The following is a 50,438-nucleotide window of genomic DNA, read 5'->3' on the forward strand; positions in this document are numbered from 1 at the left end:
TGCGTCTGGTGACCAATTTGGTTGGCAATTGCTGCTTGTCCAGCAGCGTTGGGTGAACCCGTACCACCAGGACTTCTTCATAATATGAACGGTTGAAGATGCCGATGCGGCCACGCTCAGGCAAGCGCCGCATGCTGCGCCACATGAAATCATGGTCCAGCTCTTCTGACGTGGGGGCCTTGAATGAGTGGACTTCGCACCCTTGCGGGTTGATGCCCGACATCACCTGCTTGATGGTACTGTCCTTGCCCGCTGCATCCATGGCTTGAAACACCAGCAGCAATGACCATTCATTGTGGGCGTAAAGCTTATCCTGCAATTCGGCCAGTTCGGTGATACTTCGCTGTAGCAGGTTCTTGGCCTCTTCACGGAATTCCGATTCCAGACCTGCCGTATCCCCCGGGTTGATCTCGTCCAGCTTGAAGCCTTTACTGTTCTGAATGCGATAACGTTTGATCAGTTTATCGAGCTTCATGATGATCCTTTGGATTGGGGAGGGTCAGTAGGAACCCAAAAACAGGTACACGGCATTGCGACCCTTTTCACCATGGCCGTATCCTAGGTAGAGCGGGCCCAGAAATGTATCCAGCCCGACATGCAGGCCCAGCGATGATTTCACACCCCGCGTTCCCAGTCCCAGTGAACTGTCTTCGACACGACCAATTTCGGCCGATGCACCCATATACAACGACTTGGCAAATTTCACTGGAATGCGCCACATGTAGGTAGCCCGGCCATAGCTTAGACGTTCGCCACGAAACTCGTCTGGTGCATAGCCGGACAGGTTGGCGAAGCCGCCGAGCGTAAATGCCTCGGTTGGCAACAGGCGTGAACCCATCGATGTGCCCCCGCGTGCGGCCAACTGCAATACATGCTGATTGACCGAGATGGCACTTTCCCAGCCGATCTCCAGCCTTTCGTAGCGGGTGTCCGCTCCCATGGCGGGAACAGAGCGACGGTAGTTCCAATGGGTTTGCCAACCATCATTGGGGAAGCTGGGGTTGTCGACTTTGTCTAGGGTCAGATCAACATGGACCCCGGCCAGTCGTGCTTTTTCGCTGCCACTATCCGGTGGGCCGACCGTGACGTGGGCATTGGTTCTGCCGGCATAGGGGCCGATCCGCAATTCACCATAGTCATCCAGATTCAGGCCCAGGTCGACACGGACAATGGTGTCACGTTCTGAGAATTCGGCATAGGCATCACCATTTTGATAGATCTTGCTCAGGCGGCGCTCAGTGCGTAATTCCGGGGCGACGAACCAACGGCTGCCAACTGCCAAGGGTTGATACCATTCGGTGGAGAATCCAAGCCGGCGTCCGATCGAGACCTCGCTCTTCCATTGCGCTCCCAGTGAATTGACCCATTTCTTGCGATAGGCAGTTGCCAAGGTAAAGCTCGATACGTCGTGGGAAGTGGCGGACAAGCCCAAGCCAAAGCGCAGGGTATCCAGACCTTCCGATTTTTCTTGTGGGTGGATGCGCAATACCCGGCGATGGCCTTCGCGTTCGATTTGGTAATCGACACTGTCAAAATCGCCACTGCCATACAGATTGAGTAACTCACGGTGCAGCCTGGGTTGGTCGATTGGCTCGCCTGGCATCTGGTTCACCTTGGCGGCAATTGCTTCGATATTGACTTTGCCAGTGGCCGCAATGCGAATCTCGTCAACCTTGCCGATTGGTTCACGGTAGGCAAGCCGGGTGCTGAGATGGCGGATATAGTCGGCTTCGGATAGTTGCAGGGGCAGAAAGCGTTCTTTTACCAGTTCAGCAGCTTGTTCACCTTTGGGAATGATCTCGGCAACCCGGAAGAAATCTGTCGATGTGATATCACCTAGCAACGGTGAGATCAGGATGTCGGTGGGTTTCAGGCTGGCCAGCTGTTCCCGCACGTTTTTGTTGATACCCAGGTCGACCATTTGCTGCATGACCCCGACGATCGAGCCCAAGTCCTCGCGCTTCAATGCAGGGCTGCCCACATTGACTACGATCACGACATCGGGCTGGCATAGTTGCCGGGCATTGTCGACCGGCAGGTTGCGTGCCAAGCCGCCGTCCACCAATAGCCGGTCGTTGACCATGACGGGCTCGAAGGCACCAGGCACTGACATGCTAGCCCGCATGGCCAGGGCCAAGTCTCCTTTGGAGAACTCATACAGTTCGCCACTTTCCAGATCTGTCGCAATGGCACGATAGGGGACCGCCAGTTTATCGAAACTTTCCGGCCCCACACTTTGGGTCAGTTCACGAATGAACAGTTCGATTTTTTCTGTATTGACTGCCCCACGTGGCAGGCGAATCTCACCATTGTTCACTCCCAGCTCGAATTTGAGCATATAGGTACGATCTTCACGCTTACGACGGTAGTCTTCATCCTGCCGCTTCAACCGGCTATCGAAGAGATCGTCCCACATTGCTTCCTTCATGCGTTTTTCGATCTCGTCAATCGGCATGCCGGAGGCGTACATCCCCCCGACCAGGGCACCCGCACTGGTACCAGTGATGCAATCGATGGGGACACGATAACGTTCCAGGGTTTTGATCACGCCAACGTGGGCAAGGCCGCGTGCACCACCACCACCCAGAACCAGTCCAACCTGCTGACGAGCCATGGCATGGCTGGCCAAGCTGAATACAGCAAAAAACAGGGCACTACACACAAAGCGGAACACAGGCATGCGTGCGCTCAGTCGGTTTGTTTGGCGACGGAAAAATCCAGCGCGACAGAATTCACACAATAACGGAGACCCGTTGGTGCGGGTCCGTCGGGGAACACATGACCAAGGTGTCCATCGCACTTGGCACAGCGAATTTCCGTGCGGTGCATACCGTGACTGTGGTCTTCAATCTGACGGATGGCCGCCGGATTCATCGCCGAAAAGAAACTGGGCCAGCCGGATCCCGACTCATATTTGGAATCAGATGAGAACAGTTCGGCACCGCAACCTGCGCAACGATAGGTACCAAGTTCGTGATGGTGATAGTACTTGCCGCTAAAGGGTGGCTCGGTACCGCATTCTCGCAGAATACGGTATTGATCCGGGCTGAGCTTGGCTCGCCAGTCCTTGTCATTTGTCGGGTCGCTCACGCAGGGCTCCGGTATGTTGCTGTCGAACTGCAGCCTGTATGCGGGCTACAGCCAAATGGGTGGGTTGCCTTGATTATAAACATGCATTCACTTGACCGATATCAATTCCGAATTCCAGGATATCCTGATTAAGTGTTTGCCATGACAATGGGCTTGACTGCAGCTGTCTGCCCCTGCGTACTTGAAATGAAATGTCCGTTTGCATCGTTAGGGCTGATTGCCGCAATGCTGGCATCGCATCACCAATGCCGAGACCTATCGTGTACTGGCAGGTGACGTGATACCGTTCAGTTACGAGGAGCCGCGACAGCCGCAAGACATTGTTGTCGATATGTTGCGACCCTTGGAAAAACAGGAAGCAATCCAGCCCCAGATCGAGGTGATGAGTTAGTCGCGTGCCCAGGCATTGGCTTTGCAGGGTGAGCCTGTATGATCATTCCGCTGACTCGGACGGAACCGCGTGAAGCCCGATATCGCTGGGTGGTGCCGTTGTTTCTTTACCGTTACGTGTTTGCTCCCACAACGGCTAAACCACCGGCTGATCTATCGAGTGCCTGATCCCTGTTTTTGGTACGTTGAAGGCAAATGCGGTATCACTGCCGTTTGGCGGGTTTGGGGTTGACGCGGGTCGGTTATTCGCAAACGGGGAAGAAGTCAATACCCGTCGACTGCATGCTGGGTTCATTGATGCTTGGTTGGCAGCGGATTTGTTGATCCTCTTTGTTTATCAATGCGCTGGATTGGATCCGGTAGAGTTCAAGATCAGCCCATTTGCCGTTGGTGAGGATTGGGTGGTGTCATTGGGCGCATCGTAGGGCCCTCCAGAGCCGGCTGTGCAGAAACTCGGCCATGCGTTTGAGCGGCTTCGCCGCGCCGGTATTATGGACGAGATTGCCAACTGTTACCGTAGTGGGCTGGCAAACTGAGTTGTTCAAGTGATGGTGATCAGGCTCTATTAAGGTCACGTGTCAGGTACTACGCCGACCGCGGCTGGTAAACTCAAGCCCGCAATTAGGTCTGCCAGCTGGTGTTGCTATTGAAAATAGCGTGCACGTAGTGCATCAATGCTGCCATTACGACGGAGCTTTTCCAGTGAAGTCCGCAATCTGTCTACTTTATCCATGTCGGCCGCCTTGTTGACGCCAAAGTAGTAATCGCTGCTGTCATCCAGCGTCAAGGCAGGGGAGAGAGAAGGGTAGGGGAGCTGATGTTGTCTGGCCTGCCAAGCAGCAGCCCAGTCGAGAATCGCGATCATGTCCACGCGCTTGGCGAGCAACTTTTTGAAGTTAGAGTTATCAGAGGGGGCGACATCCAGCGTATTGCCCTCGGTGAAACCAAGCTGCACCAACCGTTTCATGGTGGCTGATTCGAAAATGGCACCAACTCGAAATCGCTTGGCATCTTCGATGGATACGGGGTCCACTTCTGGTCGACTGGCCAGTTTCAGCAGAACTATCCTGCGACGACTGATTGGCCCCAACCATAGATATTGGTCCTCGCGTTCCTTGGTGCGGGTCAGCGTATACAGCACGCCATCCGGGTCTTGTTGCGCCAATAGTGTTGCGCGAGCCCAAGGCAGCAGGGTGATTTTCACGGCCATGCCTGCATCTGCCATCACCATTTTCAGCAACTCGGTACTGAAGCCGGTTACCTTGCCTCCCTCGTCATAATTCAATGGTGGCAGATCTTCGGTATAGGCGTTGAAGTCGGCGGCATGCAGCCAGCCACCGCATAGCATGATACAAAGGCAACAGAGCAGCTTGCGAACCATCATCAATCTAAATAAGTGAATATGTGCATATTTAGATTAAATGATTTGGTGGAAATTGCCAGTTTTATGCATGACATACCGCCATGTCAGCATCATGCCGGATCGCGGTATCCTGGTAAATCACCAAAGGTGGCAGAGTATCGCTGAGCAGGGGAGATACCGGTATCAGCCCGCAATGATGCAGCAATGCAGCCTGATCCGTTTCGCTACTCAGATCCCTTAGCACCTATTCAATGTCTTATTGCGCGACCACGATCGTGGCTCATGTGCTACTCAACATCCTCATGTATCACACCTACACGCCGGTTTTTGCGCTGCGCTTCACCCCGCTGGTGGCCGCTCATCACAGATCTTGAACAGGTTCTCAGTGCGACAATCCGTCCCTGATAAGCGCAAGGCGTCCCAGGGACGGTGTGTTACCTGTGCAGGTCAGCCTTTGGGGCAAAAAGTGATCTGCAACCGCTTGCCTTGCGTGCAACTATGAAATCCGCTTTGACCGGCATTGGACGGATAGTCGTCATATGGGAAGGCATACAGACCAGGGCAGACATCGTGTACCCATTTGGCGTAGGTATTGTATGGCCAGCCACGGTAATAGCGATTGATGTCGGTGCTGTCCGGGGCATCCAGCATGTTGCGGTTGAGGGCGGCGCACCATTTCGGGTTTTCTGCGAAAGCGCCAGAGCAAGCATAGACCTCTGGTGTCTTGGCATGACGCGCACCTTCGCAGCCAGGTTTGTTGTTGGTGCAGCGAGCAATCTGGTCATTCAGACGATTGCAGACTTCCTTGGCTTGATTGACGGGATTAAGGCAGTAGGTTCGCAGTGCAATACATTTGTTGCCTTCTCGCAGTCCATCCGGGCAACTGCTGAGTACTTGGCTTTGCGGTATCTCGCAGGACGCAGTCCGGCAATCCGCCCCATCGCCAACACCTTGCACCTTGATCGGTAGGCCTAACCAGTCTACATAGGTGACGTTGTAATTCAGTTCAGGTCCACTAGGCTTGTCCAGAAATGTCATTTCCGCTTTTTCCAGCTCCTCACTATGTGGCCCGCCTGAGAACGCTGTCACCCGGGCTGCTGTCCAGCGCTTGGGGGCCAGATACCACCGAACCTGATTTGGGTTGAGTACGGCGCGATCGGGTTGTAATACGGCCTGTTCCCCGGCGCCATGAATCCAGATCGGAAAGCTGCAACCGTTCTTGACACCGATTTCAACTCGGTCGGGATCATCTGGTGGGTTCTTGAAATCATCTTCGCCGCCATTTCCCCAATTACTTCTATCGATATACCAGGTTTGGTTGGTCTGGCCCGTATTGCAGGCCCATTGCTGAATGTTGCCACCCGGCTGAGTACTGAATTCCGCAACATCCAGGCATTTGTTGCTGTGACGTGCGCGAATTTCGTAACGCCCGCCGCTGAGCGGCACAATGCGAAACTGCTGATTCGGGGCATTGAAATTGGTCCACTGCTGGATATTGCCGCCATCTGCCATTGAAACACCTTGCACATCCAATACCTTGCCACTGTTGGCGTTGGTGATGCGAACAAAACCATTGTCGACATTCACGATGTCGAAGGCTTGTGCGCCTGTGCTATTGCAGGTGTATTGCTGGACGTTGACTCCATCGTTCCGGCCGGCGGCCAGAATGTCGACACAAAGCTGGCTGTGCTGACTTTTGATGGTGTAACGGCCATTGTCGATAGCCTGTACGGAACCAGTCAGCATGACCAGTCCAAAACCAATAAGCAGAGTGGGCCGAGTTGATGCGAATGCATTGCGGGATTGCATGGTGTAGCGCCTCCTTGGTGGTTGACATGGTCAACTGCACTCAGCCTGTTCGTAAGATTTGTCGACCATGTGGATTCGACAAACAAGCAAACAGGCTGCTACGCCTGCCTGATGTGGCTGCATGTGATCTGGCAGGGATTGCAACTGCGCCGGTAAATAACGACGGTGCAATAGCGTAATCCTATATGAAAACGTTTACAATATGTCAAGTGAATGTCGATGCCAAGGTAGAATATGCGGCCATTTGGCGTTTTTGATTATCTCGCCATAGGGGAAACCCTTAATTGTTGTGCACTCCTCAATCCGGATGATCCACCCTTCGCGCTAAAAACAGCACAACCTCAACAAAAAGCGCACCAAGCCAATTCAAGGATGGGAAGTTGTAATGAATGAAATTATCAAACAGATCAACGATATCGTCTGGAGCCCCGCACTGATTTACCTGTGCCTGGCCGTCGGGCTGTATTTTTCGATCCGTACCCGCTTCATGCAGGTCCGCGGCTTCAAGGAAATGATCCGCCTGATGTTCCGTAACCAGAAATCCGATGCCGGCGTGTCCTCGTTTCAGGCATTGGCGATGTCGCTGTCTGGTCGTGTGGGTACAGGAAACATTGCCGGTGTGGCGTCCGCAATCTATTTCGGTGGACCCGGTGCTGTGTTCTGGATGTGGGTAATGGCTTTCCTCGGTGCCGCAACGGCTTACGTTGAATCCGTACTGGGACAGGTGTACAAGGAAGTTGACAGTAACGGCCAGTATCGTGGTGGCCCGGCGTACTATATTGAAAAAGCCATGGGCCAGAAATGGTATGCATGGATCTTTGCCATTGCCACTGTGATTGGTATGGGTTTGCTGATGCCTGGGGTGCAGTCCAACACCATTGCTTCTGGTATCCAGAATGCCTGGGGCGTTGAACCTTCAGTCAGTGCCTGTGCTATTGCCGTTGTGCTGGGTTTCATCATCTTTGGTGGTGTGAAACGGATCGCTGCTTTTGCCGAAGTGGTGGTGCCCTTCATGGCGCTGGGTTATATCTTGATTGCATTGGTGATCATGATCATCAATGTGCAGCAGATACCTGCTGTATTCGGATTGATCCTGAAGAGTGCATTGGGTCTGGAAGCGGGTTTTGGTGCCGTGCTTGGTTTGGCCGTACAGTGGGGTGTAAAACGCGGCGTGTATTCGAATGAAGCAGGGCAGGGTAGTGGCCCACATGCGGCAGCGGCAGCTGAGGTATCTCATCCGGCAGAGCAAGGTTATGTGCAGGCATTCTCTGTTTATGTCGATACCTTGTTGGTGTGCTCGGCTACGGCTTTCATGATGCTCTCCACTGGGCAGTTCAATACCATTGGCCCAGATGGCAAGACCATGTTGGCGAACCATATTCCTGGTATGGGCCCTGGCCCTGGCTTTACCCAGGCAGCTGTTGAATCGGTGATGCCAGGATTTGGCGCCAGTGTGGTTGCGATTGCGCTGATGTTCTTCGCTTTCACCACCATCGTGGCTTACTACTATATGGCCGAAACCAATCTGGCTTATCTCAACCGCAAGTTGAAATTGCCAGCATTGAGCTTTGTCTTGAAGGTGGTGATGATTGCCTCGGTAACCTATGGGGGTATCAAGAGTGCCAGCATGGCTTGGGACATGGGCGATATTGGTGTCGGTGTGATGGCTTGGCTCAACATCATTGCCATTTTGATCCTGCAAAAACCAGCGCTGGCCTGCTTGCGTGACTATGAAGCACAGCGCAAGGCTGGTAAGAAACCGATCTTTAACCCAGATGCATTGGGGATCAAGAATGCTGAGTTATGGCATGAAATTGCCAAGCGCGGTGAGGCACAGCCGGAAGTCGAAGCCAAAAAGCTCAAGGAAGCGTTGAATACGCGCTGATCCAATCACCCAAAGGGTAGTGAGTGTTGAATCCAGCCGGGGCGATGCCCCGGCTTTTTTTCGATCATGACGTGGCGATTCAACCCACGCCAATGCTGATCAATGTATCAGGTTGCCCCGAAATTGGAATACCATAATGCCCGATGTCATTTTTCGGGCAATTTCATGTCTCATCCCAAACCTTTTTCAATGATTCGGGAATTCCATCTGGCGGATTGGTTTACCCTATGTAATGCGTTTTGCGGTGTAGGTGCCTTGTTTGCCGTGATGACCTATCTGCAGACCCAAGATGTCGTGCATCTTTATTTCGCCTGCGGCCTGATCCCGTTAGCGTTGTTGTTTGATGTGCTGGATGGGCGGATTGCTCGTTGGCGGCAACAAAGTTCGGCCATGGGGCGTGAACTGGATTCGCTGGCCGATGTCATTTCGTTTGGCGTCGCGCCAGCGGTGATTGCTTATGGCTGCGGGATGCAAGGTCTGTATGACCGCATTGTGCTGGTGTTTTTTGTCGCATGTGGTGTATCGCGTTTGGCGCGTTACAACATCACGGCAGAAAAACTTGCAGAAGGTGGCGATAAGGTTCAGTACTTTGAGGGGACGCCTATCCCAACTTCCATCGTATTGGTGGGAATGATGGCATGGGCAGCCGCAGAGGGCGCACTGAACGAGCAGATGTGGCTGGGTGTCAACGTGCTATTTGGTTTCCAGTTACACCCGTTGGTATTGGTGTTCGCCATATCGGGGTCGTTGATGATCAGTCGGATCAAGATTCCCAAACTGTAGTCAACAAGGCGCCGTAAGGCGCCTTGATTGTTTTGTGGTCAGCCGATCTGTGGGTTATGTCTGACGAACCATGTCAGCGACAGCTGATCCCCGTTATCTTCAATACACTACCATTTGCTAGCAACTGCTCGGTTATCTGACATTGGGTGATGTGGTCGGGTAAGGCTTGTGTCGCCATCAAGTCAGTCTGGTGATAGCTACAAGCCACCCAGATCTTGCGTGGTTTGCTGGCTGCAAAGTGCCAAATTGATTTGCGTTCGCGCTTGTTCTGCGTGCTTTGGTCTGGTGCCAGATTGGCCATGTCGGCAGGTGGTCCATCATAGAAACGTGCTGTAGCCAGCGTGGCACCACGTGATCCTTTGTCCTGAGTGATTTCCCATGGAGCACCTGGTGATTCTGCACTGGCTTTGACCTCAAGGAACTCGGGGCAGGTATAGTTTTGCGCTGTCGCTGTTTGTGCGGAGATAAGCATTACCAAGCCAAGTGAGGCCAATCGCGGAAGGTGGCAAGAGATGAGCATGCTGATCTCCACTGTTATTCGATGACGTAGAATGTATTACCCTCATTACTGCGAGAGGTGCCTTTGGGTTTATTGAAATAGATCGTGCGTTCGAGCACTTTGCCCTGGCTCTTCCATTGGTCCAGTACACGAATGCCATGTTCGTTATGGCTCAGATAAATGGCTGCGTGCTTACCGAGGGCATCGGTTGGGTAGTGACCCGTGTCATCAAAAGTGGCAATTGCAGTCCCCCGCGCAATGGTGCCAACCTTGGCTTCCTTGATCTGTATGCCTTGCTTCCAATGTGGTGTTGTCGGTGCACTGGTGGCTTGTACGACAAATTCTACACATTCAGTATTGCCCAGCTTATTGACAAATTTCTTGTCGCCAAACGTATCGCGTTCTGCAATCTGCAGCATATAAGGCATCGCATGCTCCTGACGGGGTGGTGGGGGGCTTGCTGCTGAAACCGGCGCGGCTCAGGCAAGCGAAACCATGGTGGCGTCATTATTTCAGATTGTGCCGACAGTGACACCTGGCGCGGCATCGGTCCCTATGGCGACTGTACGGGCTCAACGTGCTTGTTGATGGGCGGTCTCGCAGACCTGCTTCAATTTGAGCAGGCGTCGTTGACTGTCACGCCGAAACACCCAGACCATCAAACCTTCCAGCCATCGCAAGGCTGGCCGCGCTGCCAAGTGGTATCGGAAAATGGCCTCGGTCTGGCCATCGGGCAGGGCCCGAAACCGCCAGCTGCCAGCAAATTTGGCCAGAAAGAAAGGCCCAGAGACCATTTCGATGGCCGCCACGTTGGGGGGCGAACAGGATAGATACCGGACGGTCATGGCCAAGCCATGGTAGGACTTGACTGTGACCAGATCGCCAGGGGCGGATTGTTCCCGGCCCGCATGGTAGATCAACTGTGTAGAGAATTGATCCCATGATCCACGCCGTGAGTAGTGCTGTGCATAAGCCCAGACCTGCTCTGGCGTGGCATGGATCACGCTGCGGACTTCAAGGTTGGCCATCATGGATTCCTTTTGTCAATTGAATGGCCTTACCAGCCAGTCGGTTTGGTTACCATCAACCAGTAGACCCAGATCAGGCCGGTGAAGGCCGGGATGCCCAGCACGCACCACCACCGTTCATAACGCCAGTAACGCGCTGGCAATTGTGTGGCACCTTGTCGAACGGCTTCCTTGGCCATATCCCGCATGCGCAGCTGCAGCCACACGACCGGTAGCCAGCAGGCACCCGCAATGGCATACAGGGCGAAGGTCAGACCCAACCAGTTGAACCCAATTGGAAAGCCGGCCAGATGTACCATGTATAGCCCCGAGACAGGCTGGAAAATCACCGTGGTAGCGGTGAATATCCAGTCTGCAATCGCCACCCAATGGGTGACCACGGCAATGGCTTGCAGGTTGCCGCTGCGGTTGGTGACAAACATGTAGAAGGCGGTTCCTAACCCGGTGCCGAACATCAATGTGGCCGAGAGGATGTGTAACCATTTTATGACGAGGTAGTCCATGGTGCGGGCTTTGCTGAGTGTTGTGACTGGGCAGGCCAGATCGAGAAAGACCCGACTTGCCCGACTGATGCTGTTATCTGGCAGATCGGGCAGGGGCCATCATCCAAAGCACAATCACACTGGCCAGAATCGGCAGGTTCTTGCTCAACGGGCCAAATGGGTGTAGCCAGAAGCTGGGAAGGCATGTTGTCAGCATCACCATGTACCCACCCATCACCAGAAGCTGCGTAGGCCAGATCCAGCGAGGTGGGCGCAGCAACAGCGCCAACCCAATCAGCGCATCGGCCATACTGGCCCCAATCAATACGGCCGGGGCGACATCGGCAGGGATATGGCACGCAGCAAGCCAAGCCAGGCTTTGTGCGCGGTCAAAGGCAAACAGGGATACCCAGGCCGTCCACAACCATACGAAGGCCAGGCTGAGGCGCATGAGAGGGCCAAGCCAGCCCCAGGCCGCAGGGTTGCGTTCAGCTGATCCGGCAAAGGTGGCAGGGTCACGCGGTTCGCGGCTAAGCAGACTCTGGGTGGTGCCAGTGGGCGCGATATTCCCGACTCGCAGCATGGTCAAACTGTCAGGGTTGAACACGCTGCCAGGAATATGTTGAGCCAGCCTGGCGGCCAAGTCGGCCAGGTTGGCCGGCATTGCAACCACCCATTGGCCGCCCAGGCCCATACCGTTGCGCAGGGTGACAATATAGTCACGCATTGACATTGGGCGTGGCCCAACTACCTCGATCACTCGCTGTACGGCTGGTTCTTCACTGAGCAGCCGCAATATCAGGCCGCACAGGTCATCAATGTGGACCGGCTGCATCGTGTATTGTCCGCCTTCCGGCAGCATCAGTGCTGGCAGGGTAGCCAACTGCATCATCACTCGACTGCTGTCGCCATCAGGGCCGAATACTACTGAAGGGCGCAACACATAGCCCGACAATGCGCGTGACAGCAGCACTTCATCTGCCCGCGCTTTGCTGCGCCAGTATTCAGTCGGTGCATCCACCGCAGCACCCAGCGCTGATATCTGGATGACACGACAGACACGTGCCTTTTCGCAGGCCAGGAACAGCGCGCTTGGCATCTTGGCGTGCAAAGTGTCAAAACGATTGTCGCCAGCTTCGGTCAGGATGCCCACTGCGTTGATGGCAACATCGACATCGTGCAGGAGTGGTAGCCAGGATGCGGGTGTCAGTAACGTGTTCAGATCAGCCCGGTGCCATTGAGCCACATGCGGGTTGTTGTGGTCCGGATTGCGCGAAACCCCGATGACACGGTGACCGGCCTGGCTCAGATGGCAGGCAAGATGACGGCCGATGAAGCCACTTGCGCCCAGTAGCAGAATGTTCATGATGACGACCGATCAGCGTGTCACGGTAGTAAAACCAACATTGCGGTCCAATTGGGGTTGGACCAGATACTTCCAGATCACGCTGATGACCAGTGTCAGGCCAACAAAATTGCCCAGCAAAGTTAACAGTAGAACCCGCTTCACTTCGGCTGTCAGTGATACGTTATCGTTGTGGCCGAACAAGATCACCATGATGACCGGTGAAATCAGCATCATGACGTCACAAATGCGTATCCAAAAGTCGGGGCCGCGGTTTTTCTCATCACAGCCATTGCTCAATATATTGCGCAACACCCCACGTAGATAGGCGATGATGGCAGTGCTGATGGTCAGAACACCAACCAGTTCGACAAGGAAGCGTAGTAGCTCATTCATGGTGCAGAATCCTCTCTGTATGAAATCAATCAATCCGGCAATAGCCATTGCTGCAGTCTTGGCGCCCAAACAAGAGGCCTATCTTGATCCGGTGACGGGCAAACAAGCGGTAGGCGGCATCGGAAAGTTGACGCAGGCCTGGCCAACGGGTTGGGGCAACCAGCCAACCTGCCCCAATGGCGGTATACATGGCTCGGGCAGCATCCATGCCGGTATGTAATTGGCCATCCTCTCCCAGTGCATGCAGCCGGGCCATCAGGTCTTCCTGTTCGAAACCCCAGCTGGCCGCATTGAAATCAGGTGCAGCGGCATCCATGAAATTCAATGCTCCATGTTTGTCCAGCTTGGCCAGCATTCGAACTTCACGCATGCAGAGTGGGCAGTTGCTATCGAAGAAAACGGTCAGGGCCATGATGCAGTCCTTTATGTTAGAAATTTCAGTCAAGACAGAAATAACAGGTCAAATAAAAAGCAAGCGTGGTCAAATGCGACATTGGTCCGAATCGCAGTGGTAGCGGAGAATGCTGCTCAACCGATAACGGTTTCTGGCAATCCAATCGTATAGCCCATCAATCAACGGGCGCACTGGCCAGTAGCCAGTCCAGTTCAACAGCCAACCCATGCCGACGGCACAATACGCGGCACGAACCGTCTGCATGCCGATTAGCAGTTGGCCATCCGGTGCCACACCATGTACTCGTGCCAATAATGCTGCCTGAGTCGTACCAAATTGGGTTGCATTGAAATGTGGTGCGTGAATATCAACAAGCCGAACAGCATTGTGTCGATCCCACTTGCAAATACGCGTCATCTCAGTGCGACACAGATTGCAATTGCTGTCATAAAGCAAGGTCAATGCGGGCATGATGCGACTCCTGATTCATCAATGGCTTGTCGGCAATCATTGCCGAATAAGTAAATGTGCAACGATACAGACCCAGCAGCGGTGTCAGGATTGAGGCCACGATATGACGCCACCGCCATGTCGGTAACCAGCCACGCGCCTTGATGACTTCAGCAATTGCAAAGTACGAGGCCAAGATGGGCACATGCGCCACCGACATCATCACATTGTTCGACCAGTTTTCGATCTTGGGCTCTTGAAAACCAATGTATTTGAGCACCATTGGCATCAGGTCGATGCGGCACATTTCCGGTACTGCCCACGACACGCACCAGCGCTCATACAACCGGGTCATGACACGCCCCAATAGATTCTGGTTTGGTACCGCCTGACGTAACATGGCATCGGCCATGATCAGTCGGCCGCCCGGCTTCAGTAGCCGATATGCTTCGCGCATCAGTGTGGCTTTGGTGGCACCTTCGGCATGGCAGGCACTTTCTACCATGATGACTGCGTCAAAGGCATTGCTTGGCAAACCGGTATGCACATAATCGGCACAGTGCATAGTGATGGCGTCGCCATGTGGCGCATGCCGGTTGAGTGTTTCACCCAGCTCCACCTGATTGGGGGCGATAGTCACTACATCAACAGTCAAATCGGCCCTTGCTGCGACCAGACTGCGGGCTGTGGCACCGGTACCACCACCCAGATCTGCTATGCGCGCTGGCCGATCTGCAGGCAGATTCAAGCGGGCGAGGACTTGCAGATTCATTTCATTCAACATGGCTTCGCGATTGAAAGGGTTGATACCAAGACGCCAATAACCGAAGTGCATGTTGAAACCCTTGCTCCACACTTTGTAATCGGCAGTGGCCGCGGTGTAGTACGCAACGACCTGTTCGCGGATGCATGTTGGTGTGGCTAGAAAATGTTCGTTCGAAGCAGTAGTTGACTGATTGGCAAGTGTGGTGGTCATGATACTTTCCGAATGTCACTCAAATGGTAACTGCTTGGCAATAATTCAGTTTTTGCCGTCGGCTTCGTCACGTCGTCCAAACCAGCCCTGAACCTTGGCACCAAAGTGCAATAAGCGCAGCAACGTGGCCGGTGGCAATGATTTGAGCTCTTCATAGCCGTCCGACATGGACTCTACAAAATCCAGCACGTTTTGCATCTTGTCTCGGGTGTGCAGATCCAGCACCGCATCATCCTTCGATTCCAGCATACATTCGCGCAATACGGTCAAGGTCGGGTCGATTTCGCGTTTTTTACGCTCTTCCACAACGGTTTTGAAAACATCCCAAACATCCTGATGTGCCTGGAAATGGTCGCGTCGATCACCCAGCTGATGTACGACTTTGACTAGGCTCCAGTTCTGTAGCTCTTTCAGGCTGGTACTGACATTGGATCGGGCTACATTAAGCGTTTCGCAGATTTCATCGGCCGTCAGTGGTTTTTCTGCCAGAAACAGCAGGGCATGGATCTGCGCCACAGTGCGGTTGACGCCCCAACGTGTCCCCATTTCGCCCCAATGCAGAACAAACTTTTCTGTTGTTGGACTGAGTTGCATAGTGAGTCTTCCTTTATTTCTGTCAAAACAGAAATTACAGAATTTTATGCTGCCCGTCAATCGTGATAGCTATGCTCTGGTCATCGCCTATAGTGAGAAATGGTCAATTTGATCTGGTAGATCAACATGTTGAGCCGGAAGCTAACATGCGATGAGGAGGTGATATGTGGTGCAGGGTGACAGGTTGGGCACTGGCGTTCGCCTTGTTGGGCGCGCTCGGACAGGTTCTGGCTGCCAGCTCGGCATCAAGCTTGAAAGTCAGCCTGTTGATCATCAGTCGTGCTCAATTGGCTGCCTATCAAGCCCAGATTGACCGATTCAAGTTGACTTATCCAGAAATGAAGGTAGATGTCGATTTCATCGAGAATGAGTCGTACAAAAAGCATTTCGTGGCAAGTCTGACCGGCAAGCCCGCACCGGACGTCATGTTTGCCTTTGCCGGACATGCAATCTCAAATGCGGCACGGGCAGGGCAATTGGTCCCACTCGATCAGGTGTTGTCCACCACAGCCTGGCAAGCTACTTTCAATCAGGCTATTCGCACCGCGGTAAATGTGGATGGCAAGCATTACGCCTTGCCACTGCACTACTACCAGTGGGGGATGTATTACAACAAGTCGGTTTTTCGCGAACTGCACCTTGTGCCCCCTAAAAATTGGGCAGAGCTGTTGACCTGGTGCCACACTGCTCGCGAGCAAGGGATCGAACCGATCCTCGTCGGCGGGCGCGAAGGCTGGCCACTGGCGGGCTGGTTCGATTACTTGGATTTGCGCATCAATGGATTGGCATTTCATCTTCAACTCATGCGGGGCGAGGTACCGTTTACGGATGCGCGCGTACGGCAAGTATTCGAGCATTGGCAACGTTTGTTCAATCGCGAATGTTTCAACGACGATATGGCTCAACGTGGCTGGCGCGATGTGTTATCTCGCCTTTATCGCGCCAAGGCTGGCTTGATGCTGATGGGCAATTTCTGGACCTCACAGATTCCACCCGCGCTACGCAATCAAATAGGATTTATCCCTTTCCCGCACGTCGTGGACAAGCTGCCATTGTATGAAGATGCACCGCTGGACGTGTTGATCATGCCTGCCAATGGTGCCAACAGGACAGAGGCTGAATTGTTTCTGCGCTTCATGGCGCGAGCTGATATCCAAGCTACCATCAGCCAATCCGTGGGGATGCTGCCGGGGCATGTTGATGCTGCAATCGGTGACGACATGTTTCTTGTCGCGGGTCGACAACTGCTCAATCGGGCGGAAGGAAGCGCCCAGTTTCTGGATCGCGACACCCCGCCTGGTTTCGCTGCGCTGGCTATCGATGCGTTTTTGCAATTTGTCCGGAGACCTGCAGAAATCGATCCGATCGTGCAGCAGTTGGAAAGTGCGCGGCGGCAATATCTTCAAAAACAGTGATATGAATGAAGACATAAATAGTGGTTGACGTACCCAAAATAATGATGTGAGAATGAATTCATGTCGCGATAGACGCGATGTGGCTCTGGTAGCAGGGCCAACTCGAATTCGATGGAGAATCGACATGCAGTACGACCTGATTGTTTTCATTGGGCGCCTTCAGCCCATGCATAATGCGCACTTGAATATTGTCAAGACCGCGCTTACCCAAGCCAGCCGCGTGCTGGTGCTCGCTGGTTCCAGCAATAAACCTCGCACCATCAAAAACCCGTTCACCTTCGAAGAACGCGCCATCATGCTGCATCGTTGCCTGGATGCTGCCGAGCGTGAACGCGTAGTTATCAAGCCGCTACGTGATTTTCTTTATAACGAGGCGCAATGGCTCAAGGTGGTGCAGCAAGCGGTGGCCGATGAAAGCTTGCCCAAAGATGCCCGAATCGGCCTGATTGGCCATAGCAAGGATGCCTCATCCTATTACCTGCGCATGTTCCCACAATGGGAACTGATTGAAGTCGAAAACCTGTCTGGTCTCAATGCAACTGAGCTGCGTGACATGATGTTCTGTGACACCAATCGTGATGGCCACTGGATGCGCCTGGAGACCAAAGTACCGACCCCGGTGGCGGCCTTCCTGCAGAGCTTTGCACTAAGTCCCGAATATGCGTCGCTGGTACAGGAATATGTGTTCACCCGCGACTATAAAGCTGCTTGGGCCAATGCACCCTATCCACCCACATTCATGACAGTTGATGCGGTATTGACCTGCTCGGGTCATGTATTGTTGGTCAAGCGGCGTGCTCAGCCTGGAAAGGGATTGTGGGCATTACCGGGAGGATTTGTCGGCCAGACTGAAACCACCGAGCAGGCCATGATTCGGGAATTACGCGAGGAGACGCGAGTCAAGATACTGTCCTCGGTATTACGTGGCTCAATCAAGGCATGTCGACTGTTTGATCACCCGGATCGTAGCTTGCGTGGCCGTACGTTGACCCACGCTTTCCACATTGATTTTCCTTCTGGGCAGTTACCGGAAGTCAAAGGCGGTGACGATGCCGAAAAGGCCAAGTGGTTTCCGATTGCAGAATTGGAAAACCTGGAGCCGGCCATGTATGAAGATCACGCTGAGATCATCAGCTATTTTCTGGGTATCGCCTGAATTTTATCGACTCGCGGGATAGACCCGCGTTTTACAGCCCTGAAGCCGTTGGAGGCTCATCATGTTTGACAATATTCTTCTGAATACTGATTCCTATAAAGCATCCCACTTCCTACAGTATCCGGCCGGTGCCGATGGCATGTTCAGCTACATCGAGTCACGAGGTGGTGCTTGGGAAAAGCTGGTGTTCTTTGGCCTGCAAAGTATTCTCAAGGAATACCTGAGCAAGCCCATTACGCATGCCATGGTGGATGAAGCCGTTACCTTCTTTGCAGCTCATGGTGAGCCATTCAATGAAGTTGGCTTCCGTCGCATTGTGGATGAACTGGATGGCTTTCTTCCAATGCGTATTAAGGCCGCTCCCGAAGGCATGGTGGTTCCAACTCAGCAAGTGTTGGTGACAATTGAATCCACGCACCCTGATTTCTTTTGGGTCGGTTCTTACTTCGAGCCCTTGTTGTTGCGTGTCTGGTATCCAGCAAGCGTTGCGACACAGAGCTATCACATGAAGCAACTGATCCGAGGCTATCTGGAAATCAGTTGTGATAATCCAGTTCAGGAACTGTCGTTCAAACTACACGATTTCGGCGCGCGGGGCGTATCTAGTACCGAATCATCAGCTTTGGGTGGTATGGCTCATCTGGTCAATTTCATGGGGAGCGACACCGTGATGGGTGTGGTGGCAGCCAAGCGCTACTATGGTGCTGAAATGGCTGCCTACTCCATTCCTGCAGCGGAACACTCCACCATTACCAGCTGGGGACGGGAAGGGGAGATCGAAGCATACCGGAATATGCTTACCCAATTTGCCAAGCCGGGTAGTTTGGTCGCGGTGGTGTCTGACTCTTACGATATCTTCAATGCAGTGGAGCATATTTGGGGTGACACGTTGCGTCAGGTTGTGATTGATTCAGGAGCGACTGTTGTGATCCGTCCTGATTCAGGTGACCCGGCTGCCGTGGTGCTGAAATGCGCCAAATTGTTGGATGCTCGCTTTGGCAGTACGTTGAACAGCAAGGGTTACAAGGTGCTGAAGCATGTTCGACTGATTCAAGGTGACGGCATCAATCCAACCAGTTTGAAGGCCATTCTGGATGGCATGTTGGCTGCCGGTTTCAGCACTGAGAACGTGGCATTCGGTATGGGCGGGATGCTGTTGCAGGGTTTGAATCGCGATACGTTGAAATGGGCGATGAAGTGCTCCGCAATGCGTGTTCACGGCGAGTGGCGTGAAGTCTACAAAGACCCTATCACCGATAGCGGAAAGCGTTCAAAGCGTGGACGGGTATCGTTATACCGGAATACCGATGGCGAGTTCCGTACCCTGGCGACTGACGGCGAGATTCCTGCTGGCTTTAACGAAGTGCTAGTCCCAGTTTGGGAAAATGGCCGTCTGTTACGCGATTTCAGCTTTGACGAAGTTCGGGCCAACGCTGTGTAACGTTATGGTTGGCAACTGGGTATGGCATTATTGACATGCCTTATGCTCAACCATGATCAGAGGAGTATGGCATGTATCATGCTGTCATCACCTGGCTTAATTCGCCAGCCATATACCTGCTGGGTACGCCGGCTTCCTGGGCTGAAATTTTGGGATTTGTGACGGGCATCGGGTGCGTCTGGTTGACGTGGCGTCAACATATCTGGAATTTCCCAATTGGTATCGCCAACAGCGCATTGCTGTTGATGTTGTTTGTGGATGCCCGGCTGTTTGCCGATGCGACACTGCAAATCTTGTTCATATGCCTAGGATTGCGTGGTTGGTGGGAATGGCTGCATGGCATTCGTGGTGAAGGCCCGCTGCAGGTACGCTGGGCCGGGCGTAACGAGTGTCTGATGGCGATTGCAATTGCGGTCGGGCTGATTTCGGTGATGTGGCCTATCCTCAGTTATGTGAAGGGCGGGGCGCCATTCATGGATGCGGCTGTTACCGCACTGAGTTTGGTAGCGCAGGGTTTGCTGAATCGAAAGCGGATGGAAAGCTGGCTGTTCTGGATCGTGGTCGACCTGATCTCTATCCCGTTGTATGCCAGCAAACAGCTGTATCTGGTTGCGGCGTTGTATGTCATCTTCTTGGGTATGGCCACCAAAGGTTTCTTTACTTGGCGGCAAGTTTGCGCCAGTACATCGCAGCGGTTGGATATCGAGGTAGCAAGTGGCCGGGCTTGATTCACAGTTTGAACATGGCTTGGTCATTGGCAAGTTCTACCCACCCCATGCCGGCCACTATTATTTGATTCGCACCGCTGCAGCATATTGCCGTTTGGTCACGGTGGGCGTCCACCCAGCATCGCAGGAATCCATTTCACTAGCAGATCGCTTAGTGTGGATGCGCGAGGATCTGGCTGACTGCCCAAATGTAACGGTGGTCGGTAAATATGACGATACGCCTGTGGATTATCACAATCCTGCCATTTGGGATGCACATGAGGCCCATTTCCGACAGGCCATCGTGCTGGCGGATCAGCAACGTCAGACTGTCGCTCCACCTGTTGATGCCGTTTTTGCGTCTGAGCCGTATGTGGTAGAGCTGGCCCGGCGTTTTCAGGCCACGCCAGTTTGCCTTGATCAGTCCCGTGTCAGCTATGCGATTTCAGGTACACAAGTCCGACAGAATCCCGTTGGTACCTGGGCCATGCTAACACCAGCGGTACGGGCTGGTCTGTGCAAACGCATCGTGGTGGTGGGGGCGGAATCAACCGGTACGACAACCCTGTCGCGGGATCTGACCAATACACTCCAGCAACGGGGGGGCGTTTGGGCTGCGACTCAATATGTTGCCGAATTTGGGCGAGAGCATTCCTGGAACAAATTGGCGATCGGTCGTGGTCTGGCCATGCAACAAGATCAGCCGCTGCCAGTGATGGCTGATCTGGATTGGCAGTCGCCGGAATTCGCCTTTATCGCCGCGACTCAATCCACCCGGGAAGAAGCTGCTGCTCGACAAAGTAGCCCATTGCTGATTTGTGATACGGATGCCTTCGCCACGGCAATCTGGCATGAACGGTATGTGGGATGCAGTTCGGTAGCGGTTGCACAGGTGATTGAAGCCATGCCACCACGTAGTTTGTACCTGCTGACTGACCATGTGGGGGTACCATTTGAAGATGATGGCTTACGTGATGGCGAGCATATCCGAAGCTGGATGACAGATCGTTTTGCTGACGTCCTTTCAAAACAAACTGTACCCTGGCTGCGGCTGACAGGTGACCGGCAATCTAGACTGGATCAAGCGTTGCGAGCTGTCGACACGCTGCTGGTGAAAGGCTGGCATTTTGCCCCGCCCATATGAACATGCCACCTAAATGGATTGCATGCGTGCCAGTCAAGGTGCCATCAACAAGACTTCAACTCGGTCATGCTTGGTTGGGACTCGTTTCAGGCTATTGTTTTTGTTGTTATCTTTTTATGGAATCCAAGACGTGGCCGTTGAGTGTACCACGTGTCGGAAAATGGCACCGCTAGTGCCGGTCCCCACGGTATGGGGGCGATAAGTAATTGACTTACTTAAAATATATCGATTCAGGAGCAGTCAATAAGTTGAAAACAACAAAAAAGCCGCCCGAGTAGGCGGCTGGGATGGGGCTTTGAATTAGGCTTTGTAGCGTGCCACGCCATCCACCAATTCTTGCTTGGCGGCTTCGGCATCGGCCCAGCCTTGTACCTTGACCCACTTGCCTTTTTCCAGATCCTTGTAGTGCTCAAAGAAGTGGGCAATTTGTGACAACAGTAACTCCGGCAGGTCTGATGTGGATTTGATGTCTTTGTACATCGGGCACAGTTTCTCTACTGGTACCGCAATCAGTTTGGCATCCACACCAGCTTCGTCCTCCATCCGTAGCATGCCCAATGCACGGCAACGCACAACTACCCCAATTTGCAGTGGAAATGGGGTAACAACCAGTACATCTACCGGATCACCATCTTCAGACAAAGTATTAGGCACATAGCCATAGTTGCATGGGTAGAACATCGCGGTACCCATGAAACGGTCTACAAACATTGCGCCGGTTTCTTTGTCCAGTTCGTATTTGATGGGCGAGCTGTTGGCGGGGATTTCGATGACGACATTGAAATCGTTGGGAACATCCTTACCGGCAGGAACGCGGTCGAGAATCATCTACTTACTCCATATGTCTGGTTCAAAAAAGTCTTCCATTATAACAATGAAAGCGGCCTTGTCGGTATTCGTGCAAAATCAGGTCGGGATAGCTTCGGACTGGTAAAATGGTGAAATCGTATGTTTTGAGGTTATTGCTTCATGCTGACTCTCGACCAATTGATCGTGCAGTTCGATAAAGGTCTTCGCACTTTGCTGGCACCAGCCCACTCCATTCGCGACTACCCCGACGAACAGGTGGAGGATGCACTGTTGACTGATGAGGAAAAACGTCAAGCAGCGGCTTTGATGCGGGTCAACCATGTTGGTGAGGTTTGCGCCCAGGCACTCTATCAAGGCCAAGCACTGACTGCCCGTGATCCAGAAACCCGTAAAGCCTTGGAGCATGCCGCATGGGAAGAAACTGAACATCTAGCTTGGACCGAACGCAGAATTGCTGATCTGGGGGGGCGCAAAAGCTTGCTCAATCCGGTTTGGTATACTGGTTCGCTGACGATTGGGGTGCTTGCTGGTTTGATCGGAGATAAATGGAATCTGGGTTTCTTGGCGGAAACCGAACGGCAAGTTTGTAAACATCTAGACAGTCATCTGAGCAAATTGCCAGTAACCGACGCAAAAAGTCGTGCCATTCTGGTGCAAATGCGTGACGATGAAGCTCAGCACGCGGCGACAGCTGTACAGTATGGCGCAGCCGACTTGCCGTTGCCAGTGAGGGGGTTGATGAAGTTGTCTTCGAAGGTAATGACCGGCACCGCTTATTGGGTGTAGGTATTTGGTCCTGCGATGACTCAAAACCGGCCTGGATTGAATCAACAGGCCGGTGATTGCTTGGGAGTCAGGCTGAAACAATTTCAAAATCATGGGTAATGTCAGCAGTTTTACCCAGCATGATGGATGCTGAGCAATACTTCTCTGCGGACAGTTCAATTGCTCGGCTCACGGCTTCTTCTTTCAGGTGGTGCCCTGTAACCACAAAATGGAAGTGAATCCGGGTGAAGACCTTGGGATCGTTCTCGGCTCGGTCTGCGTCAATTTCGACATAACAATCGGTTATATCATGTCGGCCCTTCTTCAAAATATGGATGACGTCATAGCTGGTGCAGCCACCTGTTCCCAGCAACACCATTTCCATCGGCCGTGGCCCTAGATTTCGTCCACCGCTTTCAGGTGGACCATCCATCAGTACGGCATGGCCGCTCTGAGTTTCGCCGAGGAAGCTCACCCCCTCCACCCACTTTATTCTTGCCTTCATGCTTGAAGTCCTTGTTGAAGATGCATCGGTTTTGTACGTTATTTCATTGTAACCAGATTAGCTAAAAGCGGCATTCTGACTGATGGTCATGTGCGAATGCACAATATTTTTACACTGCACTGCACAAAAATACTTGCAATTTGTCGCTGAATCCGTATAATGAATTCAGCACTAAGACGTTACACGCAATGTGTGTTTTGGTGTTGTCTCCTCCATCCTCCTTCTTTGGTGGAATTTGGCGCAATCCTCAAGATTGCGCTTTTTTTTACCCGCAGGCAGATGTGGAGGAGGGGTTTAACGTAAGTGACCTGCGTTGGTTGCGCTGCAGCAAACGAAATGTGCGATGCGATAAACCGGCCTCATTTCAATATGGGGTAGGGGATATTGCACGCCCGTCTTTTATTTGACGCTTCGTTCGTTCCGGCTTACAATCCGCAACTTTCTCGAAATCTTAGCTTATTGGAAGAACGAATGAAAACCTTCTCCGCCAAGCCGCATGAGGTGAAACGCGACTGGTTTGTCGTGGATGCCACCGACAAGGTGCTCGGCCGCCTAGCAGCCGAAATCGCTCGCCGCCTGCGTGGCAAGCATAAAGCAGAATACACTCCTCACGTTGATACTGGTGACTACATCGTTGTTGTCAACGTTGAAAAACTGCGCGTCACTGGCGCGAAGTTTGAAGACAAGAAGTACTATCGCCACTCCGGCTATCCTGGTGGTATTTACGAGCGTACTTTCCGCCAGATGCAAGAGCAATTTCCTGAGCGTACTCTGGAAAAAGCTGTCAAGGGTATGCTGCCGAAGGGCCCGCTGGGCTATGCCATGTTGAAGAAGCTGAAAGTGTATGCTGGTACTGAGCATCCTCACAGTGCGCAACAGCCCAAAGTTCTGGACATCTAAGGAATTCGTACCATGATCGGTAAATACAACTACGGTACCGGCCGCCGCAAGAGCGCTGTTGCTCGTGTGTTCCTGGCTACAGGCAAGGGCCAAATCATCGTTAACGGTAAACCGCTTGACGAATACTTCTCCCGTGAAACTGGCCGCATGATCGTGCGCCAGCCGCTGGAGCTGACAAACCATATCGAAACCTTTGATATCAAGGTGAATGTGACTGGTGGCGGTGAAAATGGCCAAGCCGGTGCGGTTCGTCACGGTATCGCTCGGGCATTGGTTGACTACGATGCAACCCTGAAGTCGGCGCTGCGTAAGGCAGGACTGATTACTCGCGATGCACGTGAAGTTGAACGTAAGAAGGTTGGCTTGCGTGGCGCGCGTCGTCGTAAGCAGTTCTCCAAGCGTTAATCGCTGGGATGCCTTCAACAAAAGCCGCCTTCGGGCGGCTTTTGTTTTATCTATTCGTTGCATGGCAGTAAGCGGTGCGATGCATGGTAAAATGTTGCACTGCACACAAATCAAGACGGGAGAAGCACTGTGATCAAGGTAGGTATTGTTGGTGGTACTGGCTATACCGGTGTCGAGCTGTTGAGATTGTTGGCAAGACATCCACAGGTAAAGCTGACAGCCGTGACCTCGCGCAAAGAAGATGGCATGCCAATTGCAGAGATGTTTCCCAGTTTGCGTGGCTGGGTAGATCTCACATTCAGTGATCCTGCCAAAGCGGATCTCAAGCAATGTGATGTAGTGTTTTTTGCGACACCGAATGGTATTGCCATGGCCCAAGCGCGCGAATTGCTGGATGCAGGGGTTAAGGTGATTGATCTGGCAGCGGACTACCGAATCAAGGATGTACCGACATGGGAGCGCTGGTATGGCATGTCACATGCCAGCCCTGAATTGGTTGAGGAGGCTGTGTATGGTCTACCGGAAGTCAATCGTGAACAGATCAGTAAAGCGCGTTTGATTGCGAATCCTGGTTGTTATCCAACTGCGGTCCAATTGGGCTTTTTGCCTTTGGTTGAAGCAGGTTTGGTGGATACGGCCAATTTGATTGCAGATTGCAAATCCGGTGTAAGTGGTGCGGGGCGTAAAGCAGAGGTGCATACGCTGTTTGCTGAAGCGGGGGATAACTTCAAAGCTTATGGCGTGGCTGGACATCGTCATTTGCCGGAAATCCGTCAGGGGCTGTCGCGTGTTGCAGGTCAGGATGTTGGCTTGACATTTGTCCCGCACTTGACGCCACTTATTCGTGGTATCCATGCCACCTTGTATGCCAAACTCAAGCAGTCTATTGATTTACAGGCTCTATACGAGCAGCGATTTGTGGGTGAAGCGTTTGTGGATGTTCTGCCGGCAGGGAGTCACCCTGAGACGCGTTCGGTGCGTGGCGCCAATGTATGCCGAGTTGCAGTTCATCAGCCGCAGGGTGGGGATATAGTGGTCATTCTGTCGGTGATCGATAATCTGGTCAAAGGTGCGGCAGGGCAGGCCGTTCAGAATATGAATATCCTGTTTGGGTTGGAAGAGCGTCTGGGCTTAGATGTGGTACCGCTGTTGCCATAATATTGGGTGATGATTAAGGCTGATACTGTGCTTGAAGTGGCTGGGCAGAATGGAATATTGCGAGTAGCGGGTATTGAAATAGCTGTCAGCAGGCAGAATATCCCTACTCGTTGTCTGATTGAATTTGTCGCAAGGGCGGCGGATAATTAAGACTGATTTAACTCAGGAGTTTGACATGAATGCCGTTACCGAAATGCCGAGCCCGTTGATTTTTACCGATAACGCTGCGGCGAAGGTAAAAGAGCTGATTCTGGAAGAAGGCAACCCCGAGCTGAAGCTGCGTGTTTTTGTCACGGGTGGTGGTTGCTCTGGCTTTCAATATGGTTTCACCTTTGATGAAATGATGAACGAAGACGACACAGCCTTGGATAAGGATGGTGTGACGCTGTTGATTGATCCGATGAGCTACCAGTATCTGGTCGGTGCGGAAATCGACTATACCGAAGGCATTGAGGGCTCTCAGTTTGTGATTCGCAACCCGAACGCACAATCGACCTGTGGATGTGGTTCGTCCTTCTCTGTCTAATCACAGCCTGCTGCGTCTTGCGAGGGTCATGCTTGTTGTATCCCCATCTAACAAAAATGCCGCCAATCTTGGCGGCATTTTTGTTGATAGGTTTCAAATCAGCGTACTTTGCCTTCTTTCCAGGCCTTCAACAATTGCTCATAAGGCACGGTTTCACCTTTGGGCTTCTCATTGGCCAGTTTAGGCCAAGGTGCTGTACTTTTGGCCATCCACTGCTTCGGGTCGGTTTCGGGGTTCAGCTTGGGAGCGCACTTTTTCATACCGGCTCGTTGCAGTCGTGACATGACACCGTCCATTTCTTTTGCCAGATTGTCCATGGCGGCTTGAGGTGTTTTCTCACCGGTTACTGCGGTGGCGACGTTTTTCCACCATAGCTGAGCGAGTTTCGGATAATCCGGCACGTTGGTGCCGGTAGGCGTCCAAGCTACACGGGCGGGGCTGCGATAGAACTCCACCAGACCGCCTAGCTTGGGCGCCATGTCAGTCATTGCCTTGCTTTGAATATCTGATTCGCGGATGAAGGTCAGGCCCTCAACACTCTTTTTCAGTGATACCGTCTTGGAGGTAACAAATTGCGCATACAGCCACGCGCCGATTCGACGATCTACTGGGGTTGTGTTGAAGAATGTCCATGAGCCAACATCCTGATAGCCATTCTGCATGCCATCTTTCCAGTACGGCCCATGTGGGCTTGGAGCCATGCGCCATTTCGGCGTGCCATCTGCGTTGACAACTGGCAGGCTCGGCTTGGTCAGCGACTTGGTGAAAGCGGTATACCAGAATACCTGTTGGGCAATATTGCCTTGACCTGGGACAGGGCCGGCTTCCGAGAAAGTCATACCGGTGGCCTGCGGCGGGGCATAGGCTTTCATCCAGTCAATGTATTTGGTCAAGGCATAGACGGCTGCCGGGCTGTTGGTGGCACCGCCACGAGATACGGAGGCGCCAACAGGGGTACATTTATCATCTGCAACACGAATCCCCCATTCATCCACTGGCAGACCATTTGGTGTACCTTTGTCCGCACTGCCAGCCATGGATAGCCATGCATCTGTAAAGCGCCAACCTAAGCTAGGGTCTTTCTTGCCATAATCCATGTGGCCAAACACACGAGTGCCGTCAATGTTCTTTACGTCATTGGTGAAGAAATTAGCGATGTCTTCATAAGCGGACCAATTTACGGGTACGCCTAAGTCATAGCCATACTTGGCTTTGAACTGTTTTTGCAAGTCAGGGCGAGCGAACCAGTCAGCACGGAACCAATACAGATTGGCAAATTGCTGGTCGGGTAATTGGTAGAGTTTGCCATCGGGTGCGGTGGTGAATTTAGCGCCAATGAAATCTTTCAAATCCAGACCTGGATTGGTGAAATCCTTGGCTTCACCAGCCATGAAATCAGTCAGAGGAACGATTTGACCGTAGCGGAAGTGCGTGCCGATCAGATCGGAGTCCGATATCCAACCGTCGTAGATGTTCTTGCCTGACTGCATCTGGGTTTGTAGTTTTTCAACAACATCACCTTCCTGCACGATGTCGTGTTTGACCTTGATGCCCGTGATTTCTTCAAAGGCCTTGGCTAGCACTTTGGATTCGTAAACATGTGTGTCGATGGTTTCCGATACGACGTTGATTTCCTTGATGCCTTTGGCCTTCAGTTTATCCGCGGCTGCAATGAACCACTTCAACTCATCCAATTGTTGCTGCTTGGATAACGTGCTGGGCTGGAATTCCTTGTCGATCCACTTCTGTGCTTCAGGCGCACCAGCCAGTGCGGCTTGGGTGGCCAGTGCAGTGGCGACAACCAGTACGATTCTTTTCATCACAACCATCTCCTTCCAATTATTGTATGCCTTCAATATTGCATTCCGCCCACTGGGTGGAAGGCAAGCAGCCAGTGGGTTGTCAATCCTTATGGGGTCAGCCCCAGCGCATGATGATTAGCAGTACGACAAACGAGATACCAGTACCAATTAGCTGGTGTGTATCAGTCAACCCAGTCCAGGCTAGGTTGACATAAGCTGCGCTGAGCAAGCCCAAAAATAAACGATCACCACGCGTTGTCGTCAGTGGCAGAAAACCGCGCCGTGCGATTGTCGGGCTGACGATTTCCCAGATGGTCATGCCAATCAGCATCACCACTACACAAAGAAAGAAGCCAGCTACGATAGGGGTCCAGGCCATCCATTCCATCATTGTCTCTCCTCGCTATGGCAACGTTTAGACGCGGCCCATCGCAAAACCTTTGGCGATGTAGTTACGTACAAACCAGATCACCAGTGCACCCGGCACGATCGTCAGAATCCCTGCTGCAGCCAGTACGCCCCAATCCATCCCAGCCGCACTGACGGTACGGGTCATTACAGCGGCAATCGGCTTGGCATCGACCGATGTCAGTGTTCGTGCCAGCAATAACTCCACCCAACTGAACATGAAACAGAAGAAGGCAGTCACCCCAATGCCTGCGCGAATCAATGGAATGAAGATGCGAAGAAAAAAGCGCGGAAAACTGTAACCATCGATGTAGGCCGTCTCGTCAATTTCACGCGGAATACCGGACATGAATCCTTCCAGAATCCACACTGCCAGTGGTACGTTGAACAGCATATGTGCCAGGGCAACGGCAATGTGCTGATCAAATAGGCCAATGCTGGAATACAACTGGAAGAACGGCAGCAGAAATACAGCTGGTGGCGACATGCGGTTGGTCAGCAACCAGAAGAACAAATGTCTGTCACCCATAAAGTTGTATCGGGAAAATGCATAAGCTGCCGGCAACGCGACGGCTACTGACAGTACCGTGTTGATTGCGACATAGATCAGCGAGTTGATGTAACCCGAGTACCAGGATGGATCTGTCAGAATCAGTTTGAAGTTATCAAAAGTGACTTGCACTGGCCAAAGACTGAATCCGCCGAGGATTTCCTCGTTTGATTTCAGTGCCATGGTCAACATCCAATAAATGGGCAGAATGGCCAGGATCAAGTAGATCGTCAGCAAGATGCTTCGTTTTTTCATGCCTTTATCTCCTGTTGGCTGGCCTGCCCGGCGTTCTGAATCAGGTTGTAGAACACGAAGCACAGCAACAGGATGATCAGGAAATAGATCAGTGAGAATGCTGCTGCGGGTCCCAGATCAAACTGGCCAACTGCCTTTTGTGCCAGATATTGCGACAGGAAGGTGGTGGCATTACCAGGGCCGCCACCAGTCAGTACGAACGGTTCGGTGTAGATCATGAAGCTATCCATGAAGCGCAGTAGGAGGGCGATCAGCAGTACACCACGCATTTTTGGCAGTTGAATGAAGCGAAACACGGCCAAGCGGGAGGCACCATCAATCTTGGCTGCCTGGTAATACGCTTCCGGGATGGCACGCAAGCCTGCGTAACAGAGCAGGGCGACCAGCGGTGTCCAGTGCCACACATCCATTACCAGTACAGTCAGCCAAGCATCAATGGCGTTACCTGTATAGTTGTAGTCAATACCCACTTTGGTCAGTAATACACCAGCCAAACCGATATCGGTCCGTCCAAAAATTTGCCAGATGGTGCCAACTACATTCCAGGGGATCAACAGGGGCATGGCCAGTAATACGAGGCTGAGCGAAGCACGCCAGCCTGTGGCGGGTAATGCCAGGGCCAACATGATACCGAGCGGAATCTCGATCATCAGAACGGCGCTGGAGAAGATGATCTGGCGATACAATGCGCCATGTAATTCGCTGTCTCGCAATACTGCCTTGAACCATTCGGTACCAACGAACACGCGCTGATCGGGGCCCAGAATATCCTGTACTGAGTAGTTCACTACGGTCATCAATGGGATGAGGGCAGAAAATGCCACAGATAAGATTACCGGTAGGACTAGGAACCAGGCTTTCTGATTGAGGGTTTTGTTCATGTTGGCTCCTTATTCAACCCGTTGCCCATCGGCATAGAACATGATGCGTTCTGGTTCAAATGCCAACCGTACTTGGCTACCATCAAGTAATTCATGTTCGCCCAACTTCGCCCGTACAGTCTGATCACCAATTTTGGCGGTTAAGAGCTTGTAAGTGCCAAGATCTTCCAGCTTCACGATGCGAGCGCTGACGGTGCTACGATCGCCATTCCTGGCACGGCGGACAAATTCCGGACGAATGCCAAGTGTCAATTTGTTACCTGCTTTACGCAGTTGTTGTATGCGCTCAGGGGGGATAGGTAGTTGTTGGTCGGCAAGTTGAATGCTGTTTTCCAATACTTCGCAGGGCAACAGATTCATGCCTGGGCTCCCGATAAAGTGGCCGACGAAGGTGTGTTCCGGAGTCTCGAAAAGAGCCTGTGGGGGCCCGCTTTGTACGACACGACCCTCATACATGACGACCACCTGGTCTGCAAAGGTCAGGGCCTCGATCTGGTCATGGGTGACATAGATCAGTGACAATTTCAGCTGCTGGTGAATGCGTTTGAGCTGACGACGCAACAACCATTTCACATGTGGATCAATGACCGTCAGGGGTTCATCGAAGAGGACTGCAGCCACATCTTTGCGCACTAGACCGCGACCAAGTGAAATCCGCTGCTTGTCCTCTGCGGATAAACCACTGGCGCGGCGCTTCAGCTCCGAGGATAGATCCAGGATCTCGGCGATCTCCTGTACACGGCTGCGTACCTCGCTTTCAGCTACTTTGCGGTTGCGCAAAGGAAAGGCAAGGTTGTCAAACACTGTCATCGTGTCGTAGATGACCGGGAACTGAAAGACCTGTGCAATATTGCGTTTTTCGGTGGGGAGTTGGGTGACATCTTTGCCGTCAAACAGTACTTTGCCGTCACTGGGAATCAGTAAACCAGAAATGATATTCAGCAGCGTGGTCTTGCCGCAGCCGGATGGCCCAAGCAAAGCGTAAGCGCCACCATCATCCCACACCATGCTTTGTGGTTGCAGCGAAAAGGGCAGGTGGCTGGCGTAGCGGTGCCCAAGGTTGACAAGTTCAATTTTAGCCATGGGGGCTCCTACACTGCAGCAGAGGCGTGGTGTGCCGCCTGTAACGCATTGCGCTCTGGCGAGGCCAATAGCTGGCCTGACGGTGTAAACGCGAATACTTCGGCGGGGTTGATATAGAGCGTGATTTTGCTGCCAGGATTGAGCAATTGCACACCAGGTAATTGGGCAACCAGGGATATTCCTGAATGGTGAGCATGCAGATAGGTATCTGAGCCGCTGATCTCTGCCAAGTCGACGTCACACGGGATGGCACAGTCCTGGCCACTTTGCGGTGTCAATCGTACATGGCAAGGGCGAATACCTACTGTGATACCCCCTTCATTCAAGGTATTTAAATGGGAAGACAGTGACAGGCGGGTGCTGTTACCCAAAGCCACTTCACGCTGCGTTGCATGGAGATGGGCCGCCAGCAGGTTCATTGGCGGGTCGCTGAATACTTCTGCGACACGAACAGACACCGGTGCATGGAACACATCCAGTGTTGGTCCGTGTTGCAAAAGACGACCTTCGTCCATTACTACGGTATGACCACCTAGTAAGAGCGCTTCTTGAGGCTCAGTTGTGGCATAGACCACAGTTGTTTCGCCATTGGTGAACAGGTCTTTCAATTCTGCGCGCAGTTCTTCACGCAACTTGTAATCTAGATTGACTAGGGGCTCGTCCAGTAATAGTAATGGAGCCTGTTTGACCAAAGCACGTGCCATGGCGGTACGTTGCTGCTGCCCGCCGGAAAGCTCGCCGGGTAAGCGATCCAGCAAGTGTGCAATATGTAGCTTTTCCGCCACGGCATTCACTCTGGCTTTGATCTCTGCAGCACTGATGCCACCTTGTAGTTTGAGGGGCGAGGCAATGTTTTCAAACACAGTGAATGATGGATAATTGACGAACTGCTGGTAAACCATCGCCAGATTACGCTTGCGGACTGATACACCGGTCACGTCAATGTCACTGTCGATCACGCGGCCACTGGTGGGGCTATCAAGCCCAGCCATCAATCGCATCAGCGTGGTTTTGCCAGCCCGGGTTGGCCCGAGCAGGACATTGATCTGTCCCGGCGCAAGCTCCAGATCCAGCGGGTAGATATGGGTTTCACCCCCAACCCGTTTGCTGACGCCGTTTAACTTCAACTGCATGGAACATCCTCCTTGTTCGGGGCTGGCCCCGCTTTATTCCATTTCTTGCTGACACGGTGCAGGTATGTGCAGTGCTGCAGACCGCGCCAAGGATCATTCGATCCAGGAGCCAGCACACGTGACCTAAGGTGCCGCTACAGGCGGCGAATTAATGAAGTGGTGGAAACAGAATCAAACCGTGCACGTCAGCATGCATCTTGTTATCTGCTACTTATTGTTATGACTTGCCGGTGAATCAACAGGTCCTGAAGTTGCTTCGAGCACTATCTGGACTGGCTTTGCACGTACAGCCTCTGATGGGCGCATCCTGTGCAACATATAGACGGCTGATATTCAGCCGCCTTGGACATTATGTTTCGGCTGGCGGTGTGAACCTGACCAGCTCGCTATATAGGTGCCACCATCAGGCTGCAAAATCTGCTTTTTGCTGCGGTAGGTCTGATGCTTGAGTAAGCCATGCATTCAGCACTGTTTCGCCATTGCCAAGGGCGCATAAGCCCAGTTTCGAGCGACGCCAAAGAATATCGGCTGCGGTCCGTGCCCATTCGGTGTTCATCAGATATCGGATTTCTGCCTCAAATAGCCCAGGTAAGATTTCAGTACCAAGATCGCTCATGTGGCGAGCATTGGCCAGTAGCTGTGCACATCGAGTGCCATAAGCCCGGGTATAACGTGCCGCCAAGCTATCTGGTAGCCACGGATGCAGGGTTTTGATCAACTGCAGAAACGCCTCGTAATCGGCCCCGGGAATGTCACCACCAGGCAGTGTTGCGCTATCCGTCCAGGCTGGCGAACCACCGCCAAGCAGCGACTGTAGCTTATCTATGGCCTCTTCTGCCAGTTTTCGGAAGGTAGTGATTTTGCCGCCAAATACGGAGAGTACGGGCGCACCATTGGTGTCGCACTCCAGTGCATAGTCACGAGTCACACTGGATGCATTGCTGGATTCGTCATCTAACAATGGCCGCACACCGGAGTAATGCCAGACTACGTTGCCTGGGTCTACTTTGTGGTGGAAGTAGCGGCTGGCCATATCACAGAGGTAGTTGATTTCATCTTCGTCAGCTTGCACGGCATTGGGATCGCCGGTGTACTCGATATCGGTGGTCCCAATCAGGGTGAAATCCTGCTCGAACGGAATGGCGAAAATGATGCGTTTATCAGGGTTCTGAAAGATATAGGCATAGTGGTGCTCAAAAAGCTTCGGTACCACAATATGGCTACCTTTCACTAGTCGGACACGACGGGATGCATTGACTTGTGTGACCTGTCCGAGCACTTCCGCTACCCAGGGGCCCGCTGCATTGACCAGTGCCCGAGCAGTGACCGTGCGTTGCATGCCTACATTGTCTTGAAGGGTAACGCGCCAATGGTTACCGTCCCGATGTGCCGCCGTGCAATGGGTGCGGGTATGTATTGCAGCACCGCGTTCAGCGGCATCCAGCGCGCACAGTGTGACGAGGCGCGAATCCTGTACCCAGCCATCGGAATATACAAAGCCGCGGCTGTAGCCCGATTTGAGTGGTGCCCCAGCAGGGTGCTGACGTAAGTCGATGGCACGGGAACCACGTAATATCTCACGACGGGCCAAGTGATCATAAAGAAACAGGCCCGCGCGGATCAGCATGGCCGGTCGCATGGCGCTGTTATGGGGCATGACAAACCGCAGTGGCCACATGATATGTGGTGCTGACCGTAGCAGCACTTCGCGTTCTTGCAATGCTTTGCGCACTAAGCCGAATTCATAGTACTCCAGATACCGCAGACCACCGTGGATGAGCTTGGTACTGGCAGAGGAAGTGTGTTGTGCCAGGTCGTCTTTTTCACACAATAATACCGAATACCCTCGTCCTGCTGCATCACGGGCTATACCGGTACCATTGATGCCACCACCAATCACCAGGATATCGAAATCCACTTTTTGCACGTTTGCGTTCTCCGGTTTGGCAGGGGCTGCATGGAATTGTACATATGCCGATACACCTGCAACACGTCATGTGAACTATAGGCGAATATTTTCGTTTTTTACAACTTTTTTTCGTATTGTATTTGCTTTTGGCACAATGTGAAATCGTAATGGTTCAGTTCGATGCTTTGATGATAGGTGATTTGTCAGGGATTATACTGGGGGATGTGTTGATGGTGGTGCGACACATTAGCATGCTATGTGGCTTAATTGTTTGAAAAGTATGGATGTGGCTGCAAATTGATACGGGCGGGGGAGCAGGGTTGGTTGGATTCGGAAATGTTCGTTTTGGCGCGACTGGTGTCGCGCCGGAGGACTATGATTTTGCGTAAAGCACGAAAACGGTAGGAATTTTGTGAAGGTTGGGTGCAGGTTTGGGCCAGTTGGCAATCGGCAACGAAATGATTTGCTCTTCGTCAGTATTCAGGTTGGCTGCAGCACATAGCAAGGTGCTGCCTTTGCATTGGTTCTGAATGGTTTCCAATAGTTGATTGTTGCGGTAGGGTGTTTCAATGAAGGCAATGGCTTCATCTTGCTGTGATGAGCGTCTTTCCAGGTCTTTCAGTGCCTTTGCACGATTGGCTGGGTTGGCCGGCAGGTAGCCATGAAAGCTGAATCGCTGGCCATTGGCACCTGATGCCATCAATGCAAGTAAAATGGATGAGGGGCCCACCAAGGGCTTCACGCGGATGCCGTGTGCGTGTGCATGACGGACCAGTAGCGCTCCCGGGTCTGCAATGGCTGGGCAGCCGGCTTCTGATAATAGGCCGGCATCATGGCCCTCCAGCAATGGCTTCAGCAGCGAGGCAACGGCATTGGTTGGTGTGTGTTCATTCAGTTCGCTCATCTGCAGCTGTTGTAGGGGGCTCTGAATCTCAATCTGCTTCAAATACTGTCGAGCAGTTTTGGGATGTTCGACAATAAAGTGTTGCAGCTTGGCAGCAATCTGTTGCGCGTCTGTTGGCAGGAAGTAGGTAAGTGGAACATCGCCTAGGGGCGCTGGAATGAGGTAGAGCGTGCCGTAAGTCATCAGTGTTTTACAGTATTGGGTAGTTGACGTTATTCAGCATGTCGATAAGGCGAATTAGGGGAAGACCAATCAGGGCATTGGGGTCGTCGCCGGAAATGGCTTCAATGATGACGATGCCAAGACCTTCTGATTTTGCACTGCCTGCACAATCATAGGGTTGTTCTTTGCGTAGGTAGGCTTCAATCAGCTCATCGCTGATGTCGCGGAAATGTACGGAGGTGACGACATCTGCAGTTTGAAGTGAGTCGCTACGGGTGTCGAGCAATGCCAGTGCGGAATGGAATTCAACGATGCGGCCGCGCATTTTCCGCAGTTGTGCTACTGCGCGCTCATGGGTGTGTGGTTTTCCAATCTGTTCGCCATCTAAGGTTGCAACCTGGTCTGAGCCAATGATCAACGCGTTGGGGTGCAGGGTGGCCAGCGAGCGCGCTTTCCATTCCGATAGGCGCAGGGCGGTGGTGGTAGGTGCTTCATTGGGAAATGGGGTCTCATCCACATTTTGTGGGGTGGTTGCAATAAATGGGATAGCCAATCTTTCAAGTAGCTCTCGTCGATAGCGCGAGGTCGAGGCAAGTATCAATTCTGGGTGCGTCATGTGGCGGATTAAGGGCGAGTTGATCAATCAGCGGAAAACGCTGTGTTTGAATGGAGCGTTTTGACAGTGTTGCCAAATCAGTATAACATGCGCCGTTTATGTCCGACTCTATCTTCATCGACAGCGAACAGTTTGCCCGAGATGGCCAGCATCTGACTGGTTCTGTGGCGGTTGCCGATCTTGCGCGGCTGCATGATCAATTGATCGGCACTGATGGGAATGTTACCTATGAGCTGCTAGGCGGTACTGACCTTCGTAAGCGCGGTACGCTTACCTTGCGAGTAGTGGGTAGTGTTCAGCAATTATGTCAGCGTTGCTTACAGGCAATGGATGTATCAATCAATACCGATGTATTGCTGACATTGTTTCCAGATGAGCAGGCGATTGAAATTGCTTCGAGTGAAGAGCCGGATATTGAAGGAATTGTGGCGAGCAAGCGTCTTGACGTCGTAGCGCTGGTTGAAGACGAGGTGCTGTTGAGCTTGCCGCTTGCGCCAAGGCATGACGTATGTCGAGCTGCTGGTGATACGAACTCGCGCTCGGATAAGCCTAATCCGTTTGCAGTATTGAAACAGTTGAAACAATCGAAATAACGATTTCGGTTCTCTTTCCAGGAGTTGATGAAATGGCAGTTCAACAGAATAAAAAGTCCCCTTCTAAGCGTGGTATGCACCGTGCGCATGATTTTTTGACCGCTCCTGGCTTGGCTGTTGAGCCTGTGACTGGTGAAGTACACCTGCGTCACCATATCAGCCCGAACGGTTTCTACCGTGGTAAGAAAGTTATCCGCACCAAGGGTGAATAATCAGGGGCGATTGCCCACGCAGCACTGTTTTTTAAAGTATCCACTTCCGGCCGCTCTGCGGTCACCAAAAGATGGACATCACAGTCGCAATCGATGCGATGGGCGGTGATCATGGGCCACATGTCACCGTCCCCGCTGCGCTCAAATTTCTGAGCGACAATCCCGAAGTCAATATCATTCTGGTTGGTCTGCAAGACGCCCTTGAGGTTGAGCTCAAAGCGCGCCGTGCATCCGTCAGTCCACGCTTGCGTATTCACCATGCCAGTGAGGTTGTGGCGATGGATGAATCCCCTGCTTTGGCGTTGAAGAGCAAAAAAGATTCTTCAATGCGTGTTGCCACGAATTTGGTCAAAACAGGTGAAGCGCATGCCAGTGTCAGTGCCGGTAATACTGGTGCGCTGATGGCAATTTCCCGATTTGTTCTTAAAACCTTGCCTGGCATTGAGCGTCCAGCCATAGCCAAGATTATGCCAACTATGACGGGTAGCGTCTGTATGCTGGACCTGGGTGCCAATGTGGATTGTACGCCTGAGCAATTGGTGCAATTTGGCATCATGGGCGCCATGCTGGTGTCAGCCGTTCAGCATAAGCCCAATCCAACCGTGGGATTGTTGAATATTGGTTCTGAGGACATTAAAGGAAATGAGATTGTCAAACAAGCTGGTGAGCTGCTTAGAAAAAGTGGTTTGAATTACTATGGTAATGTGGAAGGTAACGATATTTACCTTGGCACAACTGATGTGGTGGTAAGTGACGGATTTACTGGTAATGTTGCGTTGAAGACGTCAGAAGGGCTGGCCAAAATGGTTGGTGTTTTTCTGCGTGAAGAATTCAAGCGGAACACATACAGTAAGCTGGCTGGTATTATCGCTTTCCCGGTATTGCAATCTTTCAAGGATCGCGTAGATTCTCGTCGCTATAACGGTGCCAGCCTGCTTGGTTTGCGCGGTGTGGTTGTTAAAAGTCATGGCGGAGCAGATGAGTTTGCTTTTCGCTATGCACTTGGCCAAGCCGTGGAAGAAGTCAGGAATAAGGTACTGCATCGCATCGCAGAAAAAATCGCCGAGCAATTTCCACCATCCAAAGCAGAAACTGCAGACTAGATTATGTACGCTCGAATCATCGGCACCGGCAGCTATCTCCCAGAGAAAATTCTAACCAACGATGATTTGAGTAAGCTGGTTGATACCAGCGATGCCTGGATCACAGAGCGCACAGGTATCCGCGAGCGCCGGGTCGCTGCAGAGGGTGAAAAAACCAGCGACCTGGCTTTGGCTGCCAGTCGTAAGGCAATTGAAGCGGCAGGGATCAGTCCGTCGGAAATTGATCTGATCATTGTTGCCACAACTACTCCCGATCTGATCTTTCCGAGTACTGCCTGTATTCTGCAGCAAAAACTTGGTATCCCAGGTTGTCCGGCTTTCGACGTCCAGGCAGTGTGTAGTGGGTTTCTTTATGCGCTGGCCACGGCTGATAATTTCATTCGCGCTGGGTCCAGTCGCTGTGCGCTTGTAATTGGTGCGGAAATTTTCTCGCGTATTCTAGACTGGTCAGATCGTACAACCTGTGTGCTGTTTGGCGATGGGGCTGGAGCGGCTGTGTTGAAGCGGGATCAGGTACCCGGTGTCATTGCAACGGAGCTACATGCTGATGGTCGATATACTGACATTCTGCGTGTTCCAGGTAATGTTGCCGAGGGTGCTGTTAAGGGTAAGCCCTATCTGGAAATGGACGGACCTGCAGTGTTTAAATTCGCCGTCAAAGCGCTAGGTGATGCTGCAGAGTCAATTCTTGCAAGTCAACGGGTTGCAAAAACCGAGGTTGACTGGATGATTCCGCATCAGGCCAACCTTCGTATCATTGAATCAACCGCCAGACGGCTGGATTTGCCAATGAGCAAGGTGGTAGTGACGTTACCTTATCACGGTAATACATCTGCTGCTTCGATACCGTTGGCGCTGGATACGGCTGTCCGCGATGGACGGGTCAAGAAGAACGATTTGTTGTTGTTAGAAGGTATTGGTGGCGGATTTGCATGGGGCTCCGCGCTTGTTCGTTGGTAACCGATTCCTTTATGCAACAATTACAAGCTATATAAAAACAAGATCAGTATTTAGCCAAAGAAAACGGTTGTAATCAGTAGATGGGAGGCGCTCGATGAGCACCGCTTTTGTTTTTCCTGGGCAGGGTTCGCAATCCGTAGGTATGTTGGACGGATTTGCAGAACTGACCACTGTCAAAGATTCGATCGATGAAGCCGGTAGTGTGTTGGGCTTCGATCTATGGACCATGATTGCGCAAGGTCCGCAAGAGCACTTGAATCAAACTGTCAACACCCAACCGGCCATGTTGGCTGCAGGGGTGGCCATGTATCGGGCATGGTGCGAGTTAGGTGGTATGCCCCCAGCCTGGTTGGCAGGACATAGTTTGGGTGAATATACTGCACTTGTCGTGGCAGGTTCGCTTGACTATGCTGATGCGCTCCGTTTAGTTCGTTTTCGTGCCGTGGCCATGCAAGATGCGGTAGCAGAAGGCGAAGGTGCTATGGCTGCGATTTTGGGACTAGATGATGCGTTGTTGCTAGACGCTTGCCGTGAGGCTGCCGAAGATCAGGTGTTGGAAGCAGTCAACTTCAATTCCCCAGGGCAGGTAGTAATTGCCGGGCACTGTGCAGCGGTTGAGCGGGGCATGGAAACTTGTAAGGCTAAAGGGGCAAAGCGGGCATTGCTACTTCCGGTAAGTGTGCCATCGCATTGTGCTTTGATGAAGCCTGCTGCGGAGCGTTTGTCGGCTGAACTTGCCAAAGTGCGGATTTCCATACCTACTATCCCTGTCATTCATAATGCCGATGTGACAGTGCATTCCACCCAAGAAGCGATCCGAGATGTGTTGGTTCGTCAGCTGTACAGTCCGGTTCGCTGGGTCGAAACGGTTCAGTATCTGGTCACTCAGGGTGTTTCCCAGGTGGTGGAGTGTGGGCCTGGCAAGGTATTGGCTGGCCTGAACAAGCGCATTGACGCTGGTGTCAAAGGTGTTGCATTGGTGGATGTTGTGTCCATGCGCACGTTGCTTGATGCCTGATTCGACTTCCATTCTTTTCCCAAAATCAAGGTGAGACATGTTTGAAGGTAAAGTGGCGCTGGTTACTGGCGCAAGTCGTGGCATTGGTCAGGCAATCGCACTAGAGCTTGCTAGGCAAGGTGCTACGGTTGTTGGTACTGCGACTACTGAGCAAGGGGCTACTGCAATCTCTGCCTATTTGACAGACGCTGGCGTGAAAGGTGTTGGTATGTCGCTGAATGTCAATGATGGCGTGCGGACAGATGCCGTGTTGGAGCAGATTCAAAAACAGTATGGTGACATTGCAATGCTGGTGAACAACGCTGGTATTACACGTGATCAACTGTTGATGCGTATGAAGGAGGAGGATTGGGACGATGTTATGTCGACCAATCTCAAATCCGTATTCAGGCTTTCCAAAGCTGTATTGCGTAGCATGATGAAGGCTCGATGGGGGCGCATCGTCAGTATTGCTTCCGTTGTGGGTAGCACCGGGAATCCGGGGCAAGCCAATTATGCGGCAGCCAAGGCTGGTATCATGGGCTTTACCAAATCTCTGGCACGGGAGGTGGGTAGCCGCAATATTACGGTTAACTGTGTCGCACCTGGATTTATCGATACGGATATGACCCGGGTGCTGCCGGACGAGGCGAAGGCCGAGTTGATCAAGCAGATTGCACTGGGACGTTTGGGTACCCCACAGGACATTGCAGAGGCTGTTGGTTTTCTTGCTTCGGATAAAGCGGCTTATATTACTGGTACTACGCTCCATGTGAATGGTGGTATGTACATGAATTAATAGGCGAAAATTGCTTCGCCACAAGGCTTGCGCCCGGGTTTGCGAATTTTGGTACAATGCCCGGGCTTTTATTAATCCTCTTGAAAGGTATGGGTTAGTTAAATGGAAAACATCGAACAGCGTGTGAAAAAGATCGTAGCTGAGCAACTCGGTGTGAATGAAGCTGAAGTCAAGAACGAATCCTCGTTCGTTGACGATCTGGGCGCTGATTCGCTGGATACGGTTGAACTCGTCATGGCGCTGGAAGAAGAGTTTGATCTGGAAATTCCGGACGAAGAAGCCGAAAAGATCACCACGGTTCAACAGGCAATCGACTACATCGTTGGCCACCAGAACTAACCTGTTCAGGTTTCATGCCGGCCGCGGCTTGCCCACAAGGCTTGCGCGCCGGCGGCAACTGATGTTGCACTCTTCCTTATCTTGTATGTGGAGCTACCTTGTCTAAACGCAGAGTAGTTGTCACCGGTCTTGGTCACTTATCCCCTGTTGGTAATAATGTGGAACAAGGCTGGGCCAATATTATCGCCGGTCAGTCCGGCATCGCCCGAATCACCCGCTTCGATCCGTCTAGCTGCACGTCGCAGATTGCCGGTGAAGTGAAGGGATTCGATGTTACAGAATATCTCTCCCCCAAAGATGCCCGCCGCATGGATATTTTCATCCATTACGGTATGGCTGCGGGCATTCAGGCAGTGCGCGATGCAGGGTTGGATAATCTGGAGGGCCTGGATGCAGAACGCATTGGCGTGATCATTGGTTCCGGTATCGGCGGTTTGCCGATGATCGAAGACACGCACAAGGCGATGCTGGATGGTGGGACACGTAAGGTGTCGCCATTCTTTATCCCTAGTTCCATCATCAATATGATTTCCGGCAACTTGTCGATTCATTTTGGCTTCAAAGGGCCAAACTATGCGATCGTCAGTGCCTGCACGACAGCTGCACACTGTATCGGTGATGCTGGCCGTCTCATCGAATATGGTGATGCGGACATCATGGTTTGTGGTGGTGCCGAATCGGCAGTTACGCCGTTGACCATGGGTGGCTTTGGCGCTGCACGTGCCTTGTCTACTCGAAACGATGACCCGGCGACAGCAAGTCGTCCTTGGGATGCTGGTCGGGATGGTTTCGTGCTGGGTGAAGGTGCGGGAGTGGTTGTACTTGAAGAGTATGAACATGCCAAGCGCCGTGGTGCGAAGATCTACGCCGAGCTGGTCGGCTATGGCATGAGTGCCGATGCTTACCATATGACAGCACCGTGTGAGGATGGTGAAGGCGCAGCCCGTTGCATGAAGAATGCCTTGCGCAATGCAGGCCTGAATCCTGACCAGATTGATTACGTCAATGCGCATGGGACTTCGACACCTTTGGGTGATATGGCTGAAACCGTTGCGATCAAGCGTTGTTTTGGCGATTACGCCAAGCAGCTGGCGGTCAGTTCGACCAAGTCGATGACTGGTCACTTACTGGGTGCTGCAGGTGGGGTCGAAGCGGTCTATTCGGTGCTGGCATTGCACAACCAGATTGCACCGCCAACCATCAACATGATGGAGCAGGATCCCCAGTGTGATCTGGATTACGTCCCGAATACGGCGCGTGAAATGAAAATTGAATACGCGCTTTCCAACTCATTTGGTTTCGGTGGCACCAATGGTACGTTGGTGTTTAAACGAGCCTAATGTTGACCACGGGCACCTGTTCAAGGTGCCCGTATTATTTTCCCTTCCAACGCCATGCATTATTCCAAGCTTGATCGGCTTCCTGACCTGATCAGCCTACACGCTGCAGCGCCCACACGTTTTCCTTATTTGTTGCAGTCCTCCGGCGACACTGGTTGGGACATCCTGTTTGCTTATCCACGCGACGTTGAACTGTTTTGGGCAGGTGATGGCCGAGACGTATTTGTCGAATTGGATCGACGATGTTGTGTTGCACACCGCCAGGAGTCAACCCCTGTTGGTGTAGACTTTCCACCTTTCCGAGGCGGGTGGTTCATTTACCTGGGTTACGAGATGTTGCAGGCGATTGAACCAACAGTCCCCGTTTTGGCAGCAGTTCGACCTTTTCCGCGAGCCATGCTTGCAAATGTACCAGCTGCAATTTGCATCAATCGTACCAAGCAGGAAGCATGGGTGATATCTGATACCGATGAGTCCCTACTGCATGAGTTGCTTGGCGTGTGCCGTACGGCCAAGCCAAAAGCTGCCGTGCCTATCTCTCTGCTGGCGTTGGGAGAAGAGCCTGCTGAACAGTTCTTGACCGGTGTGGACCGCATCAAGCGCTATATTCGTGAAGGCGATGTATTTCAGGTCAACCTGTCACGTGAATGGACGGCTGAGCTGGATCCGTCAATACAACCGGTGGACATGTTCCAAGCACTACGAACCGCGAATCCGGCGCCGTTTTCCGGTTTGGTCAGGTTGAGTGAGACACATAGTATTGTCAGCTCGTCACCAGAACGTCTGTTGCGTGTACAGAATGGTTGGGCAGATACCAGGCCGATTGCTGGGACCCACCCTCGTTCACAGGATGCGGACGAGGATGCAGCACTGAAGGCGCGGTTGATCGGTAGTATCAAGGAGCGCGCCGAACACGTGATGCTGATTGATCTGGAGCGTAACGATCTGGGACGGGTATGTGTACCCGGGACCGTGCAGGTAGATGAATTGATGGCAGTGTGCAGTTATGCCTATGTGCATCACATTGAATCCAATGTCAAAGGTCGCTTGCGTGACGATATCACCCCGGCAAGAGCCATTCAGGCCATGTTCCCGGGCGGTACCATTACAGGCTGTCCAAAGGTACGTACCATGCAGATCATTGCCGAGCTGGAGTCTGGCCCGCGGCATGCCTATACCGGCAGTTTTGGCTATGTGAATCGTGACGGTAGCATGGATACCAATATCCTGATTCGTACCTTCATGCAAACTGGTAACCAACTTCGTTTTCGGGCCGGCGCCGGAATAGTGGCAGATTCGGACCGCGAGCGTGAATTGCAGGAAACAAGGGCGAAAGCCCGTGGTTTGTTGCGTGCATTGGGTGTGACAGCATGATATTGATCAACGGCCATCGGGATGGACGGATCGCTGCCAATGATCGCGGTGTTGCGTATGGTGATGGCGTATTCCGTACCATGCCGATAAGGCAGGGTGTGATACCTTTCTGGGCGCGGCAGTGGGACGCGTTGGAGCGGGATTGTGCCACTCTGCATATGTCTCGGCCTGATTTGATACAATTGCAGTCTGAACTGCGGCAATGCATGGCCGGTATTGTCGAAGGGGTGGCTAAGATCACGCTGACGCGTGGCGAAGGACCGCGAGGTTATCGTATTGATCCCACTGCACCGATGACACGAATCGTTCAGGCTCACGCCGGCTTTCCCTACCCGCAGTCGTTGGCAGAACATGGCGTGGCCTTGACCCGCTGTGTGACACCTGTGACGCGCCAGCCTATGCTGGCCGGAGCAAAAACCTTAAACCGACTAGATAGCGTGCTGGCCCGTCGTGAGTGGGATGATCCTGCGGTCTTCGATGGCTTGATGTCCGATGGCGAAGGTGCCTGGCTGGAAACCACGATGTGCAGTCTATTTGTTGTCGTGGCCGGGGCTGTCCATGTACCTGATTTATCATGTGGTGGGGTATCCGGCGTCAGTCGGGAATTGGTCTTGACATGCAGTCAACGTTTGTCGATACCAGTAATAGTAAGTCGGATTGATGATGCCCTATTAACCAGGGCACAGGCGGTATTTGTAGCAAATAGTCTGGCAGGTGTACTGCCGGTGGTACGGATTGCCGAATTGGCATACAGTGATTTGCGTTTAATCAGACAAATTCAGGCTGAGATGACTATACTCTCGGCCCTAGATACCTCATTGAGCAGCATATGAAGATATTCCTCACTCTGACCCTTTGCCTGACGCTCATTTCACCGGTTATGGCGGCAGAGACGGTCACGACAGTTTATGATCCAGCACAACATACGGAAAAGATGCGGTTGCATTGTGCGGAACTCGACAATCAATTGGCCTTGATGGCCAAGCGGGAAAAGCGGGGTTTACATAAGCGTGAACGTGAGCGTTTCTATCAGAAACGTGATGAGCTGCAAGGAAAGCGTGAGAAGCAATGTGCTCAATTCAAAGTGCAATGATTGATCTGCCGGTTTGAGCGAAACTGCATGTTGATCTTCAAGGGCCACCAGCAGGTGGCCTTTTTATTGGACTGATCAGTTGCACCATCCGGTACTTACCCATAAACCCGCTATACTCGCCGCCATGGATGAATTCAATCTGATCCAACGCTTTTTTACTCGCACGACACCCAGTGCCTTGCTAGGCATTGGTGACGATGCTGCATTGATCCAGCCCACTGTGGGCCAGGCAATTGCCACATCGGCCGATATGTTGGTGGAGGGTAGGCATTTCCTACCGGATACCGACCCGTATCGTCTTGGTTGGAAGGCTCTGGCCGTGAATCTGTCCGATCTTGCTGCCATGGGCGCCACGCCACGCTGGGCATTATTGAGCCTGGCATTACCAGATGCTGACCCAACGTGGTTGTCCGGTTTTTCGCAAGGCTTCTTCGAGCTGGCTACACAATTCGAGGTTGAGTTGATTGGTGGTGACACTACACGTGGACCACGCAATCTGTCTGTACAGATCATCGGCGAGGTACCACCAACGGCAGCGTTGCGACGGGATGGGGCGAAACTGGGTGACGATATCTGGGTATCAGGCCATCTTGGCGAGGCGGCACTTGGGTTGGCAGTACTGCAACAGCGTGTACAACTGCCTGGCGATGCGTCCAGAATCGCAGTCGACCGCCTTGAACAGCCTATGCCACGTGTGGCATTAGGTTTGGCATTGCGTAGGGTGGCGCACAGTGCGATTGATATATCGGATGGTTTGTTGGCCGATTTGGGACATATTCTGGAACGAAGTCAGGTGGGGGCAGTTGTGGATGCACGTCAATTGGTTTGTCGGCCAGTCTTGCAATCTGCCTTGGCATGTGTAGCGGGTTTGTCATATCAACTGGCAGGAGGCGATGACTATGAGCTGTGCTTTACTGCGGGGACAGATCACCGACAAGCCATTGCTGGCTTGTCGGACACGTTAGGGTTGCCACTGGCCCGCATCGGAAAGATTGTGCCTAACGGATTGACCGTGCTGGGTATGGATGGCGAGCCTATGGTCATTTCAAAGACAGGATTCAATCATTTTGCAGACTAATCCCGCGCCTAACGTCAAGCCTACTTGGCGCTTTATTCTGGCACATCCGGCTCGTTTTCTTGCTTTTGGTTTTGGTAGTGGTCTCAGCCCCAAGGCACCCGGAACTTTTGGAACGCTGGTCGCAATTCCACTTTACGCCTTGTTGATTGCATTGCTTCCAGAACCGATGGTGTGGGGCGCGATTGTTGTGATGTGCATAGCCGGCATCTGGATTTGCGATGTGGCCGGCAAGGCATTGGGCGTGGCAGATCACGGTGGCATCGTGTGGGACGAAATTGCCAGCTTTTGCATTGTGCTGGCGGTGGTACCGAAGACACCACTCTGGTGGGCGATTGCGTTTGGCTTGTTTCGGTTGTTTGATATCTGGAAGCCATTCCCGATTCGCCAACTGGATGCGAGAACTCACAGTGGCCTGGGTGTGATGCTGGATGATGTGTTGGCAGCTGGCTATAGCGTGGTGTGCTGCCTGGTGTTGATGCAATTGAACTTGTTGGGCTGAAAGCCCCCCCGCCGGGAATCGAACCCAGAACTGCCCCTTAGGAGGGGGCCGTTATATCCATTTAACTACAGGGAGATGGGCTTAGGTCGCGAAGCTAGGCTTACGATTTCGCGATAAAACAAGGCCCGCATTATACCCATTTCCATCTGTTCGAGGGAAGCATGTGCGAATGCCGCTTGCGGTGGGCATGGCAGTGGATATCCCGTTTGTCACTTCACTACTGCAAAACCCCATCTCCACCAAGTCTGTGACTGACAGCCTGATGGGTACAGGCTGTCTTGGTTTGGCAGAATGAATCCGGCCTGTCATGTTGCATCAATGTAGTTGCATCTAATCAACCGTGCTACCTGCTGCTTTCCACCTCATACGATAGATGGCATCACCATCGGCCATCGCATGTTTTTTGCTGTGATGGTGCCTCTCTATTTATATATCTGATCATTCATATAATCGATTGTTTAAATGTTTGATATTTAATTGTATTTTTTGTTGATTTTGATTGTTGTGTTGGCTAAACCGGATCTATAGGCGAGTGCTTTATCACTGTCTGTTTAAATTCGAATTATCGAATGTTCTGTGATTGAGCTCGTCGATGATGTGTTGCATGGTGATTACTCGAGCCCGGTTGTGTGAGGTGTGCTGAACAATAACGGGTAGCACCCGCAGGTTTTTGAGTTGGGATTTGCCTCGAGTCGCGGTACTGATGTTCAACCATTCTCATAGAGAAGGAGTGCAACATGGACGGTTATATTGCTGAAATCAGGCTGTGGGCTGGGACGTGGGCGCCAGTTGGTTGGCAGTTTTGCAATGGCCAGCTCTTGCAGGTCAACTCGAATGCAGCGTTGTTCAGCTTGATTGGCAACACTTATGGTGGTGATGGCAGAACAACTTTTGCCCTACCAGACTTACGCGGCAGGGTACCACTTGGCGTTGGGCAGGGCCAAGGTCTTCCTACCAATTATCAATTGGCCGGTAAAGGTGGTGCTGAGTCGGTGACACTGTCCCAGGCCCAATTACCGGCCCATAACCATACGATTGCACTGAACGCAGGCACTGACAACAGCAATGGTATTACCAACCCAACAGTGGGTTCGACAGTCTTCTTGACCGCTGGGGCAGCATTTATCGGTCGCGACCCTATCACCTTGAATGGCCTCTACACCAGCGCCGACCCAGGCCCGAATGCAGGAAAAGTAGGGGGGGGATCATCAGGTGTGACTGGTCAGTCAGCCCCGGTGGATGTGCGTGAACCATATATGGCGTTGAATTTCATCATCTGTATCAATGGTTTGTACCCAGATCGCCCTTGAGGAAAATACGTGATAAGGGGAGGCAGCGTGATTGGCAGGTCCAGTCCGGGCTGCTTTCGTGATGTGACCAGGCCGCTGATCCAAGACCAGGTTCGGCGGCCAGTTGTCGTCTGGTTCCAAAGGCAGGTTTGTTGTTGGCGGGAACGGGCAGGGCGACTTGTCCGGCTTGAATGGAAGTTTGCTCAGGAGAAGTTCGATGGCGCAGTTGAATCGTGATACCCGGCCGCAACGCCGGTCGTTTGCAGCTTCCATGCGGGCTCTGGAGCCACGCATCATGTTCGATGCTGCAGTGGCCCCCACGTTGGCCGATATGGCAGCAGAAGTCAGCCAGCCCATCGGTATTGCCAATACGCATGATGCCCTGGCACCTGTCACACCCAATTTGGCCGGACACCGTGCGGTGGTATTTGTTGACAACGCAGTCAGAAATTATCAGCAACTGGTTGGATCGATCGCACCAGAGGCTGAAATTGTCTTGCTGGACCATACGCAGGATGGCTTGGGTCAGATGTCTGCCTATTTGGCGGGGCGCCAAGGTTTCGATGCCATCCATGTCATCAGCCACGGCAATAGCGGCACGCTTTATCTGGGTACTACCCGGCTGGACAATTCGACACTGAATCAGCACACCGCTGCGTTGACTACCATTGGTCAAGCATTGACTGCCCAGGGGGATCTGCTGCTTTATGGCTGCGATGTCGCGGCAAACGAATCTGGTGCAACATTTGTCAACCAGCTGTCGACCCTGACGGGTGCGGATATTGCGGCCTCAACCGATCGAACCGGTACATTGCACCTGGGGGGAGATTGGATACTGGAGGCTAGGACTGGAACCATCGAAGCATTGTCTGTGTTGTCGGCGGACGGTGCGCGAGCGTACAACGATCTGCTGGCATTGCCATCTGCCAACCAATCGTTCAGCACCACCTATTACAACAACAACCGTGGTGCCAATACAGTCGATGGATTCACCATTACAGCAGGCGCCAGTACGACAATTTTGACGACATCCACGTCAATCTATATCAACGGAACCAACGTCAGTGGCGGTAACAAGTTCGGCACCATCGTCTGGACGGCAGACAATACCGACTTGGCGACGTTCGATCTGGATACGTTGACCGTGACCAACCTGGGGGGTAACTTCCAGATTGAGGTTTCCGCCACTTCTGGTGGCAATCCCGTGACCCAAACGGCCAATATCTTGACGGGGTCAGGTACCACAGCAATTGATATCGATGCGACACAATTCAACGATATCTCCAGCTTTACCATCAAAGTCACCAACACCAGCGGCGCTAGCACACAGAACATCGATCTCGTGTCGATGGTATTGGCGGATCTGAAGGCACCGGTTTCAAACAATGCACCGGTCAACACAGTACCCAGCGCGCAGACTTTCAATGAAGATGGTAGCAAGACCTTTTCCAGCGGTGGCAGCAATGCCATTTCCGTCAGTGATGCAGATGGCGACAACCTGACTGTAACGCTATCTGCAACGGGGGTCAGTGGGTCGTTGGTGTTGGCGACCACAGCCGGCCTGACCATGATCGACGGCGATGGTAGTGACGGTACCTTGAGCTTCAGCGGTGCGGCAGCCAATATCAATACCGCGATGAATGGCCTGGTTTACACCCCGACCGCCAACGCCAATGGCGCTGCAACATTGCAGATTGTGACCAGCGACGGGGTTGCCAGCGATACCGATACCGTAGCAATGACGGTAACGGCCGTGAACGATGTCCCGACCGATATCGGGCTCAGTGCTTCGTCGGTGAACCAGTCTGGCGGTACCAATGCCACCGTCGGCACGTTGAGTGCGACGGATATTGACTCGGCCTCGTTTACCTATACCTTGGTAAGTGGCGTAGGCGATACGGATAATGCATCCTTCAACATCAGCGGTAGCACGTTGCGTGCTAACAACGCGGCTGTCATGAGTGCCGGCGTTTACTCGATCAGGGTGAGGGTGGACGACGGTGCCAGTGGCACCTATGAAGAGGTGATGAGCATCACCGTTGTGGACAATGTGGCTCCGACCGTAACTTCAAGCAGCTCGGCATCGGCGGCCAATGCAAGCAGCGCGACCTATACGGTGGTATTCAGCGAGAGCGTCACCGGTGTCGACCTGAGCGACTTCACGTTGACGACGACAGGTACGGCGGCAGGTACCCTGGCCAGCATCAGTGGCAGTGGCACCACCTATACCATTACCGTCAATGGTATCAGCGGCAGTGGCACCATGGCGGTGGATCTGAACGGCGCGGGGACCAGTATCATCGATGCCAATGGCAATGCCATCGGTGGTGGCTTCAGTGGCACCGCACGGACGGTGGATCTGGATGCCCCAACGGTGAACGCCAGCAGCTCGGCATCGGCGGCCAATGCAAGCAGCGCGACCTATACGGTGGTATTCAGCGAGAGCGTCACCGGTGTCGACCTGAGCGACTTCACGTTGACGACGACAGGTACGGCGGCGGGCACCCTGGCCAGCATCAGTGGCAGTGGCACCACCTATACCATCACCGTCAATGGTATCAGCGGCAGTGGCACCATGGCGGTGGATCTGAACGGCGCGGGGACCAGTATCATCGATGCCAATGGCAATGCCATCGGTGGTGG

At 52.7% G+C, this 50,438-nt stretch carries 56 protein-coding genes and 1 tRNA gene (1 of these 57 only partly in view); 30 read left to right on the plus strand and 27 right to left on the minus strand.

The annotated features are described in order from the left end of the window. The 3 genes in view from FFS57_RS11700 to msrB are tightly spaced (at most 24 nt apart) and all read right to left on the minus strand, a layout consistent with a single transcriptional unit that may run on beyond the window. Positions 1–475: the 5' portion of a polyphosphate kinase 2 family protein gene (locus FFS57_RS11700; protein ID WP_137937974.1), read on the minus strand. The gene continues 410 nt to the left of window position 1, outside the view; the window shows 475 of its 885 coding nt (coding positions 1–475); it begins with the start codon at positions 473–475; its stop codon lies beyond the left edge, outside the window. Positions 476–499: 24 nt separating this feature from the next. Beyond that, positions 500–2,680 (minus strand): patatin-like phospholipase family protein, encoded by a 2,181-nt coding sequence (locus FFS57_RS11705; RefSeq protein ID WP_137937975.1) that lies wholly within the window; start codon positions 2,678–2,680, stop codon positions 500–502. 8 nt (positions 2,681–2,688) lie between these two features. Continuing rightward, a complete protein-coding gene (gene msrB, locus FFS57_RS11710) occupies positions 2,689–3,090 on the minus strand; it encodes a peptide-methionine (R)-S-oxide reductase MsrB (protein ID WP_137937976.1) in 402 nt (133 codons plus the stop codon). Positions 3,091–3,307: 217 nt separating this feature from the next. On the opposite strand from msrB, the gene FFS57_RS25205 reads away from it, so the two are divergent. After that, positions 3,308–3,481 (plus strand): hypothetical protein, encoded by a 174-nt coding sequence (locus tag FFS57_RS25205; protein WP_171013866.1) that lies wholly within the window; start codon positions 3,308–3,310, stop codon positions 3,479–3,481. Positions 3,482–3,519: 38 nt separating this feature from the next. Further along, positions 3,520–3,648 carry a hypothetical protein gene (locus FFS57_RS26095; protein WP_283204911.1) on the plus strand — a complete coding sequence of 43 codons (129 nt, stop codon included), beginning with the start codon at positions 3,520–3,522 and terminating at the stop codon, positions 3,646–3,648. Positions 3,649–4,123: 475 nt separating this feature from the next. On the opposite strand, the gene FFS57_RS11715 is transcribed toward FFS57_RS26095, so the two are convergent. Continuing rightward, on the minus strand, positions 4,124–4,864 hold the full coding sequence (locus tag FFS57_RS11715) for a substrate-binding periplasmic protein (RefSeq protein ID WP_137937977.1): 741 nt from the start codon (positions 4,862–4,864) through the stop codon (positions 4,124–4,126). A 426-nt stretch (positions 4,865–5,290) separates the two neighbouring features. Then, a complete protein-coding gene (locus FFS57_RS11720; protein WP_137937978.1) occupies positions 5,291–6,652 on the minus strand; it encodes an RICIN domain-containing protein in 1,362 nt (453 codons plus the stop codon). 385 nt (positions 6,653–7,037) lie between these two features. Here FFS57_RS11720 and FFS57_RS11725 point away from each other — a divergent pair, with 385 nt between their 5' ends. Together FFS57_RS11725 and pssA are read left to right on the plus strand one after the other, a co-directional pair. Then, a complete protein-coding gene (locus FFS57_RS11725) occupies positions 7,038–8,537 on the plus strand; it encodes an alanine/glycine:cation symporter family protein (RefSeq protein ID WP_137937979.1) in 1,500 nt (499 codons plus the stop codon). Between the two features lie 165 nt (positions 8,538–8,702). After that, positions 8,703–9,320 carry a CDP-diacylglycerol--serine O-phosphatidyltransferase gene (gene pssA, locus FFS57_RS11730; protein WP_137937980.1) on the plus strand — a complete coding sequence of 206 codons (618 nt, stop codon included), beginning with the start codon at positions 8,703–8,705 and terminating at the stop codon, positions 9,318–9,320. A 73-nt stretch (positions 9,321–9,393) separates the two neighbouring features. On the opposite strand, the gene FFS57_RS11735 is transcribed toward pssA, so the two are convergent. From FFS57_RS11735 to FFS57_RS11780, 10 genes are all read right to left on the minus strand, one after another. Continuing rightward, complete coding sequence (locus FFS57_RS11735; protein WP_137937981.1) at positions 9,394–9,840, minus strand: STY0301 family protein; 447 nt, start codon at positions 9,838–9,840, stop codon at positions 9,394–9,396. 14 nt (positions 9,841–9,854) lie between these two features. Then, on the minus strand, positions 9,855–10,247 hold the full coding sequence (locus FFS57_RS11740; protein ID WP_137937982.1) for a BPSL0067 family protein: 393 nt from the start codon (positions 10,245–10,247) through the stop codon (positions 9,855–9,857). A 144-nt stretch (positions 10,248–10,391) separates the two neighbouring features. After that, entirely contained in the window at positions 10,392–10,850 is a 459-nt protein-coding gene (locus tag FFS57_RS11745) for a type II toxin-antitoxin system RatA family toxin (protein WP_137937983.1), read from the minus strand. A 26-nt stretch (positions 10,851–10,876) separates the two neighbouring features. Further along, the gene (locus FFS57_RS11750) at positions 10,877–11,350 is read right to left on the minus strand and encodes a DUF2269 family protein (RefSeq protein ID WP_137937984.1); all 474 of its coding nucleotides are present in this window, start codon (positions 11,348–11,350) and stop codon (positions 10,877–10,879) included. A gap of 73 nt (positions 11,351–11,423) precedes the next feature. Continuing rightward, positions 11,424–12,695, minus strand: a complete 1,272-nt coding sequence (locus FFS57_RS11755) for an NAD(P)H-binding protein (RefSeq protein WP_137937985.1) — start codon at positions 12,693–12,695, stop codon at positions 11,424–11,426. 12 nt (positions 12,696–12,707) lie between these two features. After that, a complete protein-coding gene (locus tag FFS57_RS11760) occupies positions 12,708–13,070 on the minus strand; it encodes a hypothetical protein (protein ID WP_137937986.1) in 363 nt (120 codons plus the stop codon). A 25-nt stretch (positions 13,071–13,095) separates the two neighbouring features. Beyond that, positions 13,096–13,482, minus strand: coding sequence for a thiol-disulfide oxidoreductase DCC family protein (locus FFS57_RS11765; protein ID WP_137937987.1), 387 nt, complete (start codon positions 13,480–13,482; stop codon positions 13,096–13,098). Positions 13,483–13,551: 69 nt separating this feature from the next. Then, entirely contained in the window at positions 13,552–13,935 is a 384-nt protein-coding gene (locus FFS57_RS11770; RefSeq protein ID WP_137937988.1) for a thiol-disulfide oxidoreductase DCC family protein, read from the minus strand. Next, positions 13,910–14,890 (minus strand): SAM-dependent methyltransferase, encoded by a 981-nt coding sequence (locus tag FFS57_RS11775; protein ID WP_137937989.1) that lies wholly within the window; start codon positions 14,888–14,890, stop codon positions 13,910–13,912. Before FFS57_RS11775 ends, FFS57_RS11770 begins: the two co-directional genes overlap by 26 nt. A gap of 45 nt (positions 14,891–14,935) precedes the next feature. Next, positions 14,936–15,484 (minus strand): GbsR/MarR family transcriptional regulator, encoded by a 549-nt coding sequence (locus tag FFS57_RS11780; protein WP_137937990.1) that lies wholly within the window; start codon positions 15,482–15,484, stop codon positions 14,936–14,938. A 164-nt stretch (positions 15,485–15,648) separates the two neighbouring features. Between FFS57_RS11780 and FFS57_RS11785 the strand changes: the two genes are divergently transcribed. The 5 genes from FFS57_RS11785 (at position 15,649) to FFS57_RS11805 (ending at position 21,347) form a co-directional block, all read left to right on the plus strand. After that, complete coding sequence (locus FFS57_RS11785) at positions 15,649–16,899, plus strand: ABC transporter substrate-binding protein (RefSeq protein ID WP_137937991.1); 1,251 nt, start codon at positions 15,649–15,651, stop codon at positions 16,897–16,899. A gap of 124 nt (positions 16,900–17,023) precedes the next feature. Then, positions 17,024–18,055, plus strand: coding sequence for a bifunctional nicotinamide-nucleotide adenylyltransferase/Nudix hydroxylase (locus FFS57_RS11790; RefSeq protein ID WP_137937992.1), 1,032 nt, complete (start codon positions 17,024–17,026; stop codon positions 18,053–18,055). Between the two features lie 61 nt (positions 18,056–18,116). Beyond that, on the plus strand, positions 18,117–19,496 hold the full coding sequence (locus tag FFS57_RS11795; RefSeq protein ID WP_137937993.1) for a nicotinate phosphoribosyltransferase: 1,380 nt from the start codon (positions 18,117–18,119) through the stop codon (positions 19,494–19,496). 71 nt (positions 19,497–19,567) lie between these two features. After that, positions 19,568–20,224, plus strand: coding sequence for a nicotinamide riboside transporter PnuC (gene pnuC, locus FFS57_RS11800; protein WP_137937994.1), 657 nt, complete (start codon positions 19,568–19,570; stop codon positions 20,222–20,224). Further along, positions 20,211–21,347: an AAA family ATPase gene (locus FFS57_RS11805; RefSeq protein WP_137937995.1), complete on the plus strand. Its 1,137-nt coding sequence runs from the start codon at positions 20,211–20,213 to the stop codon at positions 21,345–21,347. Before pnuC ends, FFS57_RS11805 begins: the two co-directional genes overlap by 14 nt. Before the next feature lie 300 nt (positions 21,348–21,647). Here the strand turns inward: FFS57_RS11805 and ppa are convergent, their stop codons facing one another. Then, positions 21,648–22,175, minus strand: a complete 528-nt coding sequence (gene ppa / locus FFS57_RS11810) for an inorganic diphosphatase (protein ID WP_137937996.1) — start codon at positions 22,173–22,175, stop codon at positions 21,648–21,650. A 141-nt stretch (positions 22,176–22,316) separates the two neighbouring features. Between ppa and coq7 the strand changes: the two genes are divergently transcribed. Beyond that, positions 22,317–22,943: a 2-polyprenyl-3-methyl-6-methoxy-1,4-benzoquinone monooxygenase gene (gene coq7, locus FFS57_RS11815; protein ID WP_137937997.1), complete on the plus strand. Its 627-nt coding sequence runs from the start codon at positions 22,317–22,319 to the stop codon at positions 22,941–22,943. Positions 22,944–23,010: 67 nt separating this feature from the next. Here the strand turns inward: coq7 and FFS57_RS11820 are convergent, their stop codons facing one another. Continuing rightward, positions 23,011–23,427: an OsmC family protein gene (locus tag FFS57_RS11820; protein WP_137937998.1), complete on the minus strand. Its 417-nt coding sequence runs from the start codon at positions 23,425–23,427 to the stop codon at positions 23,011–23,013. A gap of 471 nt (positions 23,428–23,898) precedes the next feature. Here FFS57_RS11820 and rplM point away from each other — a divergent pair, with 471 nt between their 5' ends. The 4 genes from rplM to erpA all read left to right on the plus strand — a co-directional run bounded on the left by rplM (position 23,899) and on the right by erpA (position 26,416). After that, a complete protein-coding gene (gene rplM / locus FFS57_RS11825) occupies positions 23,899–24,327 on the plus strand; it encodes a 50S ribosomal protein L13 (protein WP_137937999.1) in 429 nt (142 codons plus the stop codon). Positions 24,328–24,339: 12 nt separating this feature from the next. Beyond that, positions 24,340–24,732, plus strand: a complete 393-nt coding sequence (gene rpsI, locus FFS57_RS11830) for a 30S ribosomal protein S9 (RefSeq protein WP_137938000.1) — start codon at positions 24,340–24,342, stop codon at positions 24,730–24,732. Between the two features lie 129 nt (positions 24,733–24,861). Beyond that, a complete protein-coding gene (argC, locus tag FFS57_RS11835) occupies positions 24,862–25,890 on the plus strand; it encodes an N-acetyl-gamma-glutamyl-phosphate reductase (protein WP_137938001.1) in 1,029 nt (342 codons plus the stop codon). A 175-nt stretch (positions 25,891–26,065) separates the two neighbouring features. Then, positions 26,066–26,416 carry an iron-sulfur cluster insertion protein ErpA gene (gene erpA / locus FFS57_RS11840; protein ID WP_137938002.1) on the plus strand — a complete coding sequence of 117 codons (351 nt, stop codon included), beginning with the start codon at positions 26,066–26,068 and terminating at the stop codon, positions 26,414–26,416. Positions 26,417–26,514: 98 nt separating this feature from the next. Here erpA and FFS57_RS11845 read toward each other — a convergent pair whose 3' ends face one another. From FFS57_RS11845 to FFS57_RS11885, 9 genes are all read right to left on the minus strand, one after another. Next, a complete protein-coding gene (locus FFS57_RS11845) occupies positions 26,515–28,236 on the minus strand; it encodes an ABC transporter substrate-binding protein (protein ID WP_249383978.1) in 1,722 nt (573 codons plus the stop codon). Between the two features lie 97 nt (positions 28,237–28,333). After that, positions 28,334–28,606, minus strand: a complete 273-nt coding sequence (locus FFS57_RS11850; protein WP_249383980.1) for a DUF2160 domain-containing protein — start codon at positions 28,604–28,606, stop codon at positions 28,334–28,336. A 27-nt stretch (positions 28,607–28,633) separates the two neighbouring features. Then, entirely contained in the window at positions 28,634–29,431 is a 798-nt protein-coding gene (locus tag FFS57_RS11855; protein WP_137938004.1) for a carbohydrate ABC transporter permease, read from the minus strand. Further along, positions 29,428–30,312, minus strand: coding sequence for a carbohydrate ABC transporter permease (locus FFS57_RS11860; RefSeq protein WP_137938005.1), 885 nt, complete (start codon positions 30,310–30,312; stop codon positions 29,428–29,430). The genes FFS57_RS11855 and FFS57_RS11860 overlap by 4 nt, the downstream gene beginning before the upstream one ends. Positions 30,313–30,321: 9 nt before the next feature. Continuing rightward, positions 30,322–31,395, minus strand: coding sequence for an ABC transporter ATP-binding protein (locus FFS57_RS11865; RefSeq protein WP_137938006.1), 1,074 nt, complete (start codon positions 31,393–31,395; stop codon positions 30,322–30,324). Positions 31,396–31,403: 8 nt separating this feature from the next. Further along, positions 31,404–32,528, minus strand: a complete 1,125-nt coding sequence (locus tag FFS57_RS11870) for an ABC transporter ATP-binding protein (RefSeq protein ID WP_137938007.1) — start codon at positions 32,526–32,528, stop codon at positions 31,404–31,406. A gap of 403 nt (positions 32,529–32,931) precedes the next feature. Next, positions 32,932–34,455: a glycerol-3-phosphate dehydrogenase gene (gene glpD / locus FFS57_RS11875; RefSeq protein WP_137938008.1), complete on the minus strand. Its 1,524-nt coding sequence runs from the start codon at positions 34,453–34,455 to the stop codon at positions 32,932–32,934. A 355-nt stretch (positions 34,456–34,810) separates the two neighbouring features. Further along, positions 34,811–35,524 (minus strand): SAM-dependent methyltransferase, encoded by a 714-nt coding sequence (locus FFS57_RS11880; RefSeq protein ID WP_137938009.1) that lies wholly within the window; start codon positions 35,522–35,524, stop codon positions 34,811–34,813. Between the two features lie 7 nt (positions 35,525–35,531). After that, the gene (locus tag FFS57_RS11885) at positions 35,532–36,119 is read right to left on the minus strand and encodes a Maf family nucleotide pyrophosphatase (protein WP_137938010.1); all 588 of its coding nucleotides are present in this window, start codon (positions 36,117–36,119) and stop codon (positions 35,532–35,534) included. 98 nt (positions 36,120–36,217) lie between these two features. On the opposite strand from FFS57_RS11885, the gene FFS57_RS11890 reads away from it, so the two are divergent. From FFS57_RS11890 to FFS57_RS11950, 13 genes are all read left to right on the plus strand, one after another. Further along, the gene (locus tag FFS57_RS11890; protein ID WP_137938011.1) at positions 36,218–36,712 is read left to right on the plus strand and encodes a YceD family protein; all 495 of its coding nucleotides are present in this window, start codon (positions 36,218–36,220) and stop codon (positions 36,710–36,712) included. A 32-nt stretch (positions 36,713–36,744) separates the two neighbouring features. Beyond that, positions 36,745–36,924, plus strand: a complete 180-nt coding sequence (rpmF, locus tag FFS57_RS11895) for a 50S ribosomal protein L32 (protein WP_137938012.1) — start codon at positions 36,745–36,747, stop codon at positions 36,922–36,924. A gap of 71 nt (positions 36,925–36,995) precedes the next feature. Then, positions 36,996–38,027 carry a phosphate acyltransferase PlsX gene (gene plsX, locus FFS57_RS11900; protein ID WP_137938013.1) on the plus strand — a complete coding sequence of 344 codons (1,032 nt, stop codon included), beginning with the start codon at positions 36,996–36,998 and terminating at the stop codon, positions 38,025–38,027. 3 nt (positions 38,028–38,030) lie between these two features. Continuing rightward, positions 38,031–38,987 (plus strand): beta-ketoacyl-ACP synthase III, encoded by a 957-nt coding sequence (locus tag FFS57_RS11905; protein ID WP_171013868.1) that lies wholly within the window; start codon positions 38,031–38,033, stop codon positions 38,985–38,987. Positions 38,988–39,081: 94 nt separating this feature from the next. Further along, complete coding sequence (gene fabD / locus FFS57_RS11910) at positions 39,082–40,005, plus strand: ACP S-malonyltransferase (protein WP_137938015.1); 924 nt, start codon at positions 39,082–39,084, stop codon at positions 40,003–40,005. Positions 40,006–40,042: 37 nt separating this feature from the next. After that, complete coding sequence (gene fabG, locus FFS57_RS11915) at positions 40,043–40,783, plus strand: 3-oxoacyl-ACP reductase FabG (protein WP_137938016.1); 741 nt, start codon at positions 40,043–40,045, stop codon at positions 40,781–40,783. Positions 40,784–40,885: 102 nt separating this feature from the next. Continuing rightward, entirely contained in the window at positions 40,886–41,122 is a 237-nt protein-coding gene (gene acpP, locus FFS57_RS11920; protein WP_137938017.1) for an acyl carrier protein, read from the plus strand. Between the two features lie 98 nt (positions 41,123–41,220). Beyond that, the gene (fabF, locus tag FFS57_RS11925; RefSeq protein ID WP_137938018.1) at positions 41,221–42,462 is read left to right on the plus strand and encodes a beta-ketoacyl-ACP synthase II; all 1,242 of its coding nucleotides are present in this window, start codon (positions 41,221–41,223) and stop codon (positions 42,460–42,462) included. 54 nt (positions 42,463–42,516) lie between these two features. Next, entirely contained in the window at positions 42,517–43,836 is a 1,320-nt protein-coding gene (locus FFS57_RS11930; protein WP_137938019.1) for an aminodeoxychorismate synthase component I, read from the plus strand. Beyond that, positions 43,833–44,669 carry an aminodeoxychorismate lyase gene (gene pabC, locus FFS57_RS11935; protein WP_137938020.1) on the plus strand — a complete coding sequence of 279 codons (837 nt, stop codon included), beginning with the start codon at positions 43,833–43,835 and terminating at the stop codon, positions 44,667–44,669. Before FFS57_RS11930 ends, pabC begins: the two co-directional genes overlap by 4 nt. Continuing rightward, positions 44,666–44,929 (plus strand): hypothetical protein, encoded by a 264-nt coding sequence (locus FFS57_RS11940; RefSeq protein WP_137938021.1) that lies wholly within the window; start codon positions 44,666–44,668, stop codon positions 44,927–44,929. The genes pabC and FFS57_RS11940 overlap by 4 nt, the downstream gene beginning before the upstream one ends. Positions 44,930–45,008: 79 nt before the next feature. After that, positions 45,009–46,007, plus strand: coding sequence for a thiamine-phosphate kinase (gene thiL, locus FFS57_RS11945; RefSeq protein WP_349306734.1), 999 nt, complete (start codon positions 45,009–45,011; stop codon positions 46,005–46,007). Then, positions 45,997–46,506 (plus strand): phosphatidylglycerophosphatase A family protein, encoded by a 510-nt coding sequence (locus FFS57_RS11950; protein WP_502705914.1) that lies wholly within the window; start codon positions 45,997–45,999, stop codon positions 46,504–46,506. Before thiL ends, FFS57_RS11950 begins: the two co-directional genes overlap by 11 nt. A 3-nt stretch (positions 46,507–46,509) precedes the next feature. Here the strand turns inward: FFS57_RS11950 and FFS57_RS11955 are convergent. Continuing rightward, positions 46,510–46,581: transfer RNA gene (locus tag FFS57_RS11955), tRNA-Arg, on the minus strand. Positions 46,582–46,675: 94 nt separating this feature from the next. Between FFS57_RS11955 and FFS57_RS26100 the strand changes: the two genes are divergently transcribed. From FFS57_RS26100 to FFS57_RS11965, 3 genes are all read left to right on the plus strand, one after another. Then, complete coding sequence (locus FFS57_RS26100; RefSeq protein ID WP_283204912.1) at positions 46,676–46,801, plus strand: hypothetical protein; 126 nt, start codon at positions 46,676–46,678, stop codon at positions 46,799–46,801. Between the two features lie 442 nt (positions 46,802–47,243). Continuing rightward, a complete protein-coding gene (locus FFS57_RS11960) occupies positions 47,244–47,816 on the plus strand; it encodes a phage tail protein (RefSeq protein ID WP_137938023.1) in 573 nt (190 codons plus the stop codon). A 196-nt stretch (positions 47,817–48,012) separates the two neighbouring features. Further along, positions 48,013–50,438, plus strand: a 2,426-nt coding sequence (locus tag FFS57_RS11965) for a DUF4347 domain-containing protein (protein WP_137938024.1), incomplete at its 3' end; no start/stop codon positions are given.

The organism is Chitinivorax sp. B, assembly GCF_005503445.1.
GTDB lineage: Bacteria > Pseudomonadota > Gammaproteobacteria > Burkholderiales > SCOH01 > Chitinivorax.

Bases quoted from the DNA above. Each gene is read 5' to 3' on its own strand.
- FFS57_RS11705 (WP_137937975.1), bottom strand. From the start codon at position 2,680: ATGCCTGTGTTCCGCTTTGTGTGTAGTGCCCTGTTTTTTGCTGTATTC.
- FFS57_RS26095 (WP_283204911.1), top strand. From the start codon at position 3,520: ATGATCATTCCGCTGACTCGGACGGAACCGCGTGAAGCCCGATATCGC.
- FFS57_RS11715 (WP_137937977.1), bottom strand. From the start codon at position 4,864: ATGATGGTTCGCAAGCTGCTCTGTTGCCTTTGTATCATGCTATGCGGT.
- FFS57_RS11720 (WP_137937978.1), bottom strand. From the start codon at position 6,652: ATGCAATCCCGCAATGCATTCGCATCAACTCGGCCCACTCTGCTTATT.
- FFS57_RS11725 (WP_137937979.1), top strand. From the start codon at position 7,038: ATGAATGAAATTATCAAACAGATCAACGATATCGTCTGGAGCCCCGCA.
- pssA (WP_137937980.1), top strand. From the start codon at position 8,703: ATGTCTCATCCCAAACCTTTTTCAATGATTCGGGAATTCCATCTGGCG.
- FFS57_RS11735 (WP_137937981.1), bottom strand. From the start codon at position 9,840: ATGCTCATCTCTTGCCACCTTCCGCGATTGGCCTCACTTGGCTTGGTA.
- FFS57_RS11740 (WP_137937982.1), bottom strand. From the start codon at position 10,247: ATGCCTTATATGCTGCAGATTGCAGAACGCGATACGTTTGGCGACAAG.
- FFS57_RS11745 (WP_137937983.1), bottom strand. From the start codon at position 10,850: ATGATGGCCAACCTTGAAGTCCGCAGCGTGATCCATGCCACGCCAGAG.
- FFS57_RS11750 (WP_137937984.1), bottom strand. From the start codon at position 11,350: ATGGACTACCTCGTCATAAAATGGTTACACATCCTCTCGGCCACATTG.
- FFS57_RS11755 (WP_137937985.1), bottom strand. From the start codon at position 12,695: ATGAACATTCTGCTACTGGGCGCAAGTGGCTTCATCGGCCGTCATCTT.
- FFS57_RS11760 (WP_137937986.1), bottom strand. From the start codon at position 13,070: ATGAATGAGCTACTACGCTTCCTTGTCGAACTGGTTGGTGTTCTGACC.
- FFS57_RS11765 (WP_137937987.1), bottom strand. From the start codon at position 13,482: ATGGCCCTGACCGTTTTCTTCGATAGCAACTGCCCACTCTGCATGCGT.
- FFS57_RS11770 (WP_137937988.1), bottom strand. From the start codon at position 13,935: ATGCCCGCATTGACCTTGCTTTATGACAGCAATTGCAATCTGTGTCGC.
- FFS57_RS11775 (WP_137937989.1), bottom strand. From the start codon at position 14,890: ATGACCACCACACTTGCCAATCAGTCAACTACTGCTTCGAACGAACAT.
- FFS57_RS11780 (WP_137937990.1), bottom strand. From the start codon at position 15,484: ATGCAACTCAGTCCAACAACAGAAAAGTTTGTTCTGCATTGGGGCGAA.
- FFS57_RS11785 (WP_137937991.1), top strand. From the start codon at position 15,649: ATGTGGTGCAGGGTGACAGGTTGGGCACTGGCGTTCGCCTTGTTGGGC.
- FFS57_RS11790 (WP_137937992.1), top strand. From the start codon at position 17,024: ATGCAGTACGACCTGATTGTTTTCATTGGGCGCCTTCAGCCCATGCAT.
- FFS57_RS11795 (WP_137937993.1), top strand. From the start codon at position 18,117: ATGTTTGACAATATTCTTCTGAATACTGATTCCTATAAAGCATCCCAC.
- pnuC (WP_137937994.1), top strand. From the start codon at position 19,568: ATGTATCATGCTGTCATCACCTGGCTTAATTCGCCAGCCATATACCTG.
- ppa (WP_137937996.1), bottom strand. From the start codon at position 22,175: ATGATTCTCGACCGCGTTCCTGCCGGTAAGGATGTTCCCAACGATTTC.
- coq7 (WP_137937997.1), top strand. From the start codon at position 22,317: ATGCTGACTCTCGACCAATTGATCGTGCAGTTCGATAAAGGTCTTCGC.
- FFS57_RS11820 (WP_137937998.1), bottom strand. From the start codon at position 23,427: ATGAAGGCAAGAATAAAGTGGGTGGAGGGGGTGAGCTTCCTCGGCGAA.
- rplM (WP_137937999.1), top strand. From the start codon at position 23,899: ATGAAAACCTTCTCCGCCAAGCCGCATGAGGTGAAACGCGACTGGTTT.
- rpsI (WP_137938000.1), top strand. From the start codon at position 24,340: ATGATCGGTAAATACAACTACGGTACCGGCCGCCGCAAGAGCGCTGTT.
- erpA (WP_137938002.1), top strand. From the start codon at position 26,066: ATGAATGCCGTTACCGAAATGCCGAGCCCGTTGATTTTTACCGATAAC.
- FFS57_RS11845 (WP_249383978.1), bottom strand. From the start codon at position 28,236: ATGAAAAGAATCGTACTGGTTGTCGCCACTGCACTGGCCACCCAAGCC.
- FFS57_RS11850 (WP_249383980.1), bottom strand. From the start codon at position 28,606: ATGGAATGGATGGCCTGGACCCCTATCGTAGCTGGCTTCTTTCTTTGT.
- FFS57_RS11855 (WP_137938004.1), bottom strand. From the start codon at position 29,431: ATGAAAAAACGAAGCATCTTGCTGACGATCTACTTGATCCTGGCCATT.
- FFS57_RS11860 (WP_137938005.1), bottom strand. From the start codon at position 30,312: ATGAACAAAACCCTCAATCAGAAAGCCTGGTTCCTAGTCCTACCGGTA.
- FFS57_RS11865 (WP_137938006.1), bottom strand. From the start codon at position 31,395: ATGGCTAAAATTGAACTTGTCAACCTTGGGCACCGCTACGCCAGCCAC.
- FFS57_RS11870 (WP_137938007.1), bottom strand. From the start codon at position 32,528: ATGCAGTTGAAGTTAAACGGCGTCAGCAAACGGGTTGGGGGTGAAACC.
- FFS57_RS11880 (WP_137938009.1), bottom strand. From the start codon at position 35,524: ATGACTTACGGCACGCTCTACCTCATTCCAGCGCCCCTAGGCGATGTT.
- FFS57_RS11885 (WP_137938010.1), bottom strand. From the start codon at position 36,119: ATGACGCACCCAGAATTGATACTTGCCTCGACCTCGCGCTATCGACGA.
- FFS57_RS11890 (WP_137938011.1), top strand. From the start codon at position 36,218: ATGTCCGACTCTATCTTCATCGACAGCGAACAGTTTGCCCGAGATGGC.
- rpmF (WP_137938012.1), top strand. From the start codon at position 36,745: ATGGCAGTTCAACAGAATAAAAAGTCCCCTTCTAAGCGTGGTATGCAC.
- plsX (WP_137938013.1), top strand. From the start codon at position 36,996: ATGGACATCACAGTCGCAATCGATGCGATGGGCGGTGATCATGGGCCA.
- FFS57_RS11905 (WP_171013868.1), top strand. From the start codon at position 38,031: ATGTACGCTCGAATCATCGGCACCGGCAGCTATCTCCCAGAGAAAATT.
- fabD (WP_137938015.1), top strand. From the start codon at position 39,082: ATGAGCACCGCTTTTGTTTTTCCTGGGCAGGGTTCGCAATCCGTAGGT.
- fabG (WP_137938016.1), top strand. From the start codon at position 40,043: ATGTTTGAAGGTAAAGTGGCGCTGGTTACTGGCGCAAGTCGTGGCATT.
- acpP (WP_137938017.1), top strand. From the start codon at position 40,886: ATGGAAAACATCGAACAGCGTGTGAAAAAGATCGTAGCTGAGCAACTC.
- FFS57_RS11930 (WP_137938019.1), top strand. From the start codon at position 42,517: ATGCATTATTCCAAGCTTGATCGGCTTCCTGACCTGATCAGCCTACAC.
- pabC (WP_137938020.1), top strand. From the start codon at position 43,833: ATGATATTGATCAACGGCCATCGGGATGGACGGATCGCTGCCAATGAT.
- FFS57_RS11940 (WP_137938021.1), top strand. From the start codon at position 44,666: ATGAAGATATTCCTCACTCTGACCCTTTGCCTGACGCTCATTTCACCG.
- FFS57_RS26100 (WP_283204912.1), top strand. From the start codon at position 46,676: ATGCCGCTTGCGGTGGGCATGGCAGTGGATATCCCGTTTGTCACTTCA.
- FFS57_RS11960 (WP_137938023.1), top strand. From the start codon at position 47,244: ATGGACGGTTATATTGCTGAAATCAGGCTGTGGGCTGGGACGTGGGCG.